Source organism: Candidatus Zixiibacteriota bacterium (assembly GCA_018820315.1).
In the GTDB taxonomy this organism is placed as follows: domain Bacteria; phylum Zixibacteria; class MSB-5A5; order JAABVY01; family JAHJOQ01; genus JAHJOQ01.
Genome location: JAHJOQ010000164.1, coordinates 1 through 45,502, shown reverse-complemented (window position 1 = coordinate 45,502; position 45,502 = coordinate 1). Strand labels below are relative to the sequence as shown.

40 protein-coding genes, 1 tRNA gene and 1 pseudogene are annotated in these 45,502 nt (G+C 50.8%); 12 read left to right on the top strand and 30 right to left on the bottom strand.

Translation table 11 applies throughout. From position 1 onward, the window contains the following. Positions 1-111: 111 nt before the first annotated feature. A pseudogene (locus tag KKH67_16025) lies at positions 112-636 on the bottom strand (DDE-type integrase/transposase/recombinase). Positions 637-721: 85 nt separating this feature from the next. Between KKH67_16025 and KKH67_16020 the strand changes: the two are divergent. Further along, positions 722-1,854, top strand: a protein-coding gene (locus KKH67_16020; GenBank protein MBU1320683.1) for an IS630 family transposase whose coding sequence is annotated in 2 segments (ribosomal slippage) — positions 722-1,151 and positions 1,151-1,854 — 1,134 coding nt in all. Because the reading frame shifts where the segments join, the coding sequence is not laid out codon by codon here. Between the two features lie 317 nt (positions 1,855-2,171). Here the strand turns inward: KKH67_16020 and KKH67_16015 are convergent. The 4 genes from KKH67_16015 to KKH67_16000 all read right to left on the bottom strand — a co-directional run bounded on the left by KKH67_16015 (position 2,172) and on the right by KKH67_16000 (position 5,593). Continuing rightward, a tRNA-Ser gene (locus tag KKH67_16015) sits at positions 2,172-2,258 on the bottom strand. Positions 2,259-2,354: 96 nt separating this feature from the next. After that, entirely contained in the window at positions 2,355-2,843 is a 489-nt protein-coding gene (locus tag KKH67_16010) for a hypothetical protein (GenBank protein MBU1320682.1), read from the bottom strand. Between the two features lies 1 nt (position 2,844). Next, positions 2,845-3,342 (bottom strand): tRNA adenosine(34) deaminase TadA, encoded by a 498-nt coding sequence (tadA, locus tag KKH67_16005; protein ID MBU1320681.1) that lies wholly within the window; start codon positions 3,340-3,342, stop codon positions 2,845-2,847. A gap of 136 nt (positions 3,343-3,478) precedes the next feature. After that, positions 3,479-5,593 (bottom strand): C10 family peptidase, encoded by a 2,115-nt coding sequence (locus tag KKH67_16000; protein MBU1320680.1) that lies wholly within the window; start codon positions 5,591-5,593, stop codon positions 3,479-3,481. Positions 5,594-6,107: 514 nt separating this feature from the next. Here KKH67_16000 and KKH67_15995 point away from each other — a divergent pair. Further along, positions 6,108-6,809, top strand: coding sequence for a fibronectin type III domain-containing protein (locus tag KKH67_15995; GenBank protein ID MBU1320679.1), 702 nt, complete (start codon positions 6,108-6,110; stop codon positions 6,807-6,809). Then, positions 6,810-6,977, top strand: a complete 168-nt coding sequence (locus KKH67_15990; protein ID MBU1320678.1) for a hypothetical protein — start codon at positions 6,810-6,812, stop codon at positions 6,975-6,977. Between the two features lie 42 nt (positions 6,978-7,019). On the opposite strand, the gene KKH67_15985 is transcribed toward KKH67_15990, so the two are convergent. The 6 genes from KKH67_15985 to KKH67_15960 form a co-directional block, all read right to left on the bottom strand. Further along, positions 7,020-7,364, bottom strand: a complete 345-nt coding sequence (locus KKH67_15985; protein ID MBU1320677.1) for a cupin domain-containing protein — start codon at positions 7,362-7,364, stop codon at positions 7,020-7,022. A 357-nt stretch (positions 7,365-7,721) separates the two neighbouring features. Beyond that, on the bottom strand, positions 7,722-8,294 hold the full coding sequence (locus KKH67_15980; protein MBU1320676.1) for a DinB family protein: 573 nt from the start codon (positions 8,292-8,294) through the stop codon (positions 7,722-7,724). 78 nt (positions 8,295-8,372) lie between these two features. After that, positions 8,373-10,052: an energy-dependent translational throttle protein EttA gene (ettA, locus tag KKH67_15975; GenBank protein ID MBU1320675.1), complete on the bottom strand. Its 1,680-nt coding sequence runs from the start codon at positions 10,050-10,052 to the stop codon at positions 8,373-8,375. A gap of 790 nt (positions 10,053-10,842) precedes the next feature. Further along, positions 10,843-11,088: a hypothetical protein gene (locus tag KKH67_15970; protein ID MBU1320674.1), complete on the bottom strand. Its 246-nt coding sequence runs from the start codon at positions 11,086-11,088 to the stop codon at positions 10,843-10,845. 209 nt (positions 11,089-11,297) lie between these two features. Beyond that, on the bottom strand, positions 11,298-12,281 hold the full coding sequence (locus KKH67_15965) for a DUF1028 domain-containing protein (GenBank protein MBU1320673.1): 984 nt from the start codon (positions 12,279-12,281) through the stop codon (positions 11,298-11,300). A 77-nt stretch (positions 12,282-12,358) separates the two neighbouring features. Further along, positions 12,359-14,101, bottom strand: a complete 1,743-nt coding sequence (locus KKH67_15960) for a pentapeptide repeat-containing protein (protein ID MBU1320672.1) — start codon at positions 14,099-14,101, stop codon at positions 12,359-12,361. A gap of 190 nt (positions 14,102-14,291) precedes the next feature. On the opposite strand from KKH67_15960, the gene KKH67_15955 reads away from it, so the two are divergent. Together KKH67_15955 and KKH67_15950 are read left to right on the top strand one after the other, a co-directional pair. Next, positions 14,292-16,868 carry a hypothetical protein gene (locus KKH67_15955; GenBank protein ID MBU1320671.1) on the top strand — a complete coding sequence of 859 codons (2,577 nt, stop codon included), beginning with the start codon at positions 14,292-14,294 and terminating at the stop codon, positions 16,866-16,868. A 184-nt stretch (positions 16,869-17,052) separates the two neighbouring features. Beyond that, positions 17,053-19,626 carry a hypothetical protein gene (locus KKH67_15950; GenBank protein ID MBU1320670.1) on the top strand — a complete coding sequence of 858 codons (2,574 nt, stop codon included), beginning with the start codon at positions 17,053-17,055 and terminating at the stop codon, positions 19,624-19,626. A 122-nt stretch (positions 19,627-19,748) separates the two neighbouring features. Here the strand turns inward: KKH67_15950 and KKH67_15945 are convergent, their stop codons facing one another. Beyond that, positions 19,749-20,117, bottom strand: coding sequence for a hypothetical protein (locus KKH67_15945; GenBank protein ID MBU1320669.1), 369 nt, complete (start codon positions 20,115-20,117; stop codon positions 19,749-19,751). Between the two features lie 128 nt (positions 20,118-20,245). On the opposite strand from KKH67_15945, the gene KKH67_15940 reads away from it, so the two are divergent. Both KKH67_15940 and KKH67_15935 read left to right on the top strand, forming a co-directional pair. Further along, positions 20,246-20,839, top strand: a complete 594-nt coding sequence (locus KKH67_15940; GenBank protein MBU1320668.1) for a sigma-70 family RNA polymerase sigma factor — start codon at positions 20,246-20,248, stop codon at positions 20,837-20,839. Then, positions 20,821-21,342 carry a hypothetical protein gene (locus KKH67_15935; GenBank protein ID MBU1320667.1) on the top strand — a complete coding sequence of 174 codons (522 nt, stop codon included), beginning with the start codon at positions 20,821-20,823 and terminating at the stop codon, positions 21,340-21,342. The genes KKH67_15940 and KKH67_15935 overlap by 19 nt, the downstream gene beginning before the upstream one ends. On the opposite strand, the gene KKH67_15930 is transcribed toward KKH67_15935, so the two are convergent. The 5 genes from KKH67_15930 to qmoC all read right to left on the bottom strand — a co-directional run bounded on the left by KKH67_15930 (position 21,331) and on the right by qmoC (position 27,664). Further along, positions 21,331-21,597 carry a hypothetical protein gene (locus KKH67_15930; protein ID MBU1320666.1) on the bottom strand — a complete coding sequence of 89 codons (267 nt, stop codon included), beginning with the start codon at positions 21,595-21,597 and terminating at the stop codon, positions 21,331-21,333. The genes KKH67_15935 and KKH67_15930 overlap by 12 nt on opposite strands. Positions 21,598-21,617: 20 nt before the next feature. Continuing rightward, positions 21,618-22,967, bottom strand: coding sequence for a putative sulfate exporter family transporter (locus tag KKH67_15925; GenBank protein ID MBU1320665.1), 1,350 nt, complete (start codon positions 22,965-22,967; stop codon positions 21,618-21,620). A 143-nt stretch (positions 22,968-23,110) separates the two neighbouring features. Beyond that, positions 23,111-25,273, bottom strand: a complete 2,163-nt coding sequence (locus tag KKH67_15920; protein MBU1320664.1) for a hypothetical protein — start codon at positions 25,271-25,273, stop codon at positions 23,111-23,113. Between the two features lie 219 nt (positions 25,274-25,492). After that, the gene (locus KKH67_15915) at positions 25,493-26,254 is read right to left on the bottom strand and encodes a hypothetical protein (protein ID MBU1320663.1); all 762 of its coding nucleotides are present in this window, start codon (positions 26,252-26,254) and stop codon (positions 25,493-25,495) included. A gap of 234 nt (positions 26,255-26,488) precedes the next feature. Next, the gene (gene qmoC, locus KKH67_15910) at positions 26,489-27,664 is read right to left on the bottom strand and encodes a quinone-interacting membrane-bound oxidoreductase complex subunit QmoC (protein ID MBU1320662.1); all 1,176 of its coding nucleotides are present in this window, start codon (positions 27,662-27,664) and stop codon (positions 26,489-26,491) included. Between the two features lie 622 nt (positions 27,665-28,286). Between qmoC and sat the strand changes: the two genes are divergently transcribed. The 5 genes from sat to KKH67_15885 all read left to right on the top strand — a co-directional run bounded on the left by sat (position 28,287) and on the right by KKH67_15885 (position 33,181). Then, the gene (gene sat, locus KKH67_15905; GenBank protein MBU1320661.1) at positions 28,287-29,522 is read left to right on the top strand and encodes a sulfate adenylyltransferase; all 1,236 of its coding nucleotides are present in this window, start codon (positions 28,287-28,289) and stop codon (positions 29,520-29,522) included. Positions 29,523-29,559: 37 nt separating this feature from the next. Next, entirely contained in the window at positions 29,560-30,000 is a 441-nt protein-coding gene (gene aprB / locus KKH67_15900; protein MBU1320660.1) for an adenylyl-sulfate reductase subunit beta, read from the top strand. 18 nt (positions 30,001-30,018) lie between these two features. After that, the gene (gene aprA / locus KKH67_15895) at positions 30,019-31,896 is read left to right on the top strand and encodes an adenylyl-sulfate reductase subunit alpha (GenBank protein ID MBU1320659.1); all 1,878 of its coding nucleotides are present in this window, start codon (positions 30,019-30,021) and stop codon (positions 31,894-31,896) included. Positions 31,897-32,065: 169 nt separating this feature from the next. Further along, the gene (locus KKH67_15890; protein ID MBU1320658.1) at positions 32,066-32,329 is read left to right on the top strand and encodes an ogr/Delta-like zinc finger family protein; all 264 of its coding nucleotides are present in this window, start codon (positions 32,066-32,068) and stop codon (positions 32,327-32,329) included. 15 nt (positions 32,330-32,344) lie between these two features. Continuing rightward, positions 32,345-33,181: a YkgJ family cysteine cluster protein gene (locus KKH67_15885; protein ID MBU1320657.1), complete on the top strand. Its 837-nt coding sequence runs from the start codon at positions 32,345-32,347 to the stop codon at positions 33,179-33,181. Positions 33,182-33,326: 145 nt separating this feature from the next. On the opposite strand, the gene KKH67_15880 is transcribed toward KKH67_15885, so the two are convergent. From KKH67_15880 to KKH67_15820, 13 genes are all read right to left on the bottom strand, one after another. Beyond that, complete coding sequence (locus KKH67_15880; protein MBU1320656.1) at positions 33,327-34,280, bottom strand: PEGA domain-containing protein; 954 nt, start codon at positions 34,278-34,280, stop codon at positions 33,327-33,329. A 158-nt stretch (positions 34,281-34,438) separates the two neighbouring features. Beyond that, a complete protein-coding gene (locus KKH67_15875; protein ID MBU1320655.1) occupies positions 34,439-35,119 on the bottom strand; it encodes a hypothetical protein in 681 nt (226 codons plus the stop codon). A gap of 47 nt (positions 35,120-35,166) precedes the next feature. Then, on the bottom strand, positions 35,167-36,360 hold the full coding sequence (locus KKH67_15870) for a glycosyltransferase (GenBank protein ID MBU1320654.1): 1,194 nt from the start codon (positions 36,358-36,360) through the stop codon (positions 35,167-35,169). After that, positions 36,341-37,390, bottom strand: a complete 1,050-nt coding sequence (locus KKH67_15865) for a glycosyltransferase family 2 protein (protein MBU1320653.1) — start codon at positions 37,388-37,390, stop codon at positions 36,341-36,343. The genes KKH67_15870 and KKH67_15865 overlap by 20 nt, the downstream gene beginning before the upstream one ends. A 221-nt stretch (positions 37,391-37,611) precedes the next feature. Next, entirely contained in the window at positions 37,612-39,210 is a 1,599-nt protein-coding gene (locus KKH67_15860; protein ID MBU1320652.1) for an ATP-binding cassette domain-containing protein, read from the bottom strand. A 31-nt stretch (positions 39,211-39,241) separates the two neighbouring features. Next, a complete protein-coding gene (locus KKH67_15855) occupies positions 39,242-39,814 on the bottom strand; it encodes a DUF3592 domain-containing protein (protein MBU1320651.1) in 573 nt (190 codons plus the stop codon). Positions 39,815-39,862: 48 nt separating this feature from the next. Beyond that, positions 39,863-41,383 (bottom strand): aminomethyl-transferring glycine dehydrogenase subunit GcvPB, encoded by a 1,521-nt coding sequence (gene gcvPB, locus KKH67_15850; protein ID MBU1320650.1) that lies wholly within the window; start codon positions 41,381-41,383, stop codon positions 39,863-39,865. After that, entirely contained in the window at positions 41,338-42,000 is a 663-nt protein-coding gene (gene bamD / locus KKH67_15845; protein ID MBU1320649.1) for an outer membrane protein assembly factor BamD, read from the bottom strand. The genes gcvPB and bamD overlap by 46 nt, the downstream gene beginning before the upstream one ends. A 15-nt stretch (positions 42,001-42,015) precedes the next feature. After that, positions 42,016-42,204, bottom strand: coding sequence for a hypothetical protein (locus tag KKH67_15840; GenBank protein MBU1320648.1), 189 nt, complete (start codon positions 42,202-42,204; stop codon positions 42,016-42,018). 10 nt (positions 42,205-42,214) lie between these two features. After that, on the bottom strand, positions 42,215-42,616 hold the full coding sequence (locus KKH67_15835) for a hypothetical protein (protein MBU1320647.1): 402 nt from the start codon (positions 42,614-42,616) through the stop codon (positions 42,215-42,217). Positions 42,617-42,631: 15 nt separating this feature from the next. Further along, a complete protein-coding gene (gene gcvPA, locus KKH67_15830; protein ID MBU1320646.1) occupies positions 42,632-43,972 on the bottom strand; it encodes an aminomethyl-transferring glycine dehydrogenase subunit GcvPA in 1,341 nt (446 codons plus the stop codon). A 1-nt stretch (position 43,973) separates the two neighbouring features. Further along, positions 43,974-44,354 (bottom strand): glycine cleavage system protein GcvH, encoded by a 381-nt coding sequence (gcvH, locus tag KKH67_15825; protein MBU1320645.1) that lies wholly within the window; start codon positions 44,352-44,354, stop codon positions 43,974-43,976. 14 nt (positions 44,355-44,368) lie between these two features. Further along, a partial coding sequence (locus KKH67_15820; GenBank protein ID MBU1320644.1) for an ATP-grasp domain-containing protein occupies positions 44,369-45,502 on the bottom strand: 1,134 nt, incomplete at its 5' end.

Below are 45,502 nucleotides of genomic sequence, written 5' to 3'. Positions count from 1 at the left end.
TCCCGAAGCTTTGTTGATTCGCAAGAAGCAATAAATCCTCTCATTAGTCAACACCGATTTTGATGGTCGTGTGTGTGATATTACGTACCCTATGAGACAGATATCCGGTTATTATAACATACTTCTGAGCGCTTCGTAAGGAGTTTTTCCATTGAACGCTCCGTGAGGACGACCACAATTGTAGAATCGTCCCCATTCCTCCAGTTTCTTGTTCAAATCTACATCATATGTGTAGGTCAATAGCTGATAGAACTCCTCTTTGTCGGAACGGTGGGATCTCTCGACCTTGCCGTTGAGCTGCGGCGAGCGCGGCTTGATGATATGCACGTGGCGGATGCCTTTGTCTTCGACATGCCAATGGAACAGAGCCTGGAACTCATGGCCCCGATCTGTGCGAATGGTATGGATGCGAAACGGAAACTTATCGATCACGTAATCTATGAAATCAATGGCGTTGTTCTGAGTATGACGTCTGTAGATCTTCAGAGCCCGGATCCTGGTGGCATCATCTATGGCAGTGTATTGGAAACGACGGACCTTCCTGTCCTCGGGGTTCTTGAGAGTAAGGAATGTCACATCAACCTGGATGTGGTGGCCAGGAACTTGCTTGGCATAGCGACGGGTATGAATGGCCCTAGTACTCCTTCATGATTAAATATAGGAGTGACGTAATCTGGTGGATATCTTCATGAGGACTTTATATTCCTGATGGAGGATCGCCATGAGCAAGAAGTACATTGTGCGGCTCTCGGACCGAGAGCGTAGAGGACTGGAGCAACTTAGCGCCAAGGGCAAGACCGTTGCGTACAGGATTCGGCATGCCCACATCCTGCTGAAGGCCGATGCCGACGGACCGAACTGGACCGACTGGCGCATTGCCGAGGCTTTCTCTTGCCATGCGCGTACGGTCGAGGGCATCCGGAAACGCTTCGTCGAGCAGGGGCTCGATGCGGCGCTGAATCGAAAGAAGCGCGAAATGCCGCCGCGGGAAAAACTACTCGACGGCGAAAAAGAGGCCCGCTTGATCGCGCTGAGTTGCAGCAAGCCGCCCAAGGGCCGAGCGCGCTGGACGCTGCATCTGCTGGCGGACAAGATGGTGGAACTGGAGGTAGTGGAAAGCATTTCACACGAGACCGTGCGGCAGACGCTTAAAAAAACGAACTTAAACCGCACCTGAGGAAATCCTGGGTGATACCGCCGAAACAGAATGCGGATTTTGTCGCGCACATGGAGGACGTGCTGGAAGTCTACAAGCGGCCTTATGATCCGGATTATCCGGTTGTATGCATGGACGAGCAACCGACACAGCTAATCAAGGAGACCCGCCGGAAGATAGAAGCGGCCCCCGGTTGGGCGGAGCGCGTGGATTACGAATATGAGCGGAACGGGACGGCGAACAATTTCATGTTTAACGAGCCTCTGGGCAACTGGCGGAAGGTGAACGTCCGGGAGCGCAAGACGATGATTGACTGGGCGCATGAGATTAAGGAACTTCTGGATGTGGATTACCCGGAAGCGGAAAAGGTGGTTCTGGTCATGGACAATCTGAACACGCACAAGCCTGCGTCCCTTTACGAGGCGTTCGAGCCACGAGAAGCGCGGCGTCTTTTGGAGCGGCTTGAGATACACCATACACCAAGGCACGGGAGTTGGCTGAACATTGCGGAGATCGAGTTGAGCGTGTTCACAAGACAATGTCTTAATCGAAGGATACCTCACATTGAAACGTTAAGGAAAGAGGCGCGTGAGTGGTATAGAGAGCGCAACCAGAGTCAAAAGGGCGTCGACTGGCGATTCACAACAAAGAACGCAAGAATCAAGCTCAAGCAGCTATACCCACAAATTGAATCATGAAGAAGTACTATAATATCTCTTCAAATACGGAAATGAGTCTTCAATCCGGGAGATGACAGACGATTACAGTTCTCGATTCGGGTTCAGAATATCAGCGGAACGAATATCCCCGGTACGCGCAGTCTAGGCAATCCACGGTACTCGAACACCGATTATCTGCGGGCATCGCGAGAGATAGAAATCGATGAGAACCTTACTGGCTCGAAGTAATACTGCTTTACAATACAAGGGGTTACGGCTCAAGGGGGTTCGAACTATTTCCTCTCCGCTAAAGCCCTGAATGCTCGTATATAATTGTAGTACAACAGGTTGCAAGGCGGAGAGGCAGGGATTCGAACCCTGGGAGCCCGCGAAGGCTCAACGGTTTTCGAGACCGCCCCGTTCAACCGCTCCGGCACCTCTCCGACTGATTGCTGGTGGAAAGCCAGCGCAAGGATACTATCTTATTCCAAATCTCCACATTGTCAAGTCCATTCTCTCGCACAAAAGATGAGCAATGCTCATTCAGGATCTTCCAGTTCAATACTGCCGATGCTCTTCTGGAGATCGTTTGGGCGTACTCTAATCAGCATATAGCCGATCATAGTCGCTACGATGAGAAGAATAAACAGCGTTTCGGTACCTCCGAGAACGAAATACAGGAATCCGTACAAAGCGGGAGTAAGGGTCACAAGGAAAAGGGTGGCAAACATGAGTTTCAGTTGCCTATAAAAAACCTCACGTTTTCGGATAGACCGAAGTTGAGGGGATCTTGCGCTAATCCATCTCCGTTTCAGGACTACGATTGTGGCAATCTCCGCGGCACTGACGGCCAGCAGGCCGTAACCGAGCATGTCAAGTGACTCAGCCGGTACAAGCGTTATGATCCCTTGGCTGCGAAGAAATTGCCCGACCAAATAAAACAGGGCAGCTCCACCAAGGTCGACAAGCAATCCAATGTACATAACCGAGACCGAGAGTTTCAGTATCTCCTGTCGAGTGAGTTGCATGCTAGTCCTCCGCCTTACTATTTCTCCGGCGCAGTGTGCGAAAGAAATCCTGCAGCAAGCTCTGAGCTTCCCGCGCCATTACGCCATCTATAACATCTACAATGTGATTGAGACGGCTGTCACGGACAATATCAAGAAGAGTCCCGCATGCGCCGGCTTTCGGGTCATCTGCACCGTACACAAGCACGGGAATTCTCGTCAATACTATCGCGCCGGCACACATGGGACATGGCTCCAGAGTTACATACATAGTGCAATCTTCCAGCCGCCAGCTATGCATGGTCTGGCAGGCAGCGGATATGGCGATGATTTCCGCATGGGCCGTAGCATCCTGTAGTGCTTCTCTTCTATTATAGCCTCGTCCGATTATGCGGTTGTCATGCACTATCACGCATCCAACCGGCACTTCACCTTTCTCCGCAGCCTTCTCTGCCTCGCGCAGAGCCTCGCGCATGAAGAGATTGTGCCGGTCTTCCTGATTGTCGTCGAGTAATCTCATACATCATTTATAGCTTGGTTCAAAGAACAAATCAATCTCAATCTGTATACGGAATAAGTGCCGAGCGACAGGCAATGAAAAGCCCCGACCACATCTTCAGGTCGGGGCTTGAGATTCTCAGTGAACCGCTGTTCGATCAGCAGTTCGGTGTGCCGTTATCATCAGGGTCGCACGGAGGCGGGCCACCGCTGAATATATAGGAAATTGTGTATACTACGTCATCGATGTCAATCGCTCCCGAGCAATCCGAATCTCCGGATTCTAACGGATCAGGAGCGGGTCCTCCGGAAAAGATGTAGGCAATCAGGAAGACCACATCATCGATATCGACCCCTGCGCTACCATCGGCATCTCCACAAACATATGGTGGCTGTGGTTCGTCGCGGTACACGATGATTTTCACAGCGATTGTGTCAGAAAGAACCGGATTGCTTGAGTCCTCTAGCTTGACTGTGATAATAGATATTGCAGAGTCTTCTCCAGCAGGGATATATGACGGCGTCCCTGACACAGTCCCAACCGTTCCGTTAGCAAACACTGTACCATAGGGCGGCTGCCCCGCAAGTTTGGTCCAATAGTACGGCGCAGTTCCGCCTACACACCAGAACTGATAGTAGTAGTAAACGCCCAGATAGCCGGGCGGGATTTCAACCTGGTAGCTCTGGATGTGCAGTTCGCCATCACAGAAATCTCCTGTCCCGTCGCTGTCCTCGTCGTATTGCTCCGGGTTGTCCACGAAGTCGCAGTTATCACAGTCATCGCCAAGTTCGTCTGTATCACTGTTCTCCTGCGCCGCATTATCGACCAGCCAGCAGTTGTCACTTTCATTGAGAATACCATCATCGTCCGCATCCGGATCGCAGTAGTCACCGTCGCCGTCACCGTCAGCATCACCCTGTTCCGGATTATAGGCATACACGCAGTTGTCGCACAGGTCTCCGACGCCATCATCATCTCCGTCAGCCTGATTCGTATTAGGTATCATCGGACAATTGTCAATATCGTTGTCAACGCCATCTTCGTCCCAGTCAGGGTACGGTCTGATATACCGCAACAGGGACTCATGAGCCATCGAGCAGCCCCAGTCGCAGAAGTAATCATCGATAGCATACCATGCATTCTGACTGCCACCCCAACCATAGTTGAGGTGATACATGTTGGTGCCACCGTCCTGCCAACCATCACAGATGAACGCATGTCCGGTGATCCCGTAGATGATTGGGCGGCCTGCGTCGATCTCAGGTTTGATGTAGTATGTAAACCAAGTGTAGGCAGTCGTGGAGCTGCGCCACAAGCGTTGCATGCCGCTGTTGAATCGGAAGTAGTTTTGAAGCGCCGGTGCGATATCCTCAAAGTAAGCGCCAGAACCGTCAGGCGCGTAATCCATATCAACCGATACACCTACCTCAAAGCAAAGTTCGGCCACAGCGTCGATCATCTCGTCAGTGTACGGCCATAAGAACTGATCGGGCATAAGATCCCATTCATAGGTATCTCTAAAGTCAGCAGTGAAATAGACAGGGTCGCCTGAATCAGGATACCACCAGTAACTGTGCGTCCCGACACCTGATGGTGGGCAGTTATAATAGTGCATCACCTGAGACATGGCAGTCGCCACACAGCCGACCGGGTTGCCGGGAGGACAATCTGTGTTGTAAGGGTAATCCTGACTCCAAACGTTCGTCAGCAGCGGTCCGACAGTCTGCATCGCGTCCTTGCCGAGTTCTTCGGCCATGAAGTGATCAGGGCTTTTCACGTACCTCAACCATTGCTGTCTGTGTGAATCATTGAATATGTAATAGTCTTTGGAAGCCTGATCCGCCTCAAGGCTGCCATAGAAATCAATGTAAACCTCCGCTCGTTGTGCAAATATCTCACGCATCATCTGAGATAGGCCGTGCTCCTGATTAACGTCATAATTGCTCTCAACCGAGTAGAGCTTCACCGGAGGCATCTCTTTCAGAACCGGCACGATCACATATCCGATCGGTGAGATATGAAAGCATCTCGCAAGAAGTATGTCGTCGGCATATATGTCATCCGCACCGATGATCTGTGGACTCATGGCACCACCCCAGTCACCTGTGTGGTAGACGATATAGGTCAGCCAGTTCTGACAGACTGTCTCCGCCTCTTCAACAGTCGAGACCGTGGCAGTGACACTAGATGCCGCGAGCAGGATTAATATTGTCAGCAGAAGGGGGATCTTCATAGCGAACCCGTACGGATTACTCCTCATAAATACACACATCACTTTCCTCCAGGTTTGTACGGCAAGTATGACAGTGTCGAAAATATTACCTATTTAAACACATTCAATATCTAATATATCAGCTTTCAATTCTATGTCAAGAACTCGTTTGATTCTCGATCAAACTGGTACTCTATTGCATCTCATCATGATAGCCTTTATTTCATGGTCGACCGCCTTGACTGGAGCTTTAACCATGAATGCAGGATAGCAAAGGCCTACTTGACTAACCTAAGCATGCGTAGAAATTCAGACGGTCAATTCTTACGTTATCGAAATCGCACAAATTGCGTCGCTGGTGGTCGTCCGCGGGCGTCCTTTTATCAAGTCAAGGGACTGACGTATTTTGAGTACTGATTTCGCTTGTTTCTGACAGACTGTCCAGTATAATTGAAAGGAGCTTACAGCGTTGTCGGTTATCGGCTTAGGCCGGATACTCTACTTCTTTCCCGGCTCCCAACAGAATCGACCATACCAGCACATCGAATGATCTATGTGCCAGGAGTATCATTGCATGGCTCTACGAATCATGTTGACACTTTTCATAGCCTTCGCGTCGAGCTCTTCTGCTCTGGCACAGGGATCGATATTTGGTGCTGTGTCCAATTCGGACAATTCAGCCCCACCGGATGGCCGGCTTTCCTTCTTCGGATATTTGAATGGGACAGATGAAGAGATTAGGATTGTGACGTCGGATGGTGCAGGGTATGATGCAGGTTTCTGGTTCGATGACTTCCAGAATTTTCTAACAGGATCACCGGGGATCCCATATGACTACCACTTCTGCAATGTAGCAAATGGGGAAAGCTCCCACCTGACCGGACTCATTCCGGATAACAGCTTCCAGGAAGAGAGCGTGCAGCTTGGGCCAGCAGCATGGCCGCCTCCTCCGAGCAATATCACGGCAGAGGACTTATCTCCACCTGAAGTCAAGGTGAGCTGGCGTGGGGCACCCGGATCGTCATATCATATTTACCGCAGAAATGCATCATCCAATGGTCCATTCTTCAGACTTGACAATCCGTCTGGCGATCTCAGTGATCCCGGCATAAGTGACACATTCTTCGTCGACACCCCGACAAGTGGCTCATCTGAATATGTATATCTGGTGATTGCTGAAGACAGCTCCGGCCGTTATTCGCCGGTGATAGCGATAGCTGGATGCGGAGACACTGATAACAGCGGGTCCGTTGACATCGACGATATCATTTTCTAAGTGAACTACATCTTTCTGGGAGGGCCATCTCCCGACCCTGTCGACATAGGTGATACAGACTGCTCTGGCGAGATTGGCATCGATGATGTGATTTACCTTGTAGGATACATCTTTCTCGGCGGAAACGCCCCTTGCGACCCGGACGGGAACAGCTCCCCCGACTGTTAACAATTCTGCTCGACAGAAATTATCGACTGCAGCTAATATGCATCAAGCGCCTTGATTAGGAACAATGCAGATGAATTCGAAATCCTCATCGTGAGCATTCTTGAACTGGTGCATTGTATTGGGAGGCACAAATGCGAAATCCTTTTCTGATATTTCTGATGTCGTAGCGCCGAGTGTAAGAGTGCCTTTGCCCTTGATGACGTAATTGACATGTTCCCAGTCGTGTTTGTGAAAAGGAGTGAACCCGCCGGGAGCGATCCGAAATACACGAAGTGTATAATGCTCCCAACCCTCGGGAGATCCGATCACATTTGCTTTGGATGTCCCTTCCACGCCTTCCATCGTGACACCGCTCATTCTAATACTATCGTATTTGACAACAGCCATCGTTTCCTCCGCATATCAGTTATCTGAATATAGCATCTGATCGCAATTATACGCATTGATCGGCAACATGTCGACTGAAACATGAATGAAACTGGATTTAACGCGCGAATATCAAGTGCAGGCGATTCAAGACATTCCCACCTAGCGCCGGATCATCCAGCAGAAACGGCGGACGAGTTGAAGTTCTGATAATAGGCAGGAATCTCAGTTCGAGTCTCGTAGAGCCCGGTTTGTCGGACTCGAACATTACCATCACCGCTTATCAAAACGGCATCGGGGACAACACGAAACGCTCACACCAAGTATGCCGATTCTGACCGTTACGTCACAACTATCTGAAGTTAGCCGGTTTCCAGCTCAGGATTTCGCCTTTTCTTGCTTCCTTAAAATTCCGGCGTCACGCATAAGATGCTTTAGCAACAGAATCTGACCAAAATGCCCGCAGAAATGCTCGAGTACGTGGTGCAATGTAGCAGCATGCGAGACCTCGCCTTTTCCAACTTTGTAGAAATCGTCCAAATCTCTGTCCCGCCACTTCTTCATCTCGCTATGGATCGCACGGCGCCCTTTTGCGAGAATGGACAGATACTTCTCTGCAGTGAACCCTTTGAGGAATGACGGATGATGTCCATCGGGCAGAAGCGGCAAGCCATCGTCCTCGATGCTGCAGTACCGAGCCATGATTTTCTTCCCCTCAGGCTCCCAAGGTAGCTCGTTTGCGGCGATTTTCATCCACCACACTTCCGCAAACGAAATGTGCGCCAGTAACATGCCAACGCTGTTCATTCCCGGGTTCAACTGCCATTCCAATTGCTTCACCGTCAGACTCTTGACCTCCTTCTTGAGGCGTTTCAACTGATCGTCAAGCTGTGCCGCAAACAGACCAATCTTGTTCTGAGTCCTTGGATCATACCCCCGTGCAATTTTCATTTCCCATTTCTTCATACGTCACCTTTGTAAAGTCGTCGTTGATTGCGATGGTCGTATATATCTATCCCGCTCCCGGCTTCACACTTTCACTATCGTACGATAGCGATTGCGCCGATTTTCGAACGACTTCTCACCGAGCTCTTTGCTGCGCCACTCCTCATATGCAGAGAAATTGCCCTCAAACCAGCGCACCTTTGCCTCGCCTTCGAAGACAAGCAAATGGGTGCAGACTCGATCAAGAAAGAAGCGATCGTGACTGATAACCATGACGCATCCGGAGAAATCCAGAATCGCCTCTTCAAGCATCCGCAGAGTATTGACGTCGAGGTCGTTGGTTGGCTCATCCATCAGGAGCACATTTCCTCCGACTTTGAGCACCTTGGCCAGGTTGCATCGGTTTTGCTCTCCGCCCGAAAGCTCTCGCACCAACTTCTGCTGAGACGCGCCCTTAAACCCAAATCCGGCGAGGTATTGTCGGATCGGGACTGCACGAGTTCCGATTCTAACCGTATCAATACCATCACCCACTTCATCGATCAGATTCTTATCGCCGTCAAGAAACGCTCGCTCCTGATCGACATACGCGAGCCTCACCGATGATCCGACAACAATCCCGCCCTCCTGTGGCTTCAGACTCCCGTTGATAAGATTAAACAAAGTCGTCTTGCCGGTTCCATTGGGGCCAAGCAGACCAACAACCGCGGCCCGCGGCAGCGCGAAAGACAGTTTCTCAAAGAGCTGTTCATCATCATATCCCATGGTTGCGTCATGAAACTCAATGATCTGTTCGCCCAGCTGTTCGCTCGGTGCGATCTGGATCGCTCTGCTGTCAGATTTCGCCGCGGCGGTCTCCCGGGCAACAAGGTGCTCATATTCTCTGATGCGAGAACGCGAGAGTTCATTGCGATCTCCACGATTCATGCGAATCCATGATAGCTCACGCTTAAGAGCCTGAGCACGTGACGATTCCATCTTCTCAGTGGAAGCGAGTTCATCAAGCTTCTGCTCCAACCAGGAGCTATAGTTACCCTCCCAGGGGATGCCGTGACCACCCTCCAATTCGAGTATCCAGCCGGTGACATTGTCGAGGAAATAGCGATCGTGAGTGACGATTATGACTGTCCCGGGATACTCGCGAAGCTGCGCCTCCAGCCAATTAGCAGTCTCTGCATCAAGGTGATTGGTTGGCTCGTCAAGAAGCAGCAAATCCGGTCGCTCAAGAAGCACCTTGCATAGTGCGACCCGCCGTTTCTCTCCGCCAGACAGAGTCCCGACCATCCGATCGTCTTCCGGCAGGCAGAGCGCGTCGGCAGCGACCTTGAGGTTATGATCGAGATTCCAGGCATCCAGTGCATCAATCTTATCCTGCAATGCACTCATCCTATCCAGCGCCTTCTGCATTTCATCACCTTCCATCGGTTCGGCCATGCTGCCGGCGATGGTGTTGTATTCATCCAGCAACGCTTTGGTCTCACCGAAAGCCTGCTCCACGGTTTGCCGCACGGTAAGACTTGGATCGAGCTGTAGATCCTGTTCTACTATTGCGGCGCGAAAGCCGGGAGTGATCTCGGCGTGACCCTGAAACTCGGTGTCAAGTCCTGCCATGATGCGCAGGACAGTTGTCTTGCCTGAGCCGTTCTCGCCTACGATCCCGATCTTGGCGCCCGGATAGAAACTGAGGTTTATGTCTCTGAGAACTTGTTTCTGCCCATAGAACTTGTTTACGCCATACATATGAAATATGAATTTTTCAGCCATTCAGTTACCTCTCTTTCAACCTTACTGTAGGGCTTGTTGAGAAGACCTGCAATCGTCGCTGCGAGCTAAGCGTGGCAGTCTCAGGGTCTCACTGCGGTGTTGCTTCAAAGAGAGATCGCCACGTCGCTTCGCTCCTCGCGATGACAAATCCTGCGATGCCATGGCTTTTCAACAAGCCCTGTTGCAAGGGAGATGATAACTGCTTAATAGTGTAGAGACAAGGGATAATAGCTATCTGATTGAATCTCGATTACATGAGCGTGGTGTCTTGAAAGATCGTCCGGTTTGTTTCGCAAAAAGGGAAGAATCGTATCCGACTCTATCCTCTTCCTGTCGTAATAACCAGAGAATTACATCCCTGTGACCATGAGGCCGACCTGGTATTCGATGCGGTACGGTATCAGGCAGATTTTTTCGTCGCCTGAAGGGGGAGCATCGCCAGCGTGCTTGAAACAGATGGTTCAGCGAAATCTCGTCAGATCAACTGACAAAGTTGTCGTCTGTATAACTGGCAGCGGGGACAAATATCTGGATGCTCTTGAGAGACAATTGGCGCTTTGAAGCAGGGGCCTGTTGAAAAAGTCACGGACCGCGGAACGTCGTCATCGCGAGGAGCGAAGCGACGTGGCGATCTCTATGTAAATCAAGGCTATTGTGAAATGCGGAGATTGCCACGCTTCGCTCGCAATGATATCATTTAGCATTTTTCAGCAAGCCCGAAGGCGGGAGCCGTGGATGCAGCTCCCGCTCTAATCTTCGAAGCCGGGACAAACGTGGGACTTAGCAATTACTAAACCGATACTCCAGCTTTTTCTCGCGCTGGATCGCTTGCACCATCTTCTTTCAGTCTGTAACCTGACTGGGCTGCCCGCTTCTTTTCCGCTCTGGCCTTTGAAGCCGTTCTGACCAGTAGCCCGAGCGAAACGCACATGAACATCAGCGAGTTAGCACGGCGGAATATCTCACCGTAGCTGAAAATGCTGTCAAGAAATGCCAGGACTCCAAGCGCGAGCAGTATTGCACACCATGTCAACATAATCGACTCCTTTTTCGATCTCCTGTGGACTTAGAAGCTCCCTTTATTGATCGGCTATTCTGCGAAATGATTTAGGATTACAGAACAGAGCACGACCGACTTTGATCGAGCAGCCCTAACGTACAGCCTAGCAATGCCTTACAACTCGACCGTGGGAGAGCAGTACTTGCCTTAGTATGTCTCCTTTAGATCAGAAGAGCCCCGGTTCCTTACTGCGCCAGTATTCGCTCCAACACTTCGTCATCGTCCGGCAGAAGTTCCGCTTTCACAAGGCGCGGAACCAGTTCACGCCAGCGAGAATCTTCTTCGAATATGTGCTTGAAGATTGGCAGTGATCTCTCGACTTCTCCGATGCTCGCCAGAGTGACCGCCTGCCAGAATCGAATTTCCATGTTGCCGGGCGCGAGATCGGCGGCTATCGAGTACTCCCTTTCGGCTTCCTCGAATTTCTCAGCGGAAATAAGTTCATCGCCTCGATCCATATGGCGATATGCTCTCGAAATATTCAGAAGCCGCCGCAGTTCGACGAGCGGTTCAGGGGAATCATCCACGCGAATATCGAAAATCTTATCGCTCCACTCGCGACCAGTCGGTTCACCGGTCACGACAATCAGCGCAGCGGACTGCATACCGCGAATATCTCCCCCTTCGACCTGTGCAGCTTCGAGTGCGACCATCATTCTCTCGGCGATATCACCAGAGGAATTCTCATATGCATCAGCCATCGCATCCCAGACTGTCGAGTCACGCATCAGGTTTGCCTGAACGGAATAGAATCTGCCCGTATGGTGTCCCGCCTCGGCTATGCAAAGAGAACCGGTGTGAGTGGCGATATTACCCTTACAGTCAATCATTGCAACCTGCCTGACATTGTTGTTTGGATCACTGGCGATCAGCCCGTCAAGAGCCTGCTGTGCCGTCTTGCCAACTTTCATCAATTCCAGCCCGAGAGGACCATAGGCGAAATCGACGAGCGACTGTGTCGCTACTGCGCCGACATTCGGTTCGGCCCAGATGACATCGGCGACTTTGAAATAGTGCGACTGAACAGCCGCACCAAATTGGCCAGTCGTACTGTCGTACGCTACAATCGAATACGTATGCACCGGCCTATGAGAATCACCATGCCCGTCGTCAGCGTATGACCAACTCGCGATGAAAACAGCCACTACAACTAAAAGTTCCCTCCACATAGTCTCCTCCTTCCGGTTCGTACTTCTACTGAATCGCATGCATCGACGCTGCAGCCTCGCCAAGAGACTCGCGCAAATCAAGGTGCTGCTGTACCCGGCGGCGGCTCGACAGACTGCAGGCTGTCCGCCTTGAACAGAAAGCCGTACTTGACAGTCAGGAGTGAATCTGTCTGAATTGAATCCAGAATGTAGGCAGGCAACTGAGTGCTGGAATCCAGTTTGACTGAATTTACCTGGCTTAACGTCAGGCCGACGGCGTAGCGCAAGTCCGCTCCAGACATGTCCGCACCAGCTAGAACAGCTGATGATAGATCCGCACCAACAAGACTCGCATCACGCAGGGTAGCATTTGCAAGCAGCGCGTATTCAAATGATGCCAAGTCGGCGATGACTGAGTCAAGAGTAGCTTCACGCAGATCGGCTCTTTGCATATTAGATTGTTGCAGGTTGGCACCTGCGAGATCTGCGGCCTTCAGATTCGAGATCTCGAGGTTGGCACCTCTTAATACTGTGTTCCGGAAGTCGCCATTTTCGTAAGCCAACCCTCTGAAGTTCGCTCGTTGAAAATCCGAGCTCTTTGGCGCGAACACGAGAGAGGTTGTACCCACCGCGAGGGCAACTAGCCAAGCTACCATTGGCCCCGGGGTTTGCAATCTGAGCAATGGGTTATGCACAGTCTTGTTCGCAAGAATGAGCATGTACGCAGTAATGAGCACCGATACGGGGAAGAACAGAAAATAAGCACTCCCCGTTGCTTGCTCGACACTATACATAGAGTAGCGTACCCAGAATACGCCAACTGTTGCAGGTACCAATAACCACACCATGAACAACGTTATGAGTGTTTGCGTAAGTGCTAACGGCTTTGATCTGCGGTACTTCCGAGGCATGCACCACTGTGCGATCCACGTCACAAACCAAGGATACACCTTTTCGTCAAGATATCTTCCATCTGGAAATACTGCGGGGAGAGCCACAATCTGCTCCCATAACCGTTGCAAGTGTATCTGAAAGTACAAGAATATGCATAGCAGAATAACAGGAGCCGCGAAGAGGAATCCAACTATTGGAACGTGTGCTCCGACTACTGGAATGGCTGAAGTGAGCGAGTTGACAAAAATCTCAGAGTCGCTGACAGCCCCTATCGTAAGCAGCGAATATGCCACACAGGCAAGCATAAGAAGGAATATTTTCTGTGCACTCTTAGAGATTTGTTCGACCGATTTCAATCCGTCAAATTCGCACAAATTCCCCGGCAACTTTGCCCCAGACAAGTTGGCGCCAGCCAGTTGCACGGCAGTCAGCCCAATTGCACGATCCAGATCGGCTTCCCGAAGGTCGGCTTCTCGCAGGTTGGTCCGATGCGCATTCGCACACTGAAAATCACATTTTCTGAGGTCTGCCCCCCTGAGATTCGCACCGTCCAGATTAGCCTCTATCAGATTGCAGCCCTGCATGTCAGCGTCTTGAAGATCAGATCCCTCCATGTCCGCTGCCTTCAGATTTACTCCTACCAGTTGTTGGCCTTTCAGATCATAATACCGTAGATTAGCCCGGCCGGGGTGCATACTCCCGGGGGGCAACTCCAACCACCTCTTGTGTTGCTCGAGAATTTTCCGCAGCTTGGAATCGGATAACTGTTGGAACGGAGCATCCGCTTCCGTCTCTTCGCGCAAGTTCTTTTTCGACTTTGCCTTCATAGTAATGCGATAATGATCTATAATATTAGGGACATCGTCAAGCAATTTCTCGCCTTTCCGCCTTAAGCGGCACCCCGATCTGGCAATGTCTTTAGTACACAGTAAATCCGGGAGTGGCATTTCTGCTACTATGCAGACTTTTCTTATCCCGTTTGTTCTTTGAACAATACTGCAACTCGAAGTTTCCTGTTGCGTGATCTGTGATTATTGCATTTGATAAAATCACAGATCAGACGTCCGTATAGTTGGAGCACAGTGTGAATTGCAGAATCGAGTTCTGCTAATCCGGGGGATTAGAAAGAGGTATGACATGGCTACGAAGAGTTCAGCGCTGGTTCTCGTTGCGGTGTTCTTTCTCCTGACCGCAGGATCGGGAATGGGAGAGATTGACAAGCCCAGTGGCGTCGCCGAAGTGGGTCGTTTTCACAAGGCCTCAATCAATCAGCCACCGTATACTCAGACCTGTATTCACACATACAATAACCTATGGATGGGGATTTCAAATTGGGGCTTCTTCGGCAGTTATGGTCGGGAAATGAGGGATTGCGAGACAGGACTCGCCGCGCCATCCGCTGAATTCCCTGCTGGCAGCGGAATAGAGCATCTATATATGGCCGCCATTTGGATTGGAGCGGTGGTCGGTAATGATACTATTGTTTCAGTCGGTGCGGACGGGTGGCAGATTGCCAACGAACTCTATCCCTGCTCAGAGGCGAATTGCGGGCTTGAGCGGCGCTCCAGCAGACCGTCTGACTGGTACTATCATGAGGATGCCCATGCTGATCAGGAGTACATCGCTACGTACACCGATACTCTGGTGGATCCGAGGTACGTACCGCATGACTGGAGTGGCAGAGAACATATTCCGCTCAACATCGAGGTAACACAGCATAGCTACTCCTGGAGTGTGCCACATGCTGAGGACTTCATAATAATAGACTATGATATCAGGAACATTGGGCCTGCGGATCTGAGCGAAGTTTACGTCGGCATATATGTCGATGGCGATGTCGGAAGCAGATTCGTCTATGACAGATACTATGATGATATTAGTGGTTTCAGGCATACTGTCCTCTCGTCTGCCGGTCATGGGTTTGAGGATACGATCAATCTCGCCTATATTGCTGACAACGATGGCGATCCAGTAGAAGGTGTGTTCGATGAACATAGTGCTCGCTCGGTAGCCGGCATTCGATTCCTGAAGCTCCCCGAAGAGGATATGACAACAAGTTTCAACTGGTGGTCGCTCAATGGCAATTCGAGATTCGACTGGGGGCCGATGATGGAAGCAATAAGGCGGAATTTCGGCACCGGCGGGCAGGGTGTTCCTGAAGGTGACCGCAACAAGTACTACGTTCTGTCTAATGGAGAGCATGACTATGATCAGATATTCTCTGGGAAGGATTTCAGCGTCTACGGATGGATGCCTCCTCCACCCACCTCCGCAATGATCGCGGCGGGAACAGACGTAAGCTGCATGATCTCCGTGGGACCGTTCCAACTCCTGCCCGATGAGACAAAGTCGATTACGATCGCTTATGTAGCGGGAGAGAGATTTCATCAGGATCCGACCAGCTTCGATAATTATATGAGGCGCGACGGAGGTATGGAGCCGGATAGCTTCTATAATACTCTGAGCTTTGATGATATCGGTCTGAACGCGAGCATGGCAGCGAGGGTGTTTGACAATCCCGGCGTCGATACGGATGGCGATGACAACGCCGGATCTTACTTTGTTATAGTAGATACAATTGGCGGCGAGGAAGTAATCGATACATTCAACTATTCCGGCGATGGTGTGCCGGACTATCGAGCAGTCACCTCTCCGCCGGCACCACGACTTCGACACGAATCAGATTACGGTTCCGTGACACTTCGATGGAATGGAATTGACTGCGAATCCATGATCGATCCCATCACTCGCTGGACCGATTTTGAAGGCTATCGTGTCTATATGGGGAGCCACCCTACGATTCCATCCCTTGCGCTCGTCTGCAGCCAGGACAAAGTCGACTTCTCTGTCAGATACCGGTCCTCTGATGAGATCAGATTCCGCTTAATGAGCGAACCGATGACACTCGCTTCGCTGTGGGAAATGTTCGGCGACGATTTCGACCCTCTCGACTACTTGTGCAACGGTGACGAATATGGTTTCGAGAGTGGCGGAGTGTTCTACTGCTTCACCCCGGTAGGATGGAACCAGTCGATCAGAGGCTGGACTGACGGCGCGACGACATTTGATCACTCATGTATCAAGAAGACCTATGCGGATGAAATAGAACGCGGCATCGTCACATCGGAGATAGACTCATTCAACCCCGATCTGTGGGTCACGGAACAAGACCGCATGACGGGTGAAGAGGTGATGTACCATAAGTTCTTTGAGTACGAATATTCAATTGACAATCTCTACCCGAACGAAACCTGCTACTTTTCAGTCACTGCGCTCGATTTTGGAGATATTTCTACCGGAACGGTCTCCGCAGAAAGCAATCCCCTCGATAACCTGATCCAGGCGAATCCGGCAGATTTTCCATCCACCGATTTCGACCGGGGTCCGCAAGTGACCGTCTATCCAAATCCATACTACGGTGAAGACCGATACGCACGAGCAGGGTATGAGGATCCGAACCACACCGGTATTTTTGACAGGGAACGTCGTATCCACTTCATCGATCTCCCACCGTACTGCACGCTGAAAATCTACACGATTAGCGGCGAATTGGTGCGAGAACTGGTTCACCCCAGCGGTGATAGCAGATCCGCCACCGAGCTTCTCTGGAATCTGAAATCAAAGGACGACATGCTCGTCACAAGCGGCATCTACCTGTTCGTTGTCGAATCATACTGGGGCAACCAGATCGGCAAGTTACTGATCATACTCTAGCAGTTCTATGTGTAATCCGAGAATCATTCTGCAAGTATTGCCGCCTGACCATCCAACGTTTCGCTTGCATTCATATTGCTTTTCCATTTTATGTTTGTTAGAGTTATCCGTCTCTTATACGGGAACGCACCGACAGAACTGAGCAGCAGCAACCAAAACTAAAGGAATGGCAGGAGATCAGACCATGTGCAGAACGAAATGTAACGTACTGTTGGCTGGATGTATATTGCTCCTGATAGCACCTCAGCTCTTCGCAGAGGCGAATAACACTTCCCCTCTTCCTGATTCTGCAGAAGGCAGATTCAAGACAACCAGAATAGAACGCCCGTATACTGAGGTCTGCACGCATACATACAGCAATTTCCTCTTCTCTGTGTCGAATTTCGGACTGTTCGGAAGCGAAGATGGTGAATGGAATGATTGTGAGACAGGGCTCAGCGCCCCTTCGGCGCAGTTCCCCGCAGGGTCCCAGGTTGAATATCTCTATGCTGCAGCCCTGTGGATCGGCGCCGTCGTCGGAGAGGACACACTGGTGTCGGAAGGCTTCGATGGCTGGCAGTATGTCTATGCTATGAATCCATGCGCTGACCCGACTCACTGCGGTCTGCACAAGCGCTCGAATAGGCCATCTGATCCAGATTATGATGAAGAGGCACACGCCGATCTTGAGTTCATCGCGACCTACACAGACACTCTCGACGAAGAGTCATACGTTGGAACCGGATACAACGGGGAGCTGCATGTGCCACTTAATATCGAGGTCAAACAGACCAGTTACTCATGGAGTGTTGGATACGCTCAGGACTTTATTCTGCTCGACTACCAGATTCGGAACATCGGAGCGAAATCGCTGGAGAACGTCTATGTTGGATTATACGTCGATGGGGACGTCAACCACATCTCCAACGACGTCGGCGGTCACGAAGATGACGTCTGCGGATTTCGAGAAACTTATCCCTCAATCGCGGGGGGCAACTTCCTCGACACGATTGATTTTGCATGGATTGCCGACAATGACGGCGATCCAAATGTCGATTTCTTCGATGACCGAAGTGCGACATCCGTCGCAGGTGTACGAGTGATGCGCCTTTCCAGTCGCCAAACGAAGGTAGCGTTTAACTGGTGGACGTCAAATGGTACGTCAGCCTTTGACTGGGGGCCGATGCTCGATGCCACAAAGCGCAACTACGGAACAGGTGGTCTCGGCACGCCAGAGGGAGACCGCAACAAATACTACCTTCTGTCCAACGGCGAACACGATTACGATCAGATTTACTCAGCGGAAGATCATACGCAGGAGGGCTGGTTACCACCTCCAACATTCGCTGAGACGATTGCCGATGGATATGACACTCGGTTTGTGCTCTCGGCAGGACCATTTGATATCGACGTTGGTGACACTGTACCGTTCACGCTTGCATATCTTGCGGGCGAGGATTTCCACAGAGATCCTCGAAATGCAGCTGATAATCTTCCGCGTTCCCCTCACACCTACTATAGTAAGGTCGATTTCAGAGATGCTGCGCTCAATGCCGTCTGGGCAAACTGGGTATACGACAATCCGGGTTATGATACTGATGGTGACGATGATTCCGGGCCGTTCTGGTTGATACCGGACACGGTCAACGGCCAGGAGATTCTGGACACGTTCTATTACGCAGGCGATGGCGTTCCTGACTTCAGGGCAGCCGTATCACCTCCCCCGCCCGTTCTGCGCCAGTCGACCACTATCGGCAAGATCACACTCAGGTGGAACGGTCTCATCAGCGAGACATCAAGAGACCCCTTCACGAGACAGATCGATTTCGAAGGATACCGAGTCTACATGGGACGACAGCCCCGAATCGACAGGCTCGGAATGCTCGAATCACGGGATTTCCTCGACTACACAGTGCTGCGCTGGAATTCTGATAAGAGTGAGTTCGAGGTAGCCAGCATACCACTCAAGCTGAGCACATTGCGCGAGATGTTCGGCCAGTCATTCGATCCCGAAGTGTATCCCCTCAATGATGATGGAGTCGGATTCGATCACGATGGGTCTGTTCTCTGCTTCACCCCTCTGGAGTGGAATCAGTCCATAGCGGGCTGGGAGGATGGAGCGTTCGTTCACAATGCCACCGGTATCAGAAAGAGATTCGCTGAAGAGATCGAAGAGGGTCTGATAATACCTGAAATCGACTCTCTCAATCCCGATTTGTGGGTTAAGGGGTTTAATCCGCTGACAGGCGACTCTGTGCTGTATCACAAGTATTACGAATATGAGTTTGAGATGGACAATCTGTTGTCATCGATCCCGTGGTATTTCTCGGTCACCGCCTTCGATTTCGGCGACTATGAACGGGACCTTGAGCCACTGGAAAGCTCACCGCTATCCAACGCGACAGAAGTATGGGCGATTAACGATGCCTCCGTATCACTCAGAGAGAACATTCCAGTCGAGGTTTATCCGAACCCGTATTATGGGGATGGACGATACGCGGCATCAGACTACGAGGACCAAGGACACTCGGGATTCGTGGATCATACAAGACGAATACACTTCGTGAATCTGCCACCCAGGTGCAAGATCAGGATATACACTCTCTCCGGCGAACTTGTCAGGGAGCTCGATCATCCTGGGAGATTCACCGACACCGATTCCAAGATTCAATGGGACCTCAGGACTCGCCACAATGAACTCGTCGCAAGTGGCATCTATCTATTCTCAATCGAATCTGAATGGGGAAATCAGGTGGGGAAATTTGTGATTATATTATAGCCAAATTGAGATACACTCTCCGGAAGAAACACCCTGAGCCTTATCAAACGCTAAGTGTGATTCCGTTTCAGGAAGAAATGCTCTCGCGGAAAGTCGCCTGCCGCTCTTTACACGACAATATTCTATCGATCAACTTCGTCGGAGGAAGCTTCACTGTCGCCATTCGTTCTGATTCTTGGAGCAATAGCGTAATAGATCACCATCGCGAGCCCGGCGAGAATAAATATCCCGCTGACAGTGATCTCATCTGACCAGCGATATGGTACAATGCGGCCGATGATTATCGCTACTCCGATTCCGATCAGGACCATGCCCCACTTCAACGATGACTTTGCGGGGCCGCCGTCACTGAACAGATACTTCACGTTCTTATCGACGAGGCCTTTCTCGATGAGCTTTTTCCGCATACTGTAATCGAGGATAATCTTTACCACAAACCCGATCGTGAAAAACACGATTACCATTTCGATGGCGTCAGTTAATTGCAGCATTTCCAACTCCTTGCTTTTGTGTCTTCTGATTAGTTTGACAAGGATGTACTCGCAAATGTTGCAGATTCCGCCGGAATACTATACCAATATTCATGCAACATTCTGCCTGAGATATCGGTCTGATAAATATGGAGGATTATCTGGATGACAGCGAGCGCCTGGTACACAAAATTATCTCCGGCGACGCCGAGGCATTCAGAGCCGTTGTCGATCAGAACAAACGCTTGGTGAGCCATATCGTGTTTAGAATGGTACACAATGAAACAGACCGCGAAGATCTCTGCCAGGATATCTTTATTCGGGTCTATCAAAATCTATCGAGCTTTCAGTTCAAATCGAAGCTCTCGACCTGGATCGCACGGATAGCGTATAATACGTGCGGCAATTATCTGGAGAAGAAGAAAATTCCGCTATATGAAGACATTGCCTCGAATGGCGGAAGTATCGAATCTCACTGTGATGATTCGGCACCACCGGATAAGCAAGCCGAATTGGAAGATGTCTCGATCAGGCTTCGCACCGAGATCGACAAGCTGCCAGCGCAGTTCGCAGCGATTATCACTCTCTATCATCTCGATGACATGAGTTATCGCGAAATCGGAAGCATCATGAACATGCCTGAGGGTACAGTGAAGAGTTATCTATTCCGGGCCAGAAAGCTTCTGAAGGATCGTCTTCTGACGAAATACCAAATGGAGGACCTGTGGGAAGCAAGCATCTGACAGATGAGGAGATTCAGGGATTTCTCGATGAGCGATCAGTAGATTGCTCGGCAGAGATCGCGAATCATCTCGATATATGCCCTGAATGCCACACGAGGGCCGAACAATACAGCAGACTGAATGTCGGCCTCAGCGATGAATCAGGCTTCGAATTACCGGTTGATTTCACTTCGACAATCCTAAATTCGATTGTCGCCGAAATGAAAGCCCCCTTCTGGCAGAGACACTTCGAATCTCTGGTGGCTGCCGCAGGATTGCTGATGACGCTTGCTGCAGTGGCATACTTCGTAGACCTCACTGCAGTCGCAAAGTCACTCATGCGTATTGATCTGTTTAGGCCATTTCATGACAATGCGGTGGCGGCAGACATGAAGACCAGGCTCGCGTCATCGACGCGGTTTGCTATTCCTTTGGTATCTGGGCTCCTCGCCATCGCGGCGGTCTGGGTGGTAGACAGACTCATGATCAGATCAAAGAGAGGAATCTCGTCGCTACTCGCTTGATGGCATCGACCGAGCTTGCTCCATCATCACTCTGACTCCATCCTCGAGATCGGACATATTCTCGACCTCAGAATAGAATAGCGGCGAAGCATCGATGTCGGTCGCCTGGTTGTGCCGGACCACTTCGCCAAACACACCGGGAAGAGTATAGCCTGACGCAAAGAGAGTCACCATCAGCAACAGCATACAAAGTCCGATAGCGAATTTCGACCACGCTATGAAGCGGCCAATCCTGTCATGTCGCTTGTTTGTCATTTCAGCTCTCACACCCTCCTTCAGATCGCATTCGGGAAGAAGACGATGAATGCAAGGTATGCAACCAACAGAGTCAGGATCAAATTGAATGTCTGACCAACACCATAGAGGATCAGCGGCTTGCCTCCCTCCATTCTGCTCGTCAGGTCCTTGAAATTCGATTCAAGCCCGATCGCGACAAAAGCGAGACAGAAGAACCATTCTCTTAGCTCTCTCGTAAATGGTTTGATGTAACTCGCCTCGACGAGTTTGAAGTCTCCGGATGATGCCGGCACAACTATGAATGAGAAAACGAGTGACGCAGCCACAAATCCGAGCACGAACTTCGGAAATCTGTACCAGATTTCCATAGCATTCGGCTTGTGATCGCTGCCCTCGCACTCTACACGTGTCACCCAGTATATGGCGACAACGAAAGCGACGACGCCGATCAGCACATTTTGTATCATCTTCACGACCGCGGCCACTTTCTCTGCAGCATCTCCGAGCATCGATCCGGCAGCAACGACCGCTCCGGTCGAGTCGATTGTGCCACCCATCCATGCGCCGCCGAGAATGTCATTCATTCCGATGTACTTTATTCCAAGAGGCATGAAGAACATCATCAGCACGGTGAAGATAAGAGTCATTCCGACTGCAAGTGTGAGGTCCTCTTTCTTGGCACAGCATGCCGCTGCTACAGCTATTGCCGCCGAGACCCCGCATACAGAGGTTGCCGCAGCAATTATGATAATCAGTGATTTGTTCGACATCTTGAGGATTTTTGTGCCAAATTTGTACATGAAGATGATCACTATCGGAGTTACGATCCAGGCGACCATCAGACCGGGAGCACCGAGCGCCATGATCTTTTTGAATAAGATTTCGCAACCCATCAGCACAAGCCCTATCTTTATGAAAAGCTCGGTTCTAGCACCCGCTCTCAGCCATTTGGGAGTACCGATAGTGTTCGAGACAAGCAGCCCGACCAGCAGAGCCCACATAGCATAACTTAATCCCCAGTATTTGATGTTGACCTGATCGGCTATCCAGTATGCCAATGTGGCCAGGATGAAGACACCAGCGAATCCCGCAAGGTATTTTACCAGCTTCTCTGTCTTCATGGATGCGACACCAACGGCTGTCAGCAAACCGAGTCCTATCATCAGCATCAATAGTGGAAGAAGGATGTTACCTGTCGCAACTCCCTCTTTGATGATGCTGAATGCAGCCAACGGATCGTCAGTCCACTTGCCCACGCTCGGTATTTTCGGGAGGATTCTCAGGAGAGCTGCGATAATGATCGCGAAGCCGATCCAAACCGCCCACCAATCCTCACTTTTCCAGAGAGAACTCATGCTGTTCTTCATCTCGTGCCTCTCAGAACTCATATTGAATAGTCTATGGAATTTTGTTCAGTGCAACCACCGCATATTCTCCGGCAAACCGAAACATGCTATAAACAAATTTATTGCGCTTTAGTAGTGGAATCAACCAAAATCGGAGGTCGTTTTGATTCAAGTGAAGTGAGTGCTCAACGAAGCTGTCGCTTCAAGCTCTCAATAGTCTGCCTCAGCTTCTGGTCAGCCGGCCGTCTCGCATATGCGAATTCGAGATAGCCCAGAGCCTCCTCAAGATATGCCGGACTGCCCTGCGTTTGCGCAGAGTTCAGAAGCGCCTGTCCAAACAAATATGCCGTGTACAGATCGAAAGGTGCGATCTCGACAGCCCTTTGCAGATGCTCGATGGCGGCATCATACTTCTGCGCCCTGAGCTGCGTCTCCGCGAGGTAAAGCTCCGCAGTGTAGCTTCTTGATCCTGATGCAGCGAACCGAGTCATCAATGCGTTCGCGGAATCGGGCTGGTTTCCGGTTAGCATGAATCTCGCCTGCTCATACTCAGAAAGATGATATGTTTGAGCAGCGGCATTCGGACTGACCTGCGAAATGTTGAATATCTTGACCGGGAAACCGCGAAGTCGATAGTTGGCAATCTCTTTAGCCCCAGCCATGAGAGTAGGATAGTCCTGTCGCGCGCGTTTCTCGTTCCCCTCATCGATTGCGAGGTGAGTGATCGGAAATTTGTTGAAGAAATCGAGGTCCGGAGTCTCCACACCAAATTGGTGGTGGATGCAGCCGAGCTTGTTTTCCTGAGTCAGTGCCGATGCATAAGATCCGGACAGCACGGCGTCGCCTGATAGTATCTCGCCAAGATCCCTGTCTGCGTAAACGAGTGAATATTCTCTGGTTCCCGCCCAGGAGACATATCCTAAGGCATGCATGATGAGATAGCCCAGCACAATCACAAGCACCCCGACTCGTGCTATATCTCGATATACGGCAGAACGCCAGATGTCAAGCTTGACTATAAACCACAACGCGAAACCGACACACATGAAAATGATAGTATAGACGTAGATGTTATCCTGAACCGATGGATCGAGTCCGCCTCCAGTCGAGGATTTCAGTATGAGATAAGCGGAGCAGAGAAAAGGTGGAAACCACAGACTCCAGAAAACACCCGTGAGCATCTTGCTGTCCGACCGCCGCTTTTTCTTCTTCTCGATCTTTGCTTTCACAAACTCGAATGGAATAGCGAGCAAAATGCCAGCGAGCGCTATCATCGGGAACATGAGAGTAGTCTGGTATCTGAGCGGCCTGTAGTTGAATGGAAACAGGGCAATATATGCGAGCACAAGCCAGACAAGTAGAATGACCCACCCGGAAGTGAGTGGATAGTCTACTTTCTTGTTGCGAAGCGATTTCACGAGATAAGCAATGACCATTGCACCGCCAAGCGCAGCCAGGGATGTAACGATCGGCAGCTTCGCCATGAATTGCCTTTCTGCAAGGAGATTCTGAATCTGCCAGAAAAACATGCGGAGTTCCTCGAATGCTCTCGGACTACCATACAATCCCAATCCCTGCTCAGCATAATAGCTCGATACTTCGGATGCCGAGGGAAGATACGTGAACAGAAACCAGAATATTCCAATGGCTACATAAGCTGCGTAAAACCTGACTGCATCTATCAGGATGGGCTTTCTATCGTTTTCGGCAGTTAGAAGCTTAAAAACCCATACGGACAGATATAGCCCACCTGCATAGAGAGCCACCATCTTGCCGAAGAATGCGGCGGCGGCGGTGGCGGCACCAGATAATACAAACCAGAAACCGCGCTTCTCACCGAGTGAGAATAAATAGAATGCGGCTGCGAGCCAGAAATTCTGTGATGCTTCGAGAAACGGTATCCTGGCGAACATGATAAGTGTGAAGTTCGTGCACGCAAGCAGAGCAAACAACAAAGCAGCCAGTCTGGAACCGTAATTCTTGATTGCGAGTGCGATCATGAGGATCGCGAGTAGGTTCAGGATAACTGCTGTTAGATTGCCCTGTGCCCTCCCTGTGCCAAGCACGGCGTATACGAGATATGCCGCGACAGTCTGAGTGGACTTCTCGTACACTATCCAGCGAGGATCGTCGTACGGGTTCGCATTACCCGTGTCGATCAGGTTCTTGGCGAAGTATGTATATGCGAATGGATCTGTCGAGACATCCTGTGATCTGGTGAAGCCAATCGGAGCATCGGCGGGCAGGTACAAGATGCGTGCGAGCAGTCCGACTGCGAAGATGAGGCCGAGAAGAATATAGAACTTCTTCCCTTCAAGAAAACTCGGGACTTTCGTCAGGAAATTCAAACTCAGGTCGCTCCCTCAATTCAGTATAGTGACCTTGGACGCGCAATGGTCATATATAGTAAATTGATGATTTGCCCGCCACATTTTTCATCCATGCTGATGCACGAGGACGTACACCAGCCACAAGAAGAAAGAAACAGCTGCGTGCATCAGAACAGCGGAATATGAACCACCTATGGACTCGTGAAACTACGCTATGTGAGCCAAAGGGGAGGCGGGCTATTTGGACTGCAGGTCAACCACCCGCTCTTCTTCAGCATCGTCTTCCGATGACTTGCCGGCATCCTCAGGCGACAAGAACTTCGTCAAGTCGATTGCGCTGGGGTTTAGTCCCGACATGTGCAGAGCAATCTGCGCCTTGACTGCACTTCTGACTCTCAGATCTTCAATCGACGAAACCAACCGGACCGATTCACTGTTCTTCTTGTCAGTCCTAAGTCTGTCATACAGTTCTGTTGCCCTTTGGCGAGTCGCAGACGCCTGCCTAAAGAACAAGAAGGCAACCGCGTCAATGGTCGCTCCTGGAAGGATTTTCGCCGTCGTAGACAGCTGGTCGATGTCAATGTTCATGCCTTGATAAATGATAAGCGTGAATCCGATTGATGCTGCTACAACACTGAACCAGAACTGGACCTTAGCCTGATCAAGTGCCTGCTCGTGATATCCGTTGATTAGATTCTCGACAGCATCGTACGATTCCGTCCTCGTGGGAATTGCCTGAGAGAATGTAACTGCTATCTCCTCTAGCTTCCTGTTGAATTCGTCAAGCTGAAGGCCAGAAGGGATCTTCTCAAGCAGCCTCTCAACGGAACCTGCTCGGGATTTGGATTCTTCCGTTCTGACTAGATCTGCAAGTTGCGTGATCTCCTCTGACTTCCTCCTCTGGATGTCCCTCTGCCGTCGAAAGATGTATTGCGAAGCCAAAGCCGCGAACACGGTTGCCAAGGCGCCGATCACGGAAACAAATACTTCGTATTCCATCGCGTTTCCCCTTATCTCGAATTAATCGCATAGTTCGTTGAATACTGTTGTCCTCTACTCCTCATGCGCTCAACGCAGCTGAGGCTATCTCAACAAAATATAAATCGCGCAACTCAGCAATGCAACAGGAATTCAGTCCGTAGGTCGAAAGCCTCGCGCTTTCGACAATTCATGTGCTGCATAAATGCGGGATGTCGAATCCGCAAGGGATTCAACCTACAATATCATTACTAATTAGCTTCTTGGTTCGCGTCCTATCTGTTTTGCGTAGACAAGAGCCAGCGAGCGATAGATCATATGCGCGAATTTCGAATACGGCATATACCAAAGAAGAAAGTACACAAAAACCAAATGCAGAAAATATGCTGTGTATGCAGGCATCGCTAAGCCGGAGAGCCTGATCAGCCACGACAGCATGCCAGTGACGCCGACCAGGAAGATCGTCCACAGGAACAGATTATCAGCATATCCGCTCGCGCCTACCTTCTCCTTGTCCGACCATCTTCGTACGATCAGCATTCCCCCGCCGATCGTCATGAGGACTCCGCTGACAGCGCCAAGAATCTTGACCGGATGAGAGATGTCGAGAGGCAAATGGAAGAACGACTCGAACTGCTCGAGACCGAGCATATTCAGATAATATGGTATGAAGATGAAGATGAATACGCACCCGGTGGTAATCATCGCGCCGCCGAATCCAGCAAAGAGAATAATGTGTGCCCAACTCCGAGACTTGTTCGTCTCGCATTCAAAGAACCGTGCATGGCTGAATATTTCTTTGAGAGCCTGCACCATTCCGGAAACGAAGGACATTCGCTGATCCTCTCCCCTGCCCTGAAGACCTCGCCAGAATCGTCGAAAGCCGATTGCTGCCAGTATGAAAATCAGGATATTGCCAATGACGAACAGTGCATCCACCGTGCTGTGCGGCATGAATATGTTGAAATCAATGACAGAGCTGCTGAGAAACAGAAAACTTCCATCAGTAGTTCGAGGAGCCGACAAAAATATGCAGGCAGTGATAATGAGTATCGGAACGAGAAAGAGAATCGGGAGTGCACCGGGATTCGCGAGTGCCTTACCCATGAACGATGGAACAGCAAACTTGCGATAGATGTGAGACCTGATTGCCGCAAGCACATCGCCCGGCCTTGCATTGCGTGGACAGTGAATGCTGCAGTCGTTGCACTGGTAGCAGAGCCAAACATCAGGATCTCTCATGAGTGCATCAGTCATACCCCACTGCGCCTGAATCATCTCCTTGCGCGGAAACGGGTTGTCGGCAGGAGACAGGTTGCAGACAACCGAACAGGTAGCGCACTGATAGCACTTCTTCAGACTATCCCCACCAGCCCTTCGGACTTCACTGATCAGGTCTGTGTCAGGCTCCAGATATTTCGGTTCAGCCATAATTCACTCCCGTGTGGTGCGGGGCGCGGTTATGATGTCGCAGCGCCACCCCTCATGTTTTCACCGGTGAAAATAGTCCGGCCTCGACCTACTGTCAAGAATTTTGCTACTTATTTCACGAAGTCTGTTTGTTATATCGAGCCACTTGGGGTGATTGTTCCATCCTGAGACCGCTCCGACTCTGAATTCGATTTTTCCTGTAATAGCGTATACTCGGTGCAAAATCTGCTTTCGATGACCGAAAAATCGGAGACATATGTTGATCTTGCCCGATTACCCGAATCTAACGAAGTCTGCGATGCTGCCTGCCTCATTGGATCATCAGATTGGGGTCTGCAGGTGTAAGTCTCTCGAATCACTTAAGTTTCAGAAGAATAATTCATCAAATATCTACTCGAAACCCCAAAAAACCTTCAGAATTCCCTTGACAGAGATTGTGAAAAAAGTTACATTCTTGTGGCGAAAACTGATAAGGAAATTAGGATCAAGTTTGTGATGTATTCTACCGATTAGATACAAGTGGCTCTAAGCTTGTCAAAAGCTTGTGAAAAAAAGTGCATTCTCGCCGGTAGAACGATGGCTAATTAATACTAATGTTATAAGACAGTAAAAGGAACATGTCATGGCCAAATCAGATCTGATATCCCCGCACGGAAGTGATAAGCTGAAGATCCTCATGCTTGACGGTGAGGACAGGAAAAAAGAGCTCAAGAGAGCGGAAGGTTTTCCTAAGCTTGAGATGACGACTCGCGAAACCGGCGACCTGATTATGCTCGGTATCGGAGGCTTCACTCCCTTAGAGGGATTCATGGGAGAGAAGGACTGGAAAGGCGTTTGCGCCGATATGAAGATGAGCAGTGGGCTCTTCTGGCCGATCCCGATCACACTCTCTCACGACGAGAAACTCGCCCCCGGAACTGAGATCTGCCTTGTTTCGGGTGAAACCAAGGAGATCATGGGTACGATGAAGGTTACGGAATCGTACCAGATCGACAAGGACTTCGAGTGCAAGCATGTATTCAAAACAACTGATGATCAGCATCCCGGCGTCCAGATGGTGAAAGCCCAGAAGGCATGGAATATTGCCGGTCCGGTGAAAGTCCTCTCTGAGAGCTATTTTGTCAAAGAGTTCGCCGATGTCTATCAGCGCCCAGCCGAAAGCCGCGCGATTTTTGCGGAAAAGGGCTGGAAGACCGTCGCAGCGTTGCAGCTTCGCAATCCGATGCACCGTTCACACGAATACCTTGCGAAGATAGCCTGCGAGGTTTCAGACGGAATCTATATTCATCAACTCGTGGGCAAACTGAAACCAGGCGACATCCCAGCGGATGTTCGCGTCGACTGCATAAATACTCTCGTCGAGAATTACTTCGTAAAGGATCGCGTTGTTACAGGTGGTTATCCACTTGATATGCGTTATGCCGGACCGCGCGAAGGCCTTTTGCATGCGCTCTTCCGCCAGAATTTCGGCTGCACACACATGATCATCGGCCGTGATCATGCCGGCGTCGGTGATTACTATGGTCCGTTCGACGCTCAGCAGATATTCTTCGATCTGTGGGATGGTGCGCTCAAATGCAAGATGCTGCCGATCGACTGGACTTTCTGGTGCTACAAATGTGGTGGAATGGTCTCGATGAAGACTTGCCCGCACGGCAAAGAAGACAGACTCTTCCTCTCCGGCACCGCGTTGCGTAAGGCACTTTCGGAAGAGGGCGAAGTCCCGGCGGAATTCAGCCGTCCGGAAATTCTAAGCATTCTGAGAGAGTACTACGCCGGTATCAAAGATGAAGATAAGGTTGAAGTCAAGATGCACGGTCATGCGACCGGTGAAGCAGAAAAGAAGATCAAGAAATAAGAGACTTAACTAAGTCAGTTGCAAGGAGGATTTCTAAATGCCTAGCTTCGTAATTGTCGACAAGTGCGATGGGTGCAAGGCGCTGGACAAGACAGCTTGTCAGCACATTTGTCCCAACGACTTGATGGTGCTGGACAAGGACAAAATGAAAGCCTACAACCAGGCACCCGAGATGTGCTGGGAATGCTACAGCTGCGTCAAGATCTGCCCGGTCCAGGCAGTCGAGGTTCGCGGTTATGCTGATTTTGTCCCAATGGGCGCGACGGTCACCCCGCTGCGTTCCACAGACTCCATCATGTGGACTGTCAAGTTCAGGAACGGTATGCTGAAGAGATTCAAATTCCCGATCCGCACCACTGAGGAAGGTCAAGCGCAACCGGAAGGCGGATTCGCCACCGCTACTGACGACCTGAAGAGCGATTTGCTATGTACAGAGCCTGAGTCATCAGGTATGGCACAGATTCCAAGCGTCAAGTAAGAAAGGAATGGTTATAAGATGGCAGTCTGGGATAAATGGGAAACAGTAGAAATCAATACTGACGTTCTGATTCTCGGTGGTGGTATGGCAGCTTGTGGTGCCGCCACAGAGGCCGCCTACTGGGCAAAGAAGAACGGTCTTAAAGTCACGCTGGTTGACAAAGCGGCAATGGACAGGTCAGGCGCGGTCGCCATGGGACTCTCCGCGATCAACCAGTATGTCGGTGTCAAAGATGGTCAGAACACCATCAAAGATTACGTCGATTATGTTAGAAACGATCTTATGGGTATCACCCGCGAAGATCTCGTGGCGAGCATTGCGCGCCACGTCGACTCGACAGTTCATCTGTTCGAGAAGTGGGGTTTGCCGATCTGGACAGACGCCGACGGCAACTATGTTCACGAAGGACGCTGGCAGCTCATGATCAACGGTGAATCCTACAAGGTCATCGTTGCTGAAGCAGCCAAGAACGCTCTCGGCACCGAAAACATCTACGAAAGAGTCTTCGCAACCGAGCCGTTGATGGACGGCGACAAGTGCGTTGGCGCTGTTGGATTCTCGGTCCGTGAAAACAAGTTCTACGTCTTCAAAGCTAAAGCTACGATGGTCGCAATGGGTGGCGCCGTCCACGTCTTCAAGCCGCGTTCGGTCGGCGAAGGCCTCGGCCGCTCCTGGTATCCGCCGTTCAACTCCGGTGCAAGCGCATACTTCACCCTCCGCGCCGGTGCAGAAATGACCTGTCAGGAAGTCAGGTTCATCCCTGTACGTTTCAAGGACGCCTATGGTCCGGTCGGTGCGTGGTTCCTGCTTTTCAAGTCGCGTGCAACAAATGCGACCGGCGGCAACTACATGATCGAGCGCAAGGACGAGCTGGCAAAATGGCAGCCATACGGTGCGGTCAAGCCGGTTCCGGCCAACCTGCGCAACTGGCTCATGATGCTGGACGTTATGGACGGCAAAGGCCCGATCTATATGAGAACAGAGGAAGCAATTGAGAATCTGTCCAAAGCGGTTCCCGATGAAAAAGAGCGCAAGAAAAAACTGAAAGAGCTCGAATCGGAAGCCTGGGAAGACTTCCTGGATATGACGATCTCACAGGCGATTCTCTGGGCAGCGAGCAATATTGCTCCTGAAGAGAGACCGTCTGAAATCGCAGCCTGTGAGCCATACTTCATCGGGTCGCACTCCGGCGCCTCCGGTGCCTGGGTCTCAGGTCCCGAAGATATTGCTCCGAAGGAATACTTCTGGGGTTACACGAACATGACCACCGTAAAGGGTATGTTCGCAGCCGGTGACGCCTCTGGCGCATCAAGCCACAAGTTCTCTTCCGGCTCCTGCACTGAAGGCAGAATCGCAGGCAAGGCCGCGGTTGCCTACGCAAAAGACAACGCAGCAGCGCCAAAAGTCGATGCAGCGATGGTCGAAGAACTCAAGAAGAAGATCCTTGCCCCGCTCGACAGGTTCGAGGAATTCAAGAACTACACCTCAGACCCTGATGTCAACCCGAACTACATCAAGCCGAAATCGTTCATGTTCCGTCTGCAGAAGATTATGGACGAATATGCAGGTGGTGTAAGCGTCCACTTCAAGACTAGCAAAGAGAACCTCGAGAAAGGTCTCGAACTGCTCGACTTCCTGCGGGAAGATGCGGAGAAGTTGGGTGCCGAGGGATACCACGAACTGATGCGCTGCTGGGAGAATGTCCACCGCATGTGGCAGGCCGAAGCGCACATTCGCACTATCCTGTTCCGTGAAGAGACACGTTGGCCGGGATATTACTTCCGGTCAGACTGTCCGGAAATGAAGAAAGACTGGGAAGTGTTTGCGAATTGCACCTGGCATCCGACTACAAACAAGTGGGAGATGAACAAGCGGGACATCCACCACATATACTAATCTCCTCTGGAGATAGTGTTCGTTAATTGATTGAGTCCTCCAGGTTCATTCCTGGAGGACTCTCATTTTGTGGAAGGCAGTTTCGGCTTGACAATTCGTCAATTTAGGCGATATAGAGAAGCGTTATTGGGACTGGAACATTTGGATTGGAGTGAAGTTAAGAGATAACATGGAAGATGACAAAACAACATGCCCGCATTGCGGAGTGAAGATGCTCAAATGGGCCGCTCCCGCCGAAACAAGCTGGGGATCGGACATACAATACGTCTGTTTCAACGACGACTGTCCCTATTACGTCAAAGGATGGGAGTGGATGAAAGGTCATTACGAGCAGAATGTATCGTATCGCCACAAATATAATCCACAGACCGGAGAATTGGGTCCAATACCTGTCTGGTCTTCCGAGGCGCTCAGGAACTGCATTGTCGAATAACATACAGGTGGTCGAATGAAAGAAATAGAAAATCTCAAGAAGGCTATCCTGGATGAGTATCCTCGACTGGCCCAAGACAGTTCGTTCACTTTCCGCTGCCACAAAGGTGTTTCCTGCTTCAATGACTGCTGCGGGGACGTTAACATCTTTCTGACGCCATACGATATCATCAGGCTGAAGAATCGCCTCGGCATCGCTTCCGGTGAACTCATTGCTAAGCATACTATCTCACCATTTGATGAGAATCTGCGATACCCCGTAGTCATGCTGAAGATGCAGGACAACGAGAAGAAATCCTGCCCCTTTGTATCAGAACAAGGCTGCACCGTTTATGAAGATCGACCATGGTCGTGCCGCATGTATCCTCTTGGGCTCGCCTCCCCGAAAGACGGTAGCGATGAACTCGACAAAGAGTTCTACTTCCTATTACAGGAAGGTGTCTGCAAGGGATTTCAGGAGAAGAGGAAACAGACTGTCTCGGACTGGATCAAGGATCAGGGTATCGCCGAGTACAACGAACTCGGAGATCTGTTCAAAGATATCGCTTTGCATGAGGGACTGCAGAAAGATGGCGGCATGACTCCCGAGAAGATCGAAATGTTCTTCATGGTGGCATATGACATCGACAAGTTCCACAATTTCATATTCAAGAGTACGTTCTTAGATAAGTTTGAAGTCGATGATGAGACGCGGCAGAAAATCGAGAAAGACGATGTCGAGCTGCTGAAGTTCGGATTCAACTGGCTCAGGTTTTCGCTATTCGGCGAGAAGACTATGACCGTCAAGCAGGATGTCCTGCACGCCAAGCAGAGCGAACTTGAAGCCAAGATGAGCCAGAAGAAAACAGAATAGACTCAGTCGACTGACATATCGACATCTCAACGGCCGGACTTCCGGCCGTTATTCATATACAGACTCGAGTATAGCACGAATAGAACAAGCGGCGCGAGAACATCGCGCCGCCTATTAATATTCAATCTACGCCGTTGTCGGCAAGCTATTTGATCTTGACTCTTTCGGGGTTAATCAGCCTGCGTGGCGCTTTGGCTGAGAGATACATCAGCACATCTGCGTTGGGTATCGTATCTCCCCTGTGCAGCCAAATACGATCATCCCAGTCACCTTCGCCGTCAATATCCCACCAACCGATAGGCTCTCCATCCTCAAGCGTGTTATCTTCGTCTATGTCATCCCACGCTGTGATTATCGCCTGGACACTGTCCAACTCTTCAGGATCAAACTGAATAATGTAGTCGCCTGTCGCTGGATCACCAAGCCATCCGGTCCCCCGGTAGACAACGATGTACTCTGATTCCGAGGTATCGAGGAAGACTATCGGCCTTGTCATTGCTCCCCCTCCTTCAAGCGACGTCGCTCCCTCTATCCGAATCGAATCCCAAACCGATTGAATCTCCGCGAACACCGCAGTAGTCGTCCAATCCTGCGTCATGACAAGCGTATCAGGGTTCTTGCTGCCCGTGTGACCGCCGGTCCATTCGTCGAATTCCCAGCCGGGGTCAGGAACCGCGGAAATTTCAACTTCCGTGTTAGGCAGATACTCTGATGCATTAGGATCTTTGTACACAGATCCGTTCCCGACAGCAAACAAATTTAGCGCATACATGGTGAGTTTAAGTGTGGCAGTGGCAGTGGCTGTACCACCCGCCGGCACATTCACTGTACTGTCCCAGTCGTCATATTCGGCCTTGGACAACGTAATCGTATGGCTATCGGCATCGATGTTTGTAAATGTTGCCGGGGTCGTATCGGTTTTGGCAGTTCCATCAAGAGTGATTGCGGCGCCACTCGGCGTTGACGAGATCGTCAGAGTGCCGGTCGTCACAGGCGGCGGACTGGTTCCGCCATTGTCATCTGAGCAGCCGGCGTAGATCACCATTAACAGCACGGCAATCCATGCAAGCGGCAGAATAGATTTGCGGACAGTTGTCATCATTCCCTCCTTATATAGTTAATACTTTATCTTCACTGGTATTCTGTACTTGTCGACTGGACGAATATATGAAAATTCAAGATGCCCAGTCAAGTTTCTAATCCATATTCTCTATCATTGGTGCCAAACACGTGACATCATCTCTATCGGACTATTTTTCAAGGACTTTTGGCAATTTCCCGGACAACTTCACTGATAATCCTGGTCTCGAATTCTCTCTTCTCCGAATTGAAATGTCTGAACGGTGAATCGTCCCGTCGCAACCGATCCAATCCGTCGGACGGTATCTCATATCCCATTGACGCTATCGTCAAGATGGCATGGCCTCGTATCGACGGATCGGGATCATCAAGTGATTTCGAGAGAGCGCTGACAGGCAAAGCAAAACTGCCGGGATGCAGGCCAGCTATCCGGTGTAAAGCCCGATGAACACCTTTCTCGAAAGGTTCTTCCTTCAGAAATGAGAAGAGCATCTTGGAATATTCGCTGATCAGAACCGGAACATTCGCGAGAATCTCACCTATCGCTTCCGGCGCATACCAACAGATACTTCCAGATTCGTCGTTCATCGTCCAAAAAAGTCGCCTGAGGAGATTTCGGATTCGTGAAAGCTTGCGCCTTGCCACAATCGCAGATGCCCGGCCAAGCGCGTCCGCAGCTCTGAAACAGACAAGTTCATCTCTGTCGTACAGCAGTGAGACGAGTACACGCAGCAACTTCGGGTCCCTTTCGGCCCAAGCGGTCAAACTTTCGACGTCATCTGATTCGAGCATCTCGCGGGCTTCTGCCCTATCTCGGCGCAAGCGCGAATCAATCTGCGTGAATTCCGGGTCAGTCAATGTTTACCTTGCATGGTGATAGATCAAGTTTAACAAGCTCTCTATCCTCAAGCATTCAATATAGTCCTGAAAATCTCTGTCAACTCAGCTCCAGAAAATCTCTTCTCAGCCGATCTCCTGCCGGATTCGCGAAGCTTTGAGAGCCTTTCTCGATCGGTCAGCAGGCTCTTGAGCGCGGAGTATAGCGCGTCCGCATCGCGCGGCTGTACCAGAATGCCGTCGCGACCGTCTTCGGCTATCATATCCGTAATGCCGCCTGAATCAGCACCGACACCCGCGCAGCCACAGAGCATCGCCTCCTGCAACATGAGTCCGAATCCTTCATGTTCAGACACAAGAGCAGCAATCTCTGACTTTCGGTAGATGCCTGCAAGTTCAGCCTGAGGAACTGGATTATGTATGCGGACATGATCTGAGAGGTCCAGGTCTTGGATCAACTGAAGGAGCTTCTGGCGTTCCGGGCCGTCACCGTAAACAGCCATGTCAAATTCGATTCCGTCGTCTCTGAGTCTTGCGCCGGCACGAATGAGCTTATCGAGGTGCTTTTGAGCAGTCAGACGCGATGCAGACAAAATACTCCCATGCACAGCCTGTAGTTCAGGATCAAAGAAAAACACCTCATCGTCGACGGGCATCGGAGCAACACTGATCTTCTGTTCTACACCATCGACACTACTCTCCATAATGCCAACTAACTGATTCTTCAGGAAGTTCGATACGACAGTAATTCGATCAGCGGCACTGAATATCTTTTTTGCTAATGGTTTCAACCATGAGAATTTGTTGAGCAGAAATATATCCGTGCCGTGGCATGTAACCACAAGCGGAACATCCAGAACGCCCTTACTCTTCAGGCCCGCCCATCCTCCGGGAATCCACCAATGCGCCCAAATCGCATCAAAAGGACTGCCTGCGACATCGCCCCTTGCCGCCTTGCTATAAGAACGCAAGAATCTCAGCACTCCAATAGGATTCGACTTGACGCGGGTATGCATCTCACCTCTGTATGCAATATTCTCCCGATCATCGGATGCGTAGCGAAATCGGCGAACTGTGATACCGTCCATCTCCTCGATGTCCGGCAGACCTTTGTCGTGGGGCGCTACAACGGTGAAATCGAATGAATCCGTTAGTGACAGAAGTAAGTGTCGCAGAAAGACTCCTGAGACATCGCCGGAAAATCTGGGGAAATTGTGAGTGAGGACGAGGACCGATTTCCGCTCAGTTCTGAGGCCTGTCACTGCTCTCTTGCGCTCTCTTCCTGCCCTTGTCAGTGGCCTGCATCTGCTTCCTCAGTCTCGAAATAGACTCCGCAAGACTATCGATCTTTCCAGTCTGCTTTTTTAATTCGGCGATCTCATCCTGTACGTAGATCAGCGATTCCGCTACGAATCCGAGCCCGACAGACGCAAGTCCCGACATTGCAAGCAGCATCACAAGATAGAGAAGCGGACGGTACCCCTCACTGAGAATCACCCTGAAATAGATGGCGACTACGCCGACCGCGAATGCCGCCACAATCAACAGAATCCCGAGCGATCCGAAGAAGAGCATCGGTTTTCGCATGAACGATATTCGATACTTCACAGAAAAGAGATCAGTAAGACCGATCGGTATCCTCAACATCCCGAATTTTGTTTTGCCGTGGAGACGTGGATAGAGTTGCACCCTGACTTCGCCCACCTTGAATCCTCGATCAGCCGCCATTACGACAAGATACCTGTGCCATCCCTCGCGCAGATTCGGCATCTCCTGATACACTTCCCTCCGAAATGCCTTCACCGAGTTGAGATCGTGCACGCCGACTCTAAACAGCACTCTGGAAAGCAGATTGTAGAAGAAAGAGACGAAGCGTTTCATGCCGTATCGGCCTTTTTTCCAGCCGCATACTACGTCGTATCCATCATCTATCTTCGCTACCATCCTGGGGATATCTTCGGGCATATATTGCAGATCAGCGGGCCAGAAGGCGAGTATACTACCCCTCGCGGCATTAAAGCCTGTTTCGAGCGCCGCCGTCAGCCCCTGGTTTCGCTTGTGAGAGAGTACCCGAAGAAACCGGTGTCGATGCGCTTCCTGCTGCGCGTACTGCAGAGTCTGATCGTCGGAGCCGTCATCGACAATAATGACCTCAGCCGGAAGTCTCGTATTTCGCATCATTTCCGCAAACTTCTCGATGAGCGGCTTGATATTCTCGGCTTCGTTGTATGCCGGAACTACAATCGAGATACGATTAGAAAAGCGGGGACGTCTTGGAGGATATTGGCGCATTTAAATCCCATCCATACTTTGTTTCAGTCAGAAATGCCTGAGAATGCAGTTCTTGCAAAACTCAAAACAGGCTCCCACTCCGGGAAAGTCGTAAATCAACTTCTACTGTGAAATCAACCGCTCGATTCAGATACCTGACAATCACTGTGCTACGGCAATCTCGCGCATCAGAAACCAATCGGTCAATATAGTATGTCAAGATACATATTCGCTTACTTCTGTCAAGGGGTCAATTTCAAGTGATCCACCAAATGAGAAATCGATACGATTCCGTTACCGCGAACGAATCCTGCAGCACCCGCTTTGATGCTCCACTTGACTATGCTGGGAGTAGCAATGTCGCACGATTCGAAGATATCCGGAGAGTCAAGCAATCCAAACTTGCAGCCGGAATAAACAACGGAACCTCTGTTAAGCAGGATCATATCATCGCAAATTGAGAACAGAAAGTCTGTGTCATGCGATATGATGATCTGTGTCGCGCCCTGCTTTCCAATATCACTCATAGTCTTCTTGAAGCTCTCTGTCGAAGCAATATCAAGCTCGGCGGTAGGCTCATCGTATATAACTAAAGGTCGTTTCATAGCAATCACCAACGCAAGCGCCACTTTTCTCATCTCACCGCCGGAGAGATGATACGGCGACCTCAATTTGTAATCGTCGCATGTAAGTCCGACCAGTGCAAGAGCTTCATCGACCCGCTTATCGATCTCAGATTCCGGGAGCGCCATCTGTTGCAACCCGAATGCAACCTCGTCAAGCACTGTGCTGCAGAAGAACTGCCTTTCCGGAAACTGAAACAGATATGAGACTTTGGTCAGTAGATCTTCGGTGGCAATATCCTCCCCGTTCCACAGAATCCTGCCGCTGGCTGGAGCCGCAAGTCCACTCAGAATGTAACCTAGTGTGGTCTTGCCGCCGCCTGATTCGGCAGCCATGCCGATTATGCGATTGCCACCGACAGAAAGGTCGAGATTATCAAATACGACGTTGCCACCTTCCCATGAAAACGCCAGGTCGCACACTTCAATAAGTGCTTTGCTTGTGACAGATTCAGCCGTCACAGAATCCGATTGGGTTGAGCTTCGCCATCTCGTCACCGGTGGGAGAGCATCGAGCAGAATCTCGTCAGGAATCGCAATATTCCACTTGCGGCAGCTATCGGCATCTGAAAAAACGTCCGTCGGATTGCCATCCGCGACGATTGCGCCTTCGCTGAGCACGATTAGGCGAGGAAACCTAAGCGCCTCGGAAGATGACTGTGTGATGACGAGAGTGACTAGTTCCCTGTTTTTCTCGCGAGTTTCCATGAGAGCTTCATCCACAGATGCTTTGCCGGGGGAATCGAGATGCGAAGAGGGCTCATCGAGGATCAGAATGCCCGGTCCGGCTATCATTGCCGACGCCAGAGCTAATCTCTGCTTTTCGCCACCCGACAACTCATTAGGCGCGCTCTTTCGACGGTCGAGAAAGCGAGTCCATTGCAGGCTCTTGTCGACGGCACTCCGCATAGAATCTGGCGGCCATTGGCGGCATTCAAGCGGAAATGCCAGCTCACGCTCGATTGAAATCGAGACAATTTGATTGTCAGGATTCTGCAGCACCAGTCCGGACCTGTCTGCGTCACTGCCACCGAGTACAACATTGCCGGAAGAAGGCTGCATCAGCCCGGCAGCAATTAACGCGAGCGTTGTCTTTCCGCTGCCATTGCCGCCCATCACAGCCACAGACTCACCCGGCCCGATTTCGAATGAGATATCCTTCAATGCGGGAATCGAATCGGGAGCATAAGCGAAACTTACATTCTCAAACTTCAGCACGGATCAAATGTAATCAATGATACAGGATTGCTCAAACAGTTTGTGAAGAAGATGCTGAGGACTTTCTCCTACCCATGATGAGCCCAACTGCGAGGAATATGCCAATTGCGTATAGCGTAATGCCAAATGATAGCTTTGTGTACACATCCCAAGTGATTGTGGTCTTTGGAACCGAGTCTGCGGGATTGGCTGGATCATAATGAATCGCAATCTTGCTGCCGACCGGGTGATCGTGCGTGAGCGAGCGAGAGACATCGTAGCGCTTTCGCTTGCCACCGAATCCCGGCGCACCGAGAGTCGTTGTGTCGGTGTAGATGACTCCGGCCACTGTGTAGCTGTATGCGATCTGCGGGCGATATGTCTGGTCGTGAGCGATATCAGATTCGATGACCGTCCCTTCTGTCACCGGCCAGCGTCTTTCAGCAAGAACATGCCCCATACTGGCAGATGAGGCGAGAACCAGAGCGACACCGGCGATTAGCGAGCTTGCTATAATGATCTTAAGAGCGAGACTGCTACTTGCGCGCAGCAAACGGCGACTGAGCAGGAAGGAGAGGACGGCTGCTACGATCGTTGACACAAGAAGAGTCAGGGCAGTGAGCATGTCACATCCCCCAGAGAATGACATTCTATCGACTGAATCTGGACTTGCTCAATACTCCCACACAACATCCAGCTCCGTGGCTGCCTTGCGTTCGTCGAGACGCCCGACCGGTGTGTTGTGGGGCGCGGTGCGGAGCATTTCCGGATCTTCATCCACCTCGCGGTCTATCTGCAGCATGATCTCGGCGAACCTGTCAAGTACTTCCCTCGTCTCGGTGTCGGTCGGTTCGATCATGATCGCTTCCGGAACAATCAGCGGGAAATAGCATGTCGGCGCATGAACGCCGAAATCAAGCAGCCTCTTGGCTATGTCGGCAGTCCTGACACCGCGTTTCTTCTGTCTGTTGCCGGAAAGCACGAACTCATGCATGCAGTGCTGCGGATGCGGCAAATCGTACTTCTCTTTCAGCTGCTCTTTGAGGTAGTTCGCATTGACAATCGCCGACTCGGCGACCTCACGCAGACCTTCGGCACCGTTGGAAAGTATATAAGTACACGCCCTTACGATCACGCCGAAATTGCCGTAAAAGGCATGAAGCTTCCCTATAGAATCGGGGCGGTTGTAGTTGAGATAGTATTTGCCTGCGCCATCGTCGGATTTCTTCGACACAACAGGGTACGGCAGGAACGGCTCCAGCTTCTCTGTCACGCCGACGGGTCCCGATCCGGGACCGCCGCCGCCGTGCGGAGTCGAAAATGTCTTGTGCAGATTGAAATGGACTATGTCGAATCCGAGGTCACCGGGACGAACAATACCGAGCTGCGCGTTCAAGTTGGCGCCGTCCATATAGAGCAATGCGCCTGCATCATGCACGATCTTTGCAATTTCTTCCACACTCTTCTCGAACAATCCCAGTGTGTTTGGGTTCGTCAGCATCACTGCTGCGGTATCTTCATCCACGACTTCCGCGAGTGCTTGCGGGGAAAGCGTGCCATCTTCCGACGACTTGACCTGTTTCACCTGGTAACCCGCAAGAACGACCGATGCCGGATTGGTGCCGTGAGCAGAATCGGGCAGCACAACATATTTGCGCTTATTGCCATTCTTAATATGATACTTGCGCGCAATCAGCATTCCGCAGAATTCACCCTGAGCTCCCGCGGCCGGCTGCAATGTGACCGCATGCATTCCAGCAATCTCTGCGAGATACGATGCCGTTGCGTGGAGCAGTTCAAGAGCGCCTGCTACTGTGTGATTCAACTGGAGCGGATGCACAGATGCAAATCCGGGGTATCGGGCGGTGCGCTCATTTACTTTCGGATTGTACTTCATAGTGCACGACCCGAGTGGATAGAAACCCTTGTCGATATGATGATTCTTTACCGACATTCCGACAAAATGCCGCATTATTTCATTCTCTGAGACTTCGGGCAGATTCGGCGCGCTGTCCCTAAGGAAGCGCTTGTCTATCAGAATATCGAGCGGCTGAGTCTCGACATCGACGGCAGGAAGTGTATATCCTTTCCGACCGGGATGTGATTTCTCAAAGATGTTCCTGCCGTCTGTTGAGTATACGTTCGTCTTCAGTTCTTCCCTTCTTTGATCTTCACTATCTGCTCGTCGACCCATTCGAGGTCTTCAGATTCGGGAAATTCCTTCTTGAAAGCCTCGAAAGCTTTGATGGCTTTCTTCTTTTCGCCCGCTTTCATGAGTGTATAAGGGACATAGACATTGGCTTCTTCAAACAACTCGCTCGCAGGATACTCAGTTTGCATCATCTCGAAATAACCGACAGCATCAGCGTAGTTCTTTGCCTTGAGCTCCATCTGACCGAGTGACAACAAACAGTCATCCGAATAGCCCAGCAGATTCTCTCTGTCGCTGTCGATTATGAAGTTGTAATGCATCTTCGCCACATCGGATTGACTGCGATACTTGTACTTCTCTGCGACTTCCATTCGCAGTGCAGCGCTGTCAGGATAATTGGCTAATCTTGTCAGATAGTCATCAAGTGTATTCCTGTTCTGCATAACATCGAACAACGCCGGAATAAAATCCTCCGGCGGATAAAACCCAACCAGTCGATCTATTTCCGCACCGTTTGGCTTCACAATTACCATCGTTGGATATCCGGTGATTCCATATAACTTCGCAAACTGTGAGTCAACTTCCGCATTGTACTTGCTGAATATAACACTCTTCGAGATTGCGGCAACGGACGGATTCGTGAACGTAACGCTATCCAAGCGTTTGCACCACTTTCACGAATCAGTGTAGAAATCGAGCAGTATCACTCGATTCTCGCTTAGTCCCTGCGCCTGCGCTTCCGAGAAACCGTTAGTCCAGGCAATGACCAATGAGTCTGCGGAATCTTCTTCCGGCATCTGGGCTTGCACGACCGATGCGACAAGCAACAATATTACTGCTGCGATCAGGACAAGTCTGGTCATTGGTTGTCTCCTATTCATCTCCGAGAGTTTGTCTTCGAATCTCTTCCGCGTCTTCATGGTACTCTGGCGGAACGTATATCTCAGCGTCCGCTGCTCTGCTGCCGAATATGCTGACAGTGCCCGGCATTCCTCGTCCATACAATCCGCCTATTATGCGGCAATAATACGGGATCTGCGCGGACTTAAGTGTCTCAATGAGGAATTCTGTGTTAAATCGCGAGTACGACTTACACAGCAGAACCGCAGTATCCAGGTCGACATCTCCATCGGTTGTAACATCGCCCTCGGCAGCCGGATTGCCGACACCGGCATCACCGATGCCCTCTAGATCGTCGAGAACATCCGACCCGCAAAACGGACACGCGGAAACTGTATCATCGAGATCACATTTGCATATTGGACAATGAGGCATATTGCTGCTCCGTATCTATGATCCACTGAATCTTGACAACGCAGAGACGAATCGGTCCAGATCGTCTCTTCTTCTCTTCTCGGTAACTGCAATCAGTAATTCTCGCTTGCGATCGGGGTGAAACCATGCCAGCGGTATGCCGGCAAGGATTCTCTTCGACTCGAGCTCTCTCAGGATATCGAACGCATCCACAGGTGTTGTAACAAGGAATTCATTGAAGAATGAGCCGTGATAACGCATGCTGAATCCGTCGATCTCCGATATCTTTCGAGCGAGGTAATGGGCGTTCTGCACACAGAGTTCACCGACCTCGACGATCCCCGATTTTCCCAGGAGGCTGAGATACACGGCATTCGCAAGGGCGCATAATGCCTGATTCGTACAGATGTTCGATGTCGCTTTGTCTCGGCGAATGTGCTGCTCACGAGTCTGCAGCGTCAGCGTGTATCCAGTTCGACCTTCGACGTCTGTCGTCCTGGCGACAAGCCTTCCCGGAAGCTTGCGGATGAATTCCTTCCGCGCAGCGAAAAGACCGACTCCAGGACCGCCATAGGAGATTGAATTACCGAGATGCTGGGCCTCACCGACGCAGATATCCACATTAAACTCGCCAGGCGGTTTCAGCAATCCAAGCGAAATCGGATTGCAGACACTGACCAGGAGAGCATTCCCGAGCCGGGACTTAAGTCCATCGAGATCTTCGATTAGACCATAGAAATTCGGTGTCTGAACCACCAGACAAGCAACCGAATCGTCGATCAAACTGTCAAGCGCAGCTCGGTCAATTACACCATCGACATCCGGCACCGGAGCGAGCTCGGCATCAATTCCGAATGTATAAGTGCGAATAACTTCAAGGTAGAGTGGGTTTAGACCTCGAGAATAGAGGACTTTCTTTCGGTTAGTGTGACCAACAGCCAACAAAACCGCCTCCGCGGAGGCCGAGGCACCATCATACATCGATGCATTGACAACATCCATCCCCGTCAGACGAGCGAACATGCTCTGGAACTCATAGATCGATTGCAGCGTCCCCTGCGAAACCTCAGCCTGATACGGAGTGTACGCAGTTGCGAATTCCGGGCGAGAGATTATGGCATCTACCGCAGCCGGAGAGAAATGATCATAGCTGCCACCGCCAAGATATACGTCGCAATCGTCAGAATTGATATTCCTGCCCGCGAGAGTCGCCATGTACCGACAGACTTCCCACTCCGACATCGCGGGAGGAAGGTCCAGTTTCTTCGTCAGTCTCAGATGTTTCGGAATCGCGGAGAGAAGTTCCTCGAATGATCCAATGCCTATATCGCGGAGCATCGCATCGCGTTCATCCCTGTTGCACGGCACATATGACATTCTACGCTCCGACCATCTCCTTGTATGCATTCGCATCCATCAGATCGTCAAGTTCACTCATGTCGGAAGCAGCCACCTTGACCATCCAGCCATCCTCGAACGGCGACTGATTTACGAGTGCCGGATCGCTTTCCAGAAGCTCGTTGATCTCGACAACTTCACCAGACACCGGGCTGTACAGATCAGAAACAGCCTTGACCGCCTCGATTGTTCCAAATGCATCGCCCTGCTCTAAATGTTTGCCGATCTCGGGCAGTTCGACGAAAACAACATCACCGAGTTCTCCCTGAGCGTATGCCGTGATGCCGATGATGACCATGTCGTCCTCGACGCGTACCCACTCATGATCCCTGGAGTATTTCAAATCACTGGGAGTTTCCATCATTCCTCCGAAAATTATTTTGGTCCTTCGATCTCCACTGTTCCGGGCTTAATCGCGGCAGTCTCGCCTGCCATGAATTTTTCAACAAATGTCGTATCGTATATCCCATTCTGAAAAGTCGGGTCTGCGAATACTCTCTTATGAAATCCTATAGTCGTAGCCACACCTTCGATCACAAACTCCTCCAGCGCTCTCTGCATCCGCATCATAGCGTCGGCGCGATTCTTACCGTGCGTGATGAGCTTGGCAATCATCGAATCATAGAAAGCTGGAATGACATACTTGGCATACGCATGAGTATCTACTCTTATCCCAAGTCCTCCCGGCACATGGAATGAGGTTATCTGTCCGGGAGATGGCTTGAAATCCCGATCAGGATCTTCGGCGTTAATGCGGCATTCCATCGAATGCCCCCGAATCTTCACATCCGACTGAGTCATTTCGAGCGGAAGCCCTGATGCTATTCTCAGCTGCTCGCGCACGAGATCGATGTCCGTCACTTCTTCCGTTACAGGATGTTCGACTTGTATCCGAGTGTTCATCTCCATGAAATAGAAGCTGCCATCGGTGTCGAGAAGAAACTCGATTGTTCCAGCATTCTGATAGCCGGCACGCTCGGCGCCTCTAACAGCCAACTCACCAATCTTCGCCCTCATCTCAGCCGTCAACGCCGGCGAAGGTGATTCCTCTATCAGTTTCTGATGACGCCTCTGGACAGTGCAATCCCGTTCGCCAAGATGAATCACGTTTCCGTGCTCATCGGCAAGTATCTGAACCTCGATATGACGTGGATTGGTGACATACTTCTCGATATAGACTTCCGAATTCTTGAAAGCAACCTCAGCTTCCATGCGAGCTGTTCTGAACGCAGCCTGCATGTCCTGCGCATTTGCAGCGACTCTCATGCCGCGTCCGCCGCCACCTGCAGAAGCTTTGATGATCACCGGATAGCCGATTCCATCTGCGATACGAATGGCATCATCCACAGACTCAACTACACCCTCCGAACCGGGAACAACAGGCACACCCGCCTCTTTCATCAATCGCTTGGCGGCAGACTTGTCTCCCATTCTTCGGATAACATCAGATGGCGGACCGATGAATTTGATTTCACAGGATGCAGAGATGTCGGCAAAGTCGGCGTTCTC

Bases quoted from the DNA above. Each gene is read 5' to 3' on its own strand.
- KKH67_16010 (MBU1320682.1), bottom strand. From the start codon at position 2,843: ATGCAACTCACTCGACAGGAGATACTGAAACTCTCGGTCTCGGTTATG.
- tadA (MBU1320681.1), bottom strand. From the start codon at position 3,342: ATGAGATTACTCGACGACAATCAGGAAGACCGGCACAATCTCTTCATG.
- KKH67_16000 (MBU1320680.1), bottom strand. From the start codon at position 5,593: ATGTGTGTATTTATGAGGAGTAATCCGTACGGGTTCGCTATGAAGATC.
- KKH67_15995 (MBU1320679.1), top strand. From the start codon at position 6,108: ATGGCTCTACGAATCATGTTGACACTTTTCATAGCCTTCGCGTCGAGC.
- KKH67_15985 (MBU1320677.1), bottom strand. From the start codon at position 7,364: ATGGCTGTTGTCAAATACGATAGTATTAGAATGAGCGGTGTCACGATG.
- KKH67_15980 (MBU1320676.1), bottom strand. From the start codon at position 8,294: ATGAAAATTGCACGGGGGTATGATCCAAGGACTCAGAACAAGATTGGT.
- ettA (MBU1320675.1), bottom strand. From the start codon at position 10,052: ATGGCTGAAAAATTCATATTTCATATGTATGGCGTAAACAAGTTCTAT.
- KKH67_15970 (MBU1320674.1), bottom strand. From the start codon at position 11,088: ATGTTGACATGGTGTGCAATACTGCTCGCGCTTGGAGTCCTGGCATTT.
- KKH67_15965 (MBU1320673.1), bottom strand. From the start codon at position 12,281: ATGTGGAGGGAACTTTTAGTTGTAGTGGCTGTTTTCATCGCGAGTTGG.
- KKH67_15960 (MBU1320672.1), bottom strand. From the start codon at position 14,101: ATGCCACTCCCGGATTTACTGTGTACTAAAGACATTGCCAGATCGGGG.
- KKH67_15955 (MBU1320671.1), top strand. From the start codon at position 14,292: ATGGCTACGAAGAGTTCAGCGCTGGTTCTCGTTGCGGTGTTCTTTCTC.
- KKH67_15950 (MBU1320670.1), top strand. From the start codon at position 17,053: ATGTGCAGAACGAAATGTAACGTACTGTTGGCTGGATGTATATTGCTC.
- KKH67_15945 (MBU1320669.1), bottom strand. From the start codon at position 20,117: ATGCTGCAATTAACTGACGCCATCGAAATGGTAATCGTGTTTTTCACG.
- KKH67_15940 (MBU1320668.1), top strand. From the start codon at position 20,246: ATGGAGGATTATCTGGATGACAGCGAGCGCCTGGTACACAAAATTATC.
- KKH67_15930 (MBU1320666.1), bottom strand. From the start codon at position 21,597: ATGACAAACAAGCGACATGACAGGATTGGCCGCTTCATAGCGTGGTCG.
- KKH67_15925 (MBU1320665.1), bottom strand. From the start codon at position 22,967: ATGAGTTCTGAGAGGCACGAGATGAAGAACAGCATGAGTTCTCTCTGG.
- KKH67_15915 (MBU1320663.1), bottom strand. From the start codon at position 26,254: ATGGAATACGAAGTATTTGTTTCCGTGATCGGCGCCTTGGCAACCGTG.
- qmoC (MBU1320662.1), bottom strand. From the start codon at position 27,664: ATGGCTGAACCGAAATATCTGGAGCCTGACACAGACCTGATCAGTGAA.
- sat (MBU1320661.1), top strand. From the start codon at position 28,287: ATGGCCAAATCAGATCTGATATCCCCGCACGGAAGTGATAAGCTGAAG.
- aprB (MBU1320660.1), top strand. From the start codon at position 29,560: ATGCCTAGCTTCGTAATTGTCGACAAGTGCGATGGGTGCAAGGCGCTG.
- aprA (MBU1320659.1), top strand. From the start codon at position 30,019: ATGGCAGTCTGGGATAAATGGGAAACAGTAGAAATCAATACTGACGTT.
- KKH67_15890 (MBU1320658.1), top strand. From the start codon at position 32,066: ATGGAAGATGACAAAACAACATGCCCGCATTGCGGAGTGAAGATGCTC.
- KKH67_15885 (MBU1320657.1), top strand. From the start codon at position 32,345: ATGAAAGAAATAGAAAATCTCAAGAAGGCTATCCTGGATGAGTATCCT.
- KKH67_15880 (MBU1320656.1), bottom strand. From the start codon at position 34,280: ATGACAACTGTCCGCAAATCTATTCTGCCGCTTGCATGGATTGCCGTG.
- KKH67_15865 (MBU1320653.1), bottom strand. From the start codon at position 37,390: ATGCGCCAATATCCTCCAAGACGTCCCCGCTTTTCTAATCGTATCTCG.
- KKH67_15855 (MBU1320651.1), bottom strand. From the start codon at position 39,814: ATGCTCACTGCCCTGACTCTTCTTGTGTCAACGATCGTAGCAGCCGTC.
- gcvPB (MBU1320650.1), bottom strand. From the start codon at position 41,383: ATGGGTCGACGAGCAGATAGTGAAGATCAAAGAAGGGAAGAACTGAAG.
- KKH67_15840 (MBU1320648.1), bottom strand. From the start codon at position 42,204: ATGACCAGACTTGTCCTGATCGCAGCAGTAATATTGTTGCTTGTCGCA.
- KKH67_15835 (MBU1320647.1), bottom strand. From the start codon at position 42,616: ATGCCTCATTGTCCAATATGCAAATGTGATCTCGATGATACAGTTTCC.
- gcvPA (MBU1320646.1), bottom strand. From the start codon at position 43,972: ATGTCATATGTGCCGTGCAACAGGGATGAACGCGATGCGATGCTCCGC.
- gcvH (MBU1320645.1), bottom strand. From the start codon at position 44,354: ATGGAAACTCCCAGTGATTTGAAATACTCCAGGGATCATGAGTGGGTA.